Consider the following 57,671-nt stretch of genomic DNA (forward strand, 5'->3'; position numbering starts at 1 on the left):
AAAAACTGTCTATACCTGTCCAGGTTATGATTCGCCCCCATGACAAAGGCTTCTATTATAATGAAGAAGATACACAGGTGATTCTGAACAGCTTTCAAGAAATGTATAAGCTAGGTGTGCGGCGTTTTGTCTTTGGTGCCTTAAATCAAGATAATACAGTAGATGAAGTGATGTTACAGGACATTCAAGACATTGCTGACGATATTCGCATTACGTTTCACCGTGCAATTGATTTTTCCAAGGATATAGAGGTGTCCTATCAAGTGATTGCCAAGTATCCAAAATTAATAGAAAGGGTGTTGACTTCTGGTGGGGAGCCGACCTGTACAGCAGGAAAGGAAACAATTAAGCGCCTGCTACAGTTATCGGAACAATGGAATGGTCCAGTTGTTATGCCTGGTTCAGGAATAACTTTAACAAATTTGCTGCCATTTCATGAGGAGGTCCAGGCAGGAGAATACCATGTAGGCAAAGGTGTCCGGCATGATCAGTCTTATCATAATCGCTTTGTTTCACGGCCTGCAGAATGGAAATAATGCAAAAAAGGTTGTCCGCTGTATATTGCGGACAACCTTTTTGCATAGATGCACTTTACTTAAGAGTGATTTAAAATAGGCTTAGAGTGGCTTGAAAACACCTTCGAGTGACTTAAATGTGCATAAGGTGACTTAAATCAAGCTTGAAATGGCTTGAAAATATTAGGGTGGAGAAAGATCTACAAAAAAAATTACCTACTCATAGGTGAATTTGTGCTTTGTGGTATGCATATTATTTTAATAGTGTTAAAATAGAGAAAGTTCAAAATTTTTTTATAGTAGCAACTTATAGTAGAAAGAGGGTATGGAAAGTGGCACAAATGCGTAGTGATATGATCAAAAAAGGTGTTGATCGTGCACCACACCGAAGTCTGCTTCATGCGGCCGGTGTAAAAACGAGAGATTTGGACAAACCTTTTATTTTAGTAGTTAATTCCTATATAGATATTGTTCCTGGACATGTCCATTTACAAGAGTTTGGTAAAATCGTTAAGGAAGCAATCCGTGAAGCAGGCGGGATTCCGTTTGAGATGAATACGATTGGTGTGGATGACGGTATTGCAATGGGACATATCGGGATGAGATATTCTTTGCCAAGTCGTGAAATCATTGCCGATTCCGTAGAGACAGTGGCAAATGCCCACTGGTTTGATGGCATGGTTTGTATTCCAAACTGTGACAAAATTACACCAGGTATGTTAATGGCTTCTTTACGAGTTAATATTCCGTCTATCTTTGTTAGTGGTGGGCCAATGAAGGCAGGAACCGACAGCGCTGGTAATCCACTTTCGCTTACTTCTGTGTTTGAAGGAGTAGGAGCCTATCAAGCTGGTCAAATTGATGAAGCTAGATTACTAGAATTAGAGCAAAATGCATGTCCGACATGTGGATCATGTTCTGGTATGTTTACGGCTAACTCGATGAACTGTCTGGCAGAAGGAATTGGTTTGGCACTTCCAGGTAATGGTACGATTCTGGCCGTTTCTGAAGAACGTAAAGAATTTGTCAAACGCTCTGCTAAACAACTAATGGAATTAATCAAAAAAGATATTAAACCACGTGATATTGTCACAAGAGAAACGATTGATAATGCCTTTGCATTAGATATGGCAATGGGCGGCTCTACCAATACAGTGCTACATACATTGGCATTGGCACATGAAGCAGAAATAGATTACCCGCTTGAACGCATTAATGAAATTGCCAATCGAGTGCCCCACTTAGCCAAAGTTGCACCGGCTTCCGATTATCATATTGAAGATGTTCACCGTGCAGGCGGCATCAGTGCCATTGTTAATGAATTACTTAAAAAACCAGGCGCATTTGATGGTGATCGTTTAAGTGTTTCAGCCAAAACGATCCGAGAAAATGTCCAGGATGCAGAAATCTTAGATGAAGATGTTATTCATCCATTAGATAATCCACATTCTGAGCGAGGCGGCCTTGCTGTATTATTCGGCAACTTAGCACCAAATGGTTCTATTGTCAAAGTAGGTGCAATTGATCCAGAAGTTGGCGGATATTTTAAAGGACCAGCTATCTGTTTTGATTCGCAAGAAGAGGCTATGGAAGGTATTGAGTCAGGCAAGGTAACAGAGGGGCATGTTGTTGTCATCCGTTATGAAGGTCCTAAGGGCGGCCCGGGAATGCCGGAAATGCTTGCTCCAACCTCACAGATTGTAGGACGTGGCCTTGGTGCCAAGGTTGGGCTAATTACTGATGGACGTTTCTCTGGCGCCTCAAGAGGGATTTCAATCGGTCACATTTCTCCAGAAGCTGCAGAAGGTGGACCTATTGCCTTTGTAGAAGATGGCGACATGATTGAGCTTGATCTTGATAACCGCGAAATGAATCTGCTTATTTCTGATGAAGAATTTGATAAACGAAAAGCCAACTGGAAAGGCTTTGAACCAAAAGTGAAAAAAGGATGGCTGGGGCGTTATTCTACACTGGTAACTTCAGCTAATACTGGCGGGGTTATGAAAATATAATATACAACTACTGAGACACCTCTTCTTTTGGATAGTGGTTTTGAGAAAGACCAACTATCCTGAATGAAGAGGTTTTTTAATAATTATAGTAAAATTTAATCACGCTAACTATAATTGATTTATTGGAGCGGATCCCGCATTGGCTAAATAGCGAAGGGTTATGTGTATTTCTTAAATACTTAAATGGAAAGATTTGTGTATTTAATGTAAGATAAAAGGTAGGAATTTATCCCATACGATGGAGGTATAACAGGAATGATAAAAGCTATTATTTTTGATTTTGATGGATTAATCTTTGATTCAGAATTATTTATTTTCACCGCTTTTGAAGACTTATACAAAAAATATGAACTGACTTTGCATAAGGAAAAATGGAATCAATCGATAGGCGGGGCATTAGCATTTGATCCATATGAGGATATATTAACAAAGTATCCAAATATACAAAAGGAAGAGCTGCAAAAACAATATGAAGAAAAATATACGTTTTATTCGAAAGGGCAGTTACCGAGGGAAGGCGTTCTAAACTATCTAGAACGAGCGAAAGAGCTGGACTTACATATAGGGCTTGCTTCCAGCTCACCACTTGCTTGGATTGAAGAACACTTGAATAAGTTACAAATCAAGCATTATTTTGATTTTATATGTACATCAGATGATGTAGAACAAGTAAAACCTGATCTAGAACTATATCAACGTGTATTAGATTATTTTAAGCTCGCGCCTGATGAGGCTATTGTTTTTGAAGATTCTCCCAATGGTGCGTTAGCGGCTATAACAGCTGGCATTCCTTGTGTGATTGTTCCAAATCAAGTGACAAAGTCTCTCTCTTTTGATCAACGAGTTTTGCTAAGGATGGATTCAAAAACAGACCTAACATTAGATCAAGTGATAGAAAAGGCGGATAAATAATTGCTATATTTTCCAAAAGGGGAATCGTTAGGTAAAAGGAAAGTGATGATTATGTGTAGTGACTACTTTAGTTTTTCTTTTTAGATGGGAATTGCATAGTACGATCAAATACTTACTAATGAAAGATAGAATTATGATTTTGACTTAAGAAGGGAGGTTAATATATTGATAATGGGGACAGGCGCTCCGATTAATCGGGTCTTTCTGGAAATCGGGCCATTGACGATATATTGGTATGGTATCATTATTGCTGTTGGAACCGTGTTGGCAGCTTATTTAGCAACAAAAGAAGCAAAGAGAGTCGGGCTGGGCAAGGAAATCGTTATGGATTTTCTTATTTATGCCGTTCCAGTTGCTATTATTTTTGCACGTGTTTATTATGTGATCTTTGAATTTGACCAATATGCCAATGAACCATTTTGGAAAGTGTTTGCCGTTTGGGAAGGCGGTATTGCTATTCATGGGGCGATTATTGGTGGAGTTATTACAGCCATCTTTTTTACAAGAAAACGAAAAATATCTTTTTGGAAATTTGCTGATGTCTTAGCGCCTAGTTTAGTCTTAGGAGAAGCTATCGGCCGCTGGGGAAACTTTACAAATCAAGAAGCACACGGAGGGCCGGTTTCTGAAGCTGCCTATGCAAATTTCTATCAGTTTTTACCTGATTTTATTATGAATCAAATGATTATTGATGGTGTCATGTATCATCCAACATTTTTATTTCAATCAACTTGGAATATCCTCATTTTTGTTATGCTCTTGTTCCTCCGCAGAGCGAATTTGACACAAGGAATGGTGTTTTTAACGTATGCCATTACTTACTCGATTGGAAGATTCTTTATTGAAGGGCTTCGGACAGATAGTTTATATCTTATTGGTGATTTGCGCATGGCACAGCTTGTATCTATTTTAACAATTATCATCAGCATATCTTTGATGATTTATCGCAAACAATCAACCTCTGCACGTTATATGGACATATCCCTTTCGAAGTAAGTCCAAAAATAAACAGCCTGAACAACAGGCTGTTTTATTTTACAAACTTCTTTCACTAAAAATAATCTTTGTTGTCAAGCCTATCTGGAAGATGATGTTTATACATAACCATAGGGTGATCATGTGCCGTTAATGTGGCTGTCGTTTTGGGATGTGGCTTGGCATAGATCACTGGATCATCATATTCTCCATCTGCTTCACGTATAGGAAAAGCTAATTGTTCTTTTTCTGTGGAAAATTGTGCGTTTACCCCCGGTTTATTTCCACGAGCATCGACCCTAATCCATTTTTGCAGGCTAGCTAAATAAATAGCATTCAAGGCATGAATACTGTAACCGTCCTCAGGCTTTTCAAACAATACTAACCGCTGATAGCAGAAACCAGTAGGAATACCTTGAGAACGCAGCAGAGCAGCTAATAGATTCGTTTTAGCATAGCAAATACCTTCTTTAAATTGTAATACCTCAGATGCCTTACAGGTGACATGACTGCCTTGGATATCAAAAGAATGAGAAATCTGATCACGTACAAAGATAAACGCTGTTTCTGCTTTTTCAACATCTGTTTGTATATCGCTGAATAATTCCGATGTTACTGTACGCACAAGTGGATGAGAAAAATCGGTTTCCGGAAGTTCTATTACATAGTCGTTCCAATATTTTGATTCAAGGATCCATTTCAATATAGGTGCACCTCAATTTTTTGAATTTATATTCATATTTATGAATTAATATACATTAAAAACAATTTATATGCAAGTACTTGTTATCAATGGCAGGCTGTGGTATAGTAACGAAGTTAACTTATTAAAGTCATTTAAAAAGTGGTGATATAGAAAGTGGATCAAAAAATGATGTCCCAAAAGTCTGGAAAGCAAATGATTATCCGAGGGATACGCAGATTTATGCTGGCTCATGAAACCATAACAAAAGCGGAAGCGGCCACATATTTAGATGTTAGTTTTCCAACCGTAAGCAAATTTTTAAATCAAATGGTGGCATGTGGTGAAGTCATTTCTTTAGGGCTGGCCGCATCGAGCGGAGGGAGACGGGCAAATCAATACCAATACAATACGGCCTACATGCTTAATATGGTGGTGTTTCTGGAGAAAGAGGAAACATATTATAAAGTTTATGATAGTGCTGGAGAAGTGAAAGAACAAGGGAGCTGGCCTACAGTACTAGTAGCAGGCGGACTTGAAGTATTAGTCGGCCGTATTAGTCAAGTGTTTGCCATCTACCCAGCTATTCAGAGCTTGACAATCGGTGTGCCTGGTGTTGTAGACAATGGAAAAATCCTTTATATTCCTGATTATCCGCCTTTTGAAGGGCTCGATATTAGCCAGCATATGGCCACCCATTTTTCCATTCCGACAGTAGTTGAAAATGATATGAATGCCGCTGTCATTGGCTATTTTCATCTTCATAAATTAAAGGATGATAAAACACTAGTTTATATGTATCTTGGCCAGAATGGACCGGGGGCAGGTGTTATCATCAATGGCCGCGTTCATCGTGGGGAAACATTTTTCGCTGGGGAAGTAGCTTTTATTCCACAATATGATAGAGCTAACTTTTATCAAGCAGTACAACAGGCAGGACGAACAATCCATAACGATAATATGCCGCTAATCGATGCCTTAAGTCGTTTGATTGCTGCTATTACGGCTATTATTAATCCCTATTTGATAATTTTCTGTCAACACGAGATAGATCAGAGGACATTACAGCTTATTCAACAGACCAGCAGTAAATATATGGCAAAACGGCATCTGCCAAAACTGGTACTTGGTGAATGGCGGGAAGATTATTTGTTTGGGTTACATCACTTGGGAATGGATGTATTGTTGGATCGGCCTTTACCTGATTATTAAAAAGAGGTGGGGTAGTTATTGGTAACATTATTATTAATCATTATTTATTTAGCTTTTATAAGTTTGGGGCTGCCAGATTCTTTATTAGGTGCCGCCTGGCCGGCTATGCAGCTGGATTTTGAGGCTCCGATAGATACAGCAGGTTATCTGTTTATGGTGATTGCTGCAGGGACCATCATCTCAAGTCTGGCAAGCGGTCATGTCTTAAAGCTCTTCGGCACTGGAAAAGTAACCTTGGTAAGCGCAGGTATGACGGCTATAGCCTTGCTTGGTTTCCATTTTGCTCCATCACTTATTTGGTTAGTCGTTTTTGCGATCCCGCTTGGACTGGGTGCAGGAGCTATTGATACAGGGCTCAATGACTATGTAGCCCGGCATTATAAAGCACACCATATGAGCTGGCTTCACAGTTTCTGGGGTGTCGGAGCTACATTAGGGCCGATTGTTATGGCGTATTTTATGCAAGAGCATGATTCATGGAGAAATGGCTATCTCACTATTTCCATTATCCAGTTTAGTTTAGTATTGATTTTATTTATCTCTTTACCTTTATGGGGGAAAGCTGCTCGTCAACATCCACCAGTGGAACAAGAACAAGGTAAAGAACAAGCTAACGAAGGAACAGAGACCAAATCAATAAGGAATAAAAAAGGGGTAAAGTGGGCTTTGTTTTCATTCTTTTTCTATTGTGCTGCTGAGGCAACAGTAGGTTTGTGGGGGAGCAGTTATTTAGTGAATATGAAGGCGCTTTCTCCTTCTGTAGCTGCCAAGTGGATTTCCTTTTATTGGGCAGGTATTACGATCGGCCGATTTATTACTGGTTTTATCACATTAAAAGTAAATAATAATCAACTAATCCGAGCGGGGCAAATGATTGCCTTGAGTGGTGCTGTTTTATTGCTGCTGCCATTACCGTCCGGCTTTGCTTTAGTTGGTTTACTGCTGATTGGACTAGGCTTAGCACCAATTTTTCCTTGTATGTTACATGAGACCCCGGTTCGTTTCGGCACCTCTCACTCACAGAAGATTATGGGGTACCAAATGGCGACAGCCTATACAGGGACTACATTTATGCCACCTCTGTTTGGTTTTATTGCGGCTTACACAAGTGTTGCCTTGTTCCCTGTATTTATCGTGGGATTTATCGCCATTATGTGGCTTACATCGGAACGTTTACAACGAATATTAAAGCAGGAATAGGAGTATGAAAATGAGAACAGAAAAAGAGAAAATGTTAGCAGGAGAACTTTATGATGCAACCGACGCGGTTTTGACAGAGGATCGTCATCGAGTAAGACAGCTTGTTCGTACGTATAATGCAACAGAGGAGCATCAATTGAAATACCGGGTAGAGTTATTAAAAGAGATAGTTGGATCAACCGGTGAAAATATTTACATAGAGCCCAATATCCGCTTTGATTACGGCTATAATACGTATGTAGGTGAAAACTTTTTTGCCAATTTTGATTTTACGGTGTTGGACGTATGTGAAGTACGGATTGGAGATGACTGTCTGATTGGACCGGGGGTGAAAATCCTAACTGCTACACATCCGCTTGATGCAATGGAACGGGCTTCAGGCAAAGAATACGGCAAACCTATCAAAATTGGTGATAAGGTATGGATTGGCGGAGGAGTAATTATTAACCCGGGTGTAACAATTGGTGATAACGTGGTGATAGGTTCGGGTGCGGTGGTAACTAATGATGTTCCCAATAATGTTCTGGTTGGCGGTAATCCAGCTAGAGTGATAAAAACAATAGATTAGTAGGGGATGTTCAAAAAGTCCAACAAAAATGACACGGCGAATTTATGCATTGGCAATAGGGGAATGTCTCCATGTTGATGTACAATTTATATTGTAGAGAAATGGAGGGTGAGTTATGATTAAGCTAGTATTAACAGATATGGATGGAACTTTTTTAAATAATCAGGGGGATTTTAATCGCGAGTTATTTCAAGAAGTGAAGCAAGTTATGCAGGATAAGGGCGTTACCTTTGCACCGGTAACTGGTAAACAGTGCGAGCGAGTAGAGGAGCTTTTTGGCCAAGATGCGTCCGGCCTATGGATTTTGGGGGATAGTGCCACTAGAATCAAGCATAAGGGCGAGTATGTGTATGAATCTTTATTAAATAATCAAACAGGACAAGAAATCATTGCCGCATTGGAAGCGATCAGTTTAGATCAAACGATTATTGCTTGCACAAGGAATGGTGCATTTATTAAAGAAACGACACCCCCAGAAGAATCAGCCATTGTCCGTATGTCTTATGCGCAAGTGCATCTTGTAAGTGACTTCAAGGAAATCACCGATGATTTTGTTAAAATTACCGTACATGATCCGTTATTAAACTGTTTTGTAACGAAAGAGCACTTAGCAGATTTCTTTGACCGTGCCTATTTTGTTGCCTCGGAAGCGGCATGGATTGATATCGCAAATGTCAACGTTCATAAAGGTACAACCGTTCAGAAACTGCAAGAGCTTTTGGATGTTACTGCTGACGAAACGATGGCCTTTGGTGATGGTTACAACGATATTGAACTGATGCGAGCGGCAGCTTACAGTTTTGCTGTAAGCAATGCCGTGCCGGAAACGAAGGCAGCTGCAAGTTTTGTGACCGGATCTAATGAAGAAGAGGCGGTGATGACTACCATTATCAAAATATTAACACTGCAATCGTAAGAAAGGCAATAACTCTCCCTTACTCATACCATCAGATATGCTGGTATGAGTTTTTGACTTGGTATAACGTAAGCTCGCGTAAAGATCTGCTGGAAGTGATAACATAACTGCTGTATCTTTCGATGATATTGAAAAAAGTGCAACCTAAGTATGGTTCAATTCGTATTATATACTATGCAGGGAGAATGGAAGAAAGAAATAGGATAAAAAATATATTATCTAGGCTTTGGTGCAGTAAATAAGTTTTGAAAAACAGTAGCGACCTCAAGCGCAGTATGTATAAAACATTGATAAATCAGAAAATAACTTAAGTCTAAATCATTAATAAATAGACAGAAGTAACCACAGTCAGTAAAAACGTGTATAATATAGTATAAGTCATGGTACCTATAGTGATAATTAGAATGATGGTGGAAGGTGACAATTATGCAGGCTGTTTGGTTGCATTCTAAAACAACTATACCTAAAGTGGCGGATACTATTATCACCAGAGAACGCTTGTATCCCTTTATACGCCATAATCCTCAGGCGAGAATTACGATTATTCAAGCAGCTGCTGGTTATGGAAAAGCAACTATTTTAAGTCAATGGGTTCAGCAGCTGGCAGAACCAGTGGCCTGACTGTCTATTGATGTGATGGATAATGATCCAAGCCGTTTCTGGCAATATATCTTAAAAGCTATTGAAAAAGCGACAGGGCAACCAATAGATAAAAAATTGGAGCATTTATTTGATTTGCAATATATGCCTCCTCTAGAGCTGATTGTCGATTCGCTGCTGAACGAACTAAGTCTGTTCGAATCGCCTCTGCATATTGTGTTAGATGACTATCATCATATAGAGCTGGATATCATTCATGAAATGGTGATCCGCCTTATTAATTACTTACCAGATCATATCTATCTATATACAGCCAGCAGAAGCAAATTACCATTTCCTATTGCCGCCTGGCGGGTAAAATCTTGACTTGCAGAAGTTGGCATTGATAAGTTGTCTTTTACCTATCAAGAAGTAGAAGCCCTCTACCAAAAGAAGAATATTGTTATGGATAAAGCCTCCTTTTGCGAGAAAATTTTGCGAAAAACAAATGGATGGGCAGCTGGTGTGCAGTTAGCAGGGATATCGGAGGAAAGAAATAGCGGAACACTACATAGTTCAACATCATTTGTTACAGAATATATTATGCAAGAAATATTTGTCACCTTGCCTGTCACTACACAGCAGTTCCTATTACAAACATCACTGTTGAAAGTGCTGGATCCAGAGCTTTGTAATATCCTAACTAATCGTAAAGATAGCTATGAACAATTGTCTGAATTAGTGGACTTAGGCATTCTTACGATACGCTTGTCCCCTCAAAACAGACCTTTCGTTACCATCAGCTGTTGGCGGAAGTGTTAGAATTGGAACGAAGAAACAAATATACCACGGAACAGCTGCAAGCACTTGCTGAAAAAACTGCTGGATTGTTGTATACCAGAGGGGATTACAATACCGCTATTGAGTTAGAATTGGAACGAGGCTTGTACTTGTCCGCCGATCAATGGATTGCTGAACAATTGCTTGATATTTTCTATAGTGGTCAAATCAGGCTGTTGATTCAGTGGGTAGATAATTTACGTGAAGCAGCTTATCCTGTGAATGTGGAGACACTGGTTATATACGCTGTTTCGCTAACCACGATTCAAAATATGGAAAAGGCGGACAGGGTAATTAAGGAATTAGACAACCGTCATGTACAAGAAGGATGGCAGGATCAAGAGGAATATGCAGAGCCTGCCAGTATTCTGCGATCCTTAAAAGCATATGTCAAGTTAGCTACGGGAGAACAAGAGGCTTTTATTGAGCTTCTTACCGAACAAGTGAAGAAGGGGCTGATAAATGATAAATGGTATCTTGCCCCTGTACAGTATAATCCATTTCACGCCAAGCTCACTCGTACATCATTTGGTTCTAAGGGGAAGTATTCTGCTGTTAATGAGGTTCGCGCCTTCTTAGAAGTTTTTCGTCAGACAGAATTTAAAGAACAACATGTGATGGGATACAGCTATGGAGTATTTGCCGAAATTCTCTATGAAACCAATCAATTAGAAGAGGTGTTGTTGGAAATTCATGAAGGCATGCAATATGCTCTTCGCTTTAAAGATCATGGTTTATATGTGCCGCTGTCTATTCTCAAAGGGAAAGTGTATATGATACAAGGGCAGATGACAGCTGCCCATGCAGTATGGGATCAGGCCTTAAGTCATGTGTCGGAGTGGTATTGGTGGCGGTCTATCGAGGCGATGAAGGCATTAGCCTATCTGAGAGAAAATAAGCCAGCAGAAGCAGAAAAGGAATTATTCAAAACAATACGCCCAGACTCCCTGCAAATAGAGTTAGGTCAAGAGTTGTGGCTATTAGTTTATTGCCGTCTGTTAATGAAGAAAAATGAATGGGAGATGGCATTGAAAATCGTTATTCAAGTGCGTGAACATGCCGCTGAAGATGAGCAAATTGATTTGCTCATCGAGTCCGCTGTCTTAGAAGCTATTTGCCATAAACAGCTGAAACAGGAGGAGATCGCATCTGTTACTTTGCATGAGGCACTTGTATTAGGTTCTAGCTATGGCTACAAACGAATATTTCTTGATGAGAATGGTTTTAAGGATGTGTTAATGACCTACCAGACTTTTAAAAGAAAGACAAAGCTAATTCAAGAAGACGTTCCTGCTGTTTATCTGGAAGGACTGGGTGCCAAAGAAAGAAGTTCCATTCCAGTTGATGACAGCGTAAATACGCTGACACCGCGAGAAATAGATGACCTGCGTTTATTGATAAGCGGTGTTTCAAACCGTGAGATGGCGAAGCAGTTATTTCTAACTGAGGGTACCATTCGAGTCTATCTCACAAAGATTTACAGCAAGTTAGGTGTCCAATCACGAGCTCAAGCCATACTAAAGGCAAAGGAATGGAAGCTCTAACCTGCTTTAAAGACGTCAAACCCATTTTTCTTTTTTTATCATGTTTTATTTGGAGACAGAGCAGGTATGATGAGAAGAGAAGGATGTTACAAAAAGAATGGAGGATGATACATATGAATAAAAAAAGGTGGTTAGCATTAGCAGCAGCGGCAGGATTATTTCTGATTTCTGTCGGGTTTCAATTTATGTCATCGATGCTAACAGCTGACTTTGACCGCCTCTTTAGTTTTTATGACCAGACAGAAGGTTATTCTGAAAAGGTGATAGAACAGGGAAGCGGTTCGCAGAAAATTGCTGTTTTACATGTGGATGGAGTCATTCAGGACACAGGTTCAGCAGGCTTTTTGAATGCCGGTGGCTATAATCATCAGGCTTTTCTGGAAATGCTGGATCAGGCAGGGGAGGATAGCTCGGTAGGTGGCGTTATCTTGCGTGTCAATACCCCTGGTGGAGGTGTTGTGGAAAGTGCTGAAATCCATGACAAAATAGTAGAAATCAAGGAAATGTATGATAAACCAGTGTACGTTTCGATGGGAAATACAGCGGCATCAGGCGGTTATTATATTTCAGCGCCAGTGGATAAGATCGTCGCCCATAATGCAACTTTAACGGGTTCTATCGGAGTAATTATGGAGAGCTATAATTTCTCAGAATTGGCAGATCAGCTTGGTATTGACGTGAACACGATTAAAAGCGGGGAACATAAGGATATTATGTCTATGTACCGTGAGATGAGTGATGAAGAGCGTGACTTATTACAAGCGATGATTGATGATATGTATAATGATTTTGTACAGGTCATTGTCGATGGCAGAGATATGCCGGAAGACCGTGTGCGTGAGCTCGGAGATGGCAGGGTATATACTGGTTCACAGGCACAAGCAGAAGGCTTAGTAGATGAACTAGGTTCATTTGATGATACGGTAGCGATGATGAAAGAAGAGCAAAATTTGGCTAATGCGTCATTGATTGAGTATAGTCAATCAGGTTATTATGATCAATTGCTGGGCGGTGTAGCACAGAGTTTGTTCAGCTCTGAAACCAATATTTTTGGTTTAAAGGAACTATTACAAGAAAATAATGCACCGCGTGCGATGTACTTATATTCACGATAAGGGGGGGGCGATAAAGTGGAAGAACCACAAGTAACAACCCATCGCTATGCAGGATTTTGGATGCGGTTTTGGGCGTATTTAGTCGATAGTATCATTGTTTTAAGCATTAGCGGCATCTTGCTTGTTCCCTTTGCTTTTATCAATGAAGGTAAGCCGCTGACAATTGGTTTTTGGACGGTGAATGGTATTCTGACAGCGGTCATCTTTTATTTATACTTCTTATTAATGACCAAATTCTTTCAGCAAACGTTAGGAAAGATGATTTTTGGTTTGCGAGTAATCCGAGAAGATGACCAGCCTTTAAAATGGAGTGACCTTATCTTTCGTGAAGTAATCGGACGTTTTATTTATCGAATCTTTATGATTATGTATTTGCTTTACCTGTTTGTGGCTTTTACCAATCAGAAGCAAGGATTACATGATATGGTCGCTAATACCCGTGTGGTATTTGACGAATAACAAGGAATGGGGTTATTGCTTATAACAAAAGTAATAACCCTTTTTCTTGTAAGATAAGAAGTATATCCAATGCCAGTTATTATTAGCTATTTTAGAAATAAGCTCTGTAGAAGATATGGAGAACAAGGCAATCGCTGCGGCTAACCGTTTCGTTTTTCGACGTACAGGGCGTACTAGTGCCGACGTGGCGATTGTCGTCGCGATGTTAGTCTGCCGAGGGGGCATGCTCTTCAGCTAACTTTTTTTGCTATGCCAGGCGGAAAATGGTCTGCCGCAGACTATATGGTTTTGTGGAACCGCGGAAACGGATTATCGGCCTAATCAACACTTTATTTATTTGATGAATGAGGCAGGTAATGATATCACTTTGATTGATTATAAAAGATGTAGATTATGGTTTTTTTCACTATGGAAGACATGAAAATAAATATTTTTATGAGACCATTCAAGAAGCGGAAGAATTTTTTACTGTGAGGGGATTTCTTTAATGAACAGACTTACTCTCCGCTTTTTGTTGTTTTTTATGCTTAAAGGCAATCCATGATGTTTTTAATGAGGAATAGGTACAGCGCCTCCATAAAATGCTCCCGTAAATATTCCAGCCCACAGATCATGCCGGTGACTAATAAAGATAAGAAAGCCAAGCAAACTGGCAATGGTGAGATGGAATACCCGAGGAATGGGAAATAGTTTTGCCAATTGTGTCAGTATGATAAATACTGGAACAGCTATTACACCGTCCTAAACATTGGTATGAATCGTTGGAAAATCGATAAAAGATCACCCCTTTTTTATGGCCAGCTAAAAAACTCCGTTGCCCTAACAAGAGCTAACAAGCTTCACTGGATATGGTGAAGATAAAACTCCCACAAACGAAACTTGTCCCTTTATTGAAATGATTTGTTTTCTAATACAATTACTTTAGAAGGAAAACGTTGCCCGGCTTCTTTCGTTTCTTTCACCAGTTGTTGAATTTGTAAACAACATTGCCGGGCACCCATAATTAAGAAGGGCACTCCAAGAAAATCCAGATGCAGCCCTCTGGATAACATCCCTCCGATCGTAAGAGCAAGAGGAACTGTTGGCGAAGTATTAGATAGGATTACCTTGTCTTGTAGGCCATGTTGTTCCTGTAAGAGCCTAACTAATTGTTCTAAGGCAGGTACAACATATTTATTGTTCTTTCTCCCAATGGTATAAACTGAATGGCCTTGTTGATCGACACCGTGAAAAATTAACTTGCCAAAATCTTGTTTGGTTAGTTTATTAAAATAGTCGGTATTGATTACTTCATCTTTAGTTAATTTTCTGTTAACAGGCAGCTTTTTCAAATGATAAGCAGCTGCCAAAGAGGTAGTATGTGTTCCTCCATAATCATTGTAAATAAAAATCATTGTATTCATCCTTTATCATTTTGCAACTGTGCAGGATGGGTGTTGCAACAAATGTTTTCGGTGGGACTAGTAACCGCAGTCCCAGAATGTTGTGAACGTAACGGATGTTTTTATCGACCATTTTGAACATGTACTAATATAGTTATTGTAGGAGGAAATAAAAAAACTATTCTATGCAATCTTTGTTATTTTTTAGGAAGAGTGAACTAGAGAAAATAATGATGCACTCTTTATGCTCGTCAAAGCCAGGAAAAAGCAGTAAACAGTCTCAATCGAATTTGCCGTCATTAGTTGTTTTCCTTAGACTTGTTTGAAACCGGAGGTCTTATAGACGATTACGTCGGAATAAATAAATCACCTTATACCAAATAAAGTATTAATTTATATATTTTTCTTCTATATATTGTACTTTATTTTATAAATATGTTGTATTTTTACTGGGGTTAATGTTATATTTTAACTATCGAATAGATAAATCCAGTTGTAACCGCTTAGATGATTTTGTTCTCAAGCGGTCGATGAAGAGAACTGGAAGATTACGGTGCTTTTATTCAGGAACAACCAGATATAAAAATATTCATGACGGAAACCAGATAGGAAGGGGAACAAATCCATTGAATACGGAATATTTAGATTTACTAGCCGAAAAATATGACTGTGAAGAAAAAGTAGTGACAGAGATCATTAATTTAGAAGCTATCCTCAATTTACCAAAGGGAACAGAACACTTCGTCAGTGACCTACACGGGGAGTACCAAGCATTTCAACATGTACTGCGAAATGGGTCCGGTAAAGTCAGAGAGAAGATCCATGATATCTTTAAGGAAACCTTATCCGAGCAAGAGATTACCGAATTTGCGACGCTTGTTTATTATCCGGAAGAAAAGCTTGCCCTGATAAAGAACGAACTGACCGATCAAAAGGAATTACAGTCTTTTTATACCAAGCGAATTCACCAATTGATTGATTTAATTGCTTATGCCTCTTCAAAATATACAAGTTCTAAGCTGCGAAAGGCATTGCCGCAGCAGTTTGTTTACGTCATCGAAGAACTGTTATACAAAAGTGATCAGTATACGAATAAAAAATTATATTATCAGAAGATTGTACAGCAGATTATTTCCCTCCAACAAGCGGATAAACTAATTACTGGACTTGCCTATACCATTCAGCGGTTAGTCGTTGATCATCTGCATGTAGTGGGAGATATCTATGATCGAGGTCCAGAACCAGATAAAATAATGGAGACATTGATTAATTATCATTCGGTGGATATACAATGGGGGAATCATGATGTCTTATGGATTGGTGCTTATGCAGGTTCGAAGGTTTGTTTAGCCAATATCTTGCGTATCTGTGCTCGGTATAACAACTTAGATATTATTGAAGACGTCTATGGCATTAATTTACGGCCGTTATTGAACTTGGCAGAGACGTACTATCAGGATAATCCATCATTCCGGCCAAAGAAAACAACAGGTAAATCGTTAACAGAGCAAGAAGAATTGCAAATTACTAAAATTCATCAAGCCATTGCTATTATTCAGTTTAAATTAGAAAGTCCGATTATTAAACGGCGGCCATTTTTTAATATGGAAGAACGTCTCGTCCTAGAGAAAATAGACTACGAAAGCAACACAATAACAATCTATGGAACAACCTATTCCCTGAAAGACACATGTTTTGCAACCATTAATCCAAATCAGCCTGATCAGCTGTTACAAGAGGAAGAAGAGGTCATCAATAAACTCTTAGTTGCAGTTCAACAATCAGAAAAATTAGGACGGCATATGCGCTTTTTAATGAAAAAAGGTAGCTTATATTTACGTTATAATGGCAATTTATTGATTCATGGCTGTATTCCGATTGATAAAGATGGCAATATGGAGCAGATGGTAATCGATGGGCAGGTATACAAAGGCAGAGATTTATTAGATCAATTTGAAATTTTTCTGCGTCAGGCCTTTGCTCATAAACATATTACTGATGATTTAGCAACAGATATGGTCTGGTATTTATGGACGGGTGAATTTTCATCTTTGTTTGGCAAACGGGCCATGACTACTTTTGAACGGTATTTCATTAAGGATAAAGCTGCTCATAAAGAAGAAAAGAACCATTACTATTATTTACGGGAGAACAAGCAAATTTGCTGCCGCATATTACAAGAATTCGATCTGGATCCTCAGCAAGGTCATATTATCAATGGACATACACCAGTTAAAGAGATCGAAGGAGAGAATCCAATTAAAGCCGATGGCAAAATGATTGTTATTGATGGGGGTTTTTCAAAGGCTTATCAATCAACAACAGGTATTGCAGGTTATACGTTATTATATAATTCATATGGCATGCAGCTTGTTGCCCACCAGTATTTCACTTCCAAGACAGATGTCTTGTTAAAAGGGGCGGATGTCTTATCGGTTCGGAGGGTAGTTGACAAAGAATTAGAACGAAAAACGGTGCGGCAAACCAATATTGGAAAAAGGCTGTTGCGCGAAATCGACCATCTGCAACAACTTATGTCCTATCGTTATATCCGTTAAATATGTCCGATAACAGGCTTTTCCTGTAACAGAAGAGGGGAAGCCGGTGTATAACGTTTTTCAAAAGTCTATGCTTTGATTATTCTAGTTGTTTCCTCAGTAGTGTGCAGCAAACCGTAAACTAGTAAAAACAGGGTACCTGTTACCATTTTTATCCTAACTTGTGTAGCAATATTGCCATAAATGGTCAACTAAATTGCTAGTAATTATGATATAATACATGGTAATTATTCCACCTGGTGTAACCGTTTGTAATCTTTACTTCAAGGTTTAGAGGTATAAAGTAGGAGGAGTGGATGAACAACACCTGCAGACGTTTTGCTCAATTATAGCAGGAAGAAAACCTGCTGATGAACTTTTGCTTTATATAGTCCAAATTAAATATGGAAGAGTTGGAGAAATGAAAAGAAAATATATTTGGTTGATCATTATGTTAGTCATTTTCCTCTCCAGTTTAACAGGTTTACGTCTTATTTGGTTAGAATGGTTTGACTCGGCAACAAGGATCGAATTTCAGGACGGAGAATTGGATTTACGGGAACGGGATTTAACCGACGACGAAATTTTCCTGTTGGATGGGGGCTGGGAGTTCTACCCTTATGCATTTATCATGGAACAGGAAGACACTGGTGAGTCGACATCCAAACATGAATCTATTGAGGTTCCTAATGGCTGGAATGACAAGTTAGGTTCTTCTTTTGGTTATGGAAGTTATCGGCTTCAAATCAAAGTAGATCCTAACTTGCCTACTAACTACAGTTTGTATATACCGAGTATTCGCAGTTCCTCTGAGGTGTATGTCAATGGACGTTTGCTAGGTTCCTCAGGGGAAGTGGCTCGTTCAGGAGAGAATTATACTGCTAGAAATTTACCTTATAATCTTTTTATTACTCCAGACAACCAAGGCCTGATTGATATTGTCATTCAGGCTGCTAATTATAAGGATATTAGAAACAGCGGTATTATCCGTTCGATGAAATTTGGTACAGACCATGCGATAACACGGGAGTCACAGATTTCGAGCAACTTACAAATGGTGACCATTATTTTCTTCTTAATTAACTCAATCTATACGCTAATCATATATTTTTTAGGGAATCGGGATAAACGCTTATTATTTTTCTCATTACTTTCTATTTCCATCATTATCATCACCTTATTAAGTACAGGTGATAAATTATTTCATCAGTTATTCTATATCAGCTATGATTTTGATTTTCGCTTGGCAAATGCAGTGGCATTAATTGCTTGTTTTGCCTTGATGCAATGTACAAATCATGGAGATCTTCCTTATTGGCGAAAGATCTTTCCTTATTTTCAAATAATTATATGGGCGATGGCTTTGATTACGATGTTTTTATCGATCCCACAGGTTATTAGCAGCTTTCCGATCTATTATCTGCTTATAGGTATAACTGTGACGATGACACTGATAGCCATTATCAGAAACATTCGTCAAGATGTTCAAACAAATCTGTTGCTAGTACTAAGTTTTGCAGCAGTGCTTCATCACTTTGCCTGGACATTGGGTTTGCGGGAATTAAATTTGTATTATATTTATTATCCATTTGATTTAATCATTGCAGCCCTCTGTTATGTAATGCTTTGGTTTAGAAAGTATTTTCAAACATATCGGGAAACAAAACAGTTAGCCGCTAGTTTACAGCGTATGAATGAGCAAAAAGATCAGTTTCTGGCTAATACATCACATGAATTCCGTAATCCGTTGAATAGTATAATATTACTGTCCAAGTCGGTATTAGAACGAGAGTATGTGAGTTTGCAGACAAGAAGCAGAAAAGAATTAAATACGGTGCTCAAGGTTGGAAAGAGGATGAGCCTGTTACTGACTGATTTGTTAGAAGCAAGAAAATTAGAACATGGACAGCCTAGACTTAATAAACAGGTGATTGCCTTAGCGCCCGTTGTCACAGGGGTTATCGATATGGTTCGATTCTCGGTGGAAATGAAGCAATTAAAGATGGAGAACCGTATTCCTAGTGATTTCCCGGCTGTATATGCGGATGAAAATCGTGTGGTACAAATTTTCTATAATATTATCGAGAACGCTATCAAATATACGAATCAAGGAACCATTACTATTACGGCTTCGATTAACCGTGAAGCAGCAGAGATTGCAATCACTGACACTGGTATAGGCATTTCACCAGAGATGCAGAAACGTATTTTCAATCCATATGAACAAGACCACAGCAATAAGACAATATTGGAGGGTGGTTTTGGTTTAGGTTTAAGTATTACAAGGCAATTGGTTGAACTTCATGGTGGAACAATCAGAGTAGACTCCAAACAAGGAGAAGGTACGAGAATCAGCTTCACGTTAAAACTAGCTCATGCCGAAGAGGCAATCCGTTTACCGCAAGGGCAGTTCTTTAATATGGTGGATGAAGAGGAAAAAGGCCGAAGTGAAGCCACTATACCGTATGACATAGAACGCCCGGCGATTTTGGTAGTAGATGATGATCCAGCCAATCTGTTGGCGATGGAGGCAGTTTTACCAGTTGAGAAATATCATATGGTATTAGTATCTAGTGCCAGTAAAGCACTGGAAGAAATACAAAATCGACAGTGGGACTTGGTTATCTCTGATATTATGATGCCAGACATTTCTGGTTATGAGCTGACTAAAAGCATTCGTGAGCGTTATAGTTTAACAGAGCTGCCGGTATTATTGTTAACAGGAAACAGCACAACCATTCAAACTAGCTTTATAGCAGGTGCAAATGATTATGTCACAAAGCCAGTAGAATCAGTAGAACTGCAAGCACGTGTAGATTCATTAATTACATTAAAGAAGGTTGCTGAACAACAGCTGCAGCTTGAAACTTCCTGGCTTCAAGCGCAGATACAACCCCATTTCTTATTTAATACATTAAATTCAATCATTGCTTTGAGTGAATGGGATTTGAAAAAAATGCGACAAGTATTAAATACCTTTAGCGAGTTTCTCAGAAGTAAATTTCAGTTCCATCAAATGGATTCTTTAATCCCAATCGAAGAGGAACTTCATATCGTTCGTTCCTATCTTTATATTGAACAGGTCCGTTTTGGTGATTTATTAGAAGTGAAATGGGAAGTGGCTGACAGCCAGGATATCAAGGTGCCATTTCTGTCTATTCAACCGCTGGTAGAGAATGCGATTCGTCATGGAATTAGGAAGAAACAAGGGAAAGGAACAATAACTGTGAAATTGCAAGCCAATCACAGGAGGTCAGAGGCAACTGTCATGATTGAGGATAATGGTATAGGAATGAATCAAGAGCGAATACAGGCTGTCTTAAAAAAACCTGTCAATAGTGAATCAGGGGTGGGACTCTTAAATGTAGAGCAAAGACTGAAACAATTTTATGGTAAAGGATTGACTATAGAGAGTACACCGGATCAAGGGACAAAGGTGTCCTTTACAGTTACACTTCATCATGACTAACCAAATAAGGTCAAGCGATGCGGAGGAAATCGCTTGACCTTTTGTATATGCAGTGCTTTTCCAGTGTATGTCAGACAATGGGTAGAATAGGAATGTTTTATGATCTTTATGACAACAGTCTTATTTTATCTCTGTTTCGCCAACAGCAACCAATATTCTTCCTGTAATATGACCATCTAAAATAGTTGACAATTGTTCTGGAAGTTGTTCCAATCTAACTTCTTGAGCGACTATCTCCTCAAGATGAGCCGGTTTTAAATCAGTCGCCATTCGCCTCCACATAGGTTCTCTTATATTCATTGGACAAAAAACCGAATCGATGCCCACTAAGCTCACTCCGCGCAAAATAAATGGAAAGACTGTGGCAGGCAAGTCAGTGCCGGCGGTTAACCCGCTGACGGCTGCAACACCGCCGTATTGCAGCTGGCTTAAGACTGAGGCGAGGACACTGCCGCCTACAGGATCAATTACGCCTGCCCAGCGTTGTTGTTTTAACGGTTTTAATGAACCATTGTAAACTTCTTCTCGCGGAATGACACTCTCCGCGCCAAGCTTCTTTAAATAGTCATGCTGCTCTGCCTTCCCTGTACTTGCTGTGACGCGGTAACCTTTGTTTGTCAGCATGTCTACAGCAAGGCTGCCTACTCCCCCAGTGGCACCTGTAACTAGTATTTCACCATGATCGGGCTGAACGCCATGCTCTTCCAGTTTACTAATGGATAGAGCAGCTGTTAAGCCAGCTGTACCGAGTATAGCAGCTTCTCTTAATGTTAATTCTTCGGGCAGTTTTACCACCCAGTCAGCAGGAATACAGGCATATTCACTATAACCTCCATGATGTGCCACCCCGATATCATAACTGGTCGCAATCACCTTGTCTCCTTTTTGAAAGCGAGGGTCATCAGAAGATTCCACAATTCCCGTGAGATCGATACCAGGAATCAGTGGGTATTTTTGGATTATTTTTCCATTAGGAGTACTAGCTAAACCATCCTTATAATTTACACTGGAGTAAGCAACTTTAATAAAGACATCGGATCGAGGCAGGTCTTCTTTTGTTAGTGTCTTCATCTTTACGGAAAAGTCTTGATCGGTTTTTGAGACCATTAAGGCTTGAAATGTATGCATGAGTAGACAACTCCTTATTAAGATTACAATTTTATTCATATAATGATAAGAAATCTTCTTTTAGAATGGCATATAATTTGATATCCCAATGTTGATCATTATGAAATAGTGCTTTACGCATCACACCTTCAAAGGTCATGCCTGCCTTTTCCATCACTCGGGCAGAGCCAATATTAGCAGCAATACATTTTGCTTGAATACGGACGAGATTCATTTCTTCAAAACCAAAGGTTAAGATTCTTTTGGCAGCTTCCGTGATCAGTCCTTTGTTCCAATAATCTTCAGAGAGAGCATAACCAATTTCGGCAATTTGATGATCAGGATTCCAAGATACAAAACCTATAGTGCCGATTAGTTTCTGGTCTTCTCTATGTTCGATTCCCCATGGTGATATTAAATTATTCTCATATTGATATAAGGTCATTTCGATAAATTCTTTTGAATCTGTGTGTGTTTCATGTTTTGGCCAGCTTACATATTTTGCGACATTGGCATTGGAGCCGTAATAGTAAATGTCATTCAGGTCATCCATCGTAATTTTTCTCAAAAGAAGTCTTTCGGTTGCCAAGCTGGGAAAGTTTCGATAAATATCTTCGATTTGCAAGGGGACCACCTTCTATTCATTTTTAGCGTGATAACTATACCATAATATGTATATCTCATTTCGTCAATTAAAGCCAATTGAACAGCCTTTTCAAGAGTAGGAAGGAACGTAGCGAACATTTTATCACGACGGGAACTGTCTTTGATAAGAGTATAAGTGGGAAATGTTTATAGAAAAAGAACCAGGAGTCGACCCGTTTATGCATCTGTTCCCGATTCTTTTTTCAGCATATTTTCTTTTGGATGCTTTTAACAAGGACAGAAACATTCCATTTTGATGTGAGAGTTTTTTCGTTTGGTCTCTGCCTCTAGCTATCTTTTTGCTGGTTTTTCCTTTCCTTTAATAACTTCACTAACTCTGGCGGAAAGACCATCTCATCATTAGTTAGTTGATTATGAATGTAATCCGCTTCTTTAATCTCATTAACTTCATTATGGATGCGCTCCATACGTTCATCTAACTCACCAGCTAAGAGTGCGGCATCCCGCAGCTCATTTTTCAGTGTTTGTGGGATTGCCTTATTATACTTATAGTAAATTTTATGTTCCAAACTGGCCCAGAAATCCATGGCGATCGTGCGAATTTGGATTTCGGCATAGACATTTTCTACCCTGTCTGACATAAAAATCGGTATTTGAATAATCAAGTGGAGACTTTTATAACCATTATATTTCGGATTTTTGATATAGTCTTTCTTTTCGATCAGTGTAATATCCTTTTGTTGGACAAGCATATCTGCTACTTGATAAATATCAGATACAAAAGAACAGTTAATCCGAATTCCAGCGATATCACGAATATTCTCACGAATGGATGGCAAATTTACCTCAAGGCCTTTTTTCTTTACCTTGAGCAAAATACTTTCTGGAGATTTTACCCGTGATTTGACATGTTCTATTGGGTTGTAATCGTGGATGTGCTGAAATTCATCTTGCAATATGTTGATTTTGGTCGTTAGTTCTTTAATTGCAAAATCGTAGGCCATAATAAATCGTAATAATTCTTTCTTCCAATTCTTTATATCTTGTAAGTCTAATGATTGATAGTCCATCATAAAAGTAACTCCTTAATAATAGTGGTTACCTCTATTATTAAGGAGTTACTGGTTGAAGTCAAAGAATATTATTAGTAAAAAGTGTGAAACAAAGACCGAATGATTAGCTGCATGTATTGGTGCTTGATATTCGCTTGTGGCCAGATTTGCTAAAATTCTTCATATTCGCTAGGGTCTTGGCCACCGATACGTCCATCTGCTTTAGACAGACTGTTGATCTTTTCCATATCTTCATAGTCTAAGGCAAAATCAAAGATAGAGATATTATTTAGTTGTCTGATCGATGATGTAGATCTGGGGATTGAAACAGCACCAAGTTGATAATGCCAGCGCAGGATAATTTGCCCAACAGATTTTTTATACTTATCAGCGATTTGCTGTAAGCTTTCATTTTCAATAATATCTTTGGCACGATATAACGGACTCCAAGATTCTGTAATGATATGGTGTTCTTCGTGCCACTTGCACTGCTGTTTTTGATTGAAGAATGGGTGCAGTTCAATTTGATTGACAGTAGGGAGTACCCCAGTCTCTTTCTGTAAATGTTCGAGATGTTCAGGCAAGAAGTTACTTACTCCGATAGAACGAACGAGACCCCACTTTTGTGCATCAATTAAAGCTTGCCATGCTTCAAGATATTTCCCTTGTTTCGGATTAGGCCAATGGATTAAATAAAGATCAAAATAATCAAGATTAGCACGGAATAAGGATTCTTGCAGGGCTTGAATAGCTTCAGCATAATCATGATAACGGCCTGGCAGCTTGGAAGTGACAAACACTTGGTTGCGGGGAATGCCGCTTTGTCGAATAGCTGCACCAACAGCACCTTCGTTTTCATAATTATAGGCCGTGTCGATGAGACGGTAGCCATGATTTAACGCACTAGCGATAACACGGGCCCCCGCGGCTCCTTTAATACTCGCAGTACCAAACCCTATGGCAGGAATCTCGATGCCGTCGTGTAAAGTAAAACTAGGTATCGTTTGTTCCATAAAATAATTCCTCCTTTAAGTGATCTTACTAACAAGATACCACAAATCTTTTATAGTCAAACACATAGTGCAGAATCAGTTGCACATTCCAAATAAATAAAAAAACAAGGAGTTTTCACTTTACAATGATAAGAAAAAAGACTATTATGCACTTATGACCAGAATAGTTTTTTGGTCATTTTCTAAGAAAGGGAAGAAGATAAAATGAATAAAAAACAACAAATATTATTAGCTGCAACACAGTCATTCTCGCGCTATGGTTATAAAGCAACAACGATGGATCGGGTATCCAAGATTGCTCAAGTAGGTAAAGGAACGATTTATCTTCATTTTGCTAATAAAGAGGAACTATTGAAGGAAATTATCAAGGAACTAGCCGCACAAATGAGACTGGCTGCTGATCAGGAAATTAATAAACATGCAACTTTTATTGATCGATTTGAGGCAGCTTTATATGGGATTTTGCAATTTCAAGAGCGTCACGAGCTAATTATTAAGCTTTCAGACGAATTAAAAGATTTCCGAACACCTATCGTCAAGAAGGTATTAGCCGATTTTGAACAAGAAATTTGTTTATATATTGAGGAAAAAGTGGAAAAAGCTATACAGAAGCAAGAAATTAAGCCCTGTGATCCAAAGCTTACCGCTTTTTTGATGTATAAAACGTATATCCATTTAGTGAATGATTGGAAGGAAAATCATCAGCCGTTGTCTAGAGAGCAGGTAGTATACTTGATTCGTTTTTATTTTCTAGAAGGCTTAAAGCCGGCAGCTTATCAAGCATAGATATTAGCACGTGGAGGAATTAATAATGAAAAACATTGGGAAAATTTTTATGCAAGATTTACGGAACCTTAAACGTGTCCCACTTGTTGCGTTACTTTTGATTGGATTAGCTATTTTGCCCTCATTATATGCGTGGTTTAATTTAGGGGCTTCTTGGGATCCTTATTCTAATACCGAAGATATAAAAATTGCGATAGTAAATGAGGATATGGGGGCAGAGATTGAAGGGGAAGAAGTTAATCTAGGAGAGAATCTGGAAGAAAATTTGAAAGAGAACGAAGCTATGGGCTGGGTGTTTACCGATCGAGAGAAAGCAGAAAAGGGAATCCGTCATGGAGATTATTATGCGGGTATTTTTATTGAATCAGATTTCTCCCAGGAGTTATCGAGGATTGTTGATGGCGAGCCCGTGCAGACTTCTGTTGAATATCAAGTCAACCAAAAGAAAAATGCTATAGCTCCTAAGATGACATCTGCTGGCGCCAGCACGATTGTCAATGAGATAAACAATCAGTTTGTTGATGAAGTGTCAAAAACTTTATTTGCGGAATTTGATAAACTAGGCCTCAAGATTGAAGAAGAATTACCAACGATTAGAAGAATTAAGAATGCCCTTTATGAATTGAATGAAAAAATGCCTGAAATCGTCGAGATTGGGGAGTATATTGAGGGGATAGATAATGATTGGGAAACAATCGATGAACAAGTGGATCATTTTTTGGCGATTCGTGAGTATATCCCGCAGATCAATGAAGGGGCAGATCAGGTTCTTGCATTACAACAGCATATTCCGAGAATTTATGAACTGAGTGATCATATTGACGAAGTTCAAGAAACGATCCCTACATTGGAAAGGGCAGTGGAAAGCTTTGATAAGATTGGTCCTATGTTTGATGAAGCAGACCAATTCTTAAATGAGTCACAAGAACAGATTGCTGAAACAAGGGAACAGATCAGTCATATAAGTACAAGACTTCATAATGCCAATGATCAAGTATCGACGATTGAAGATAATATCGGCGAATTCCAGCAAGTGATTGCCGAGGCAGAACTGGATGCTGCTCCATTTGTGCAATCCTTCCAAAGTCAGCTGGTGCGTATGGATCAAACGATGGCAGATTTACAAGCGTTATTACAGCAAATTACTGCTGATGAAAGTGTCAGCGAACATGGTGATGAATTGCAGAAGGTGCAGCAAGAGATTGCCAAACATCGGCTTTATTTAGAAAGTAATCGTCAAGTTTATCAGAAATTGCAAGATATCTCAGGAGATAGCAGCCTCTCAGGACTGTTAAACGAAATGGACGCTGCTAATGCCAGTTTGGAAACAATGCAAGGATCAGTAGAGCAGGTTCACAGTTCGGGTGTATTAGAAGAAGACTTGTCCAATACGATCGAAAACAATGTAGCAACCACGCAACAGCATACCCAAGCACTGTCTGAGTGGTTAGCGGCTAATGGGGAGTCCAGCTTGAACAGCAGTTTTGGAGCGATTAAAGACACGGTTGCTTCTGCTGATTTTAATATGGATCAGCTTCATGAAATCAATGACACCTTGCAAGACTTGTTGGGTGAGGCTGATTCTGTCTTAGCACAAGTGAATCAAGATATTGCTACATTACGAGAGGAGATGCCAGGGGTAAAGGATCGCTGGCTGGAGATTAATGGCAAGGTACAGGAAAGCTTCCCCAAAATGGTCGACGCCCTGAACACCTTTGATCAATTTATCGAAAATGATCTTCCAAACGTAGAAGAGAAGGTAAACCAATTGGCTGCTTTTATTGAAGAGGAACTGCCAGGTATAGAAGAGACTTATAATGATGTAGCCGATCAAGTTGAAGAGAAAATGCCTGCAGTAGAGTCTGCGATCCATGAGTTGGCTGCATTTAGCCGTGATAAGTTACCAGAAATTAAGAATGAAGTATCAGAGGCATCCGATAAAGTCCATACCATCGATGCGAATAATCAATTAAGTGATCTTATTTCCTTGTTGCGAAATGATTTAGCAGATGAGAATGAATTTTTTGCTACACCTGTTCAGTTGGTAGAAAAGGATATCTTCCCAGTTCCTAACTATGGATCTGCAAATGCACCTTTCTATACAGCATTATCCTTATGGGTTGGAGCATTGCTGTTATCTAATTTATTGTCTGCTAATGTGCACCAATTGGATTATCGAGAAGACTATACCTTAAGACAGGTCTATTTTGGCCGAATGATCTTATTCTTGATTATTGGTGTTTTACAGGCTTTAATTGTTAGTATTGGGAACTTAACGATCTTAAAAATGTATGCCAGCAATGCCGCCATGTTCATCTTATTTAGTGTGTTGATCGCTGTAGTATTTATGGTGATAGTCTATACCTTTGCTTCTGTTTTAGGCAATATTGGTAAGGCATTAATGATTATTTTATTGGTGTTACAAATATCTAGTGGCGGGGGAACTTTCCCGATTGAAGTAGCACCGCCGTTTTTCCAAGCGATTCATCCGTTTATACCGTTCTCCTATGCGATTGATTTATTGCGTGAGGCAGTAGCTGGTATTGTGCCGGCAATTGTATGGTATAACATCCTCATGTTAATGGTATTTCTAGCAATTGCCATTCTTATCGGGGTAGTATTAAAACCAATTCTAGCTAGTCGAATTGAAAAAACAGTCGAAAAATCAAAGGATAGCCGATTAATTGACTAAACTGAAATGGATGGAGAGAAAAAAGGAGTATCTCCATCCTTTTAATATGGTCTGTTTTTCTTTATAGCATTTTCATCTCCAGCACTATAAAGGTCTTATCATATAGGTCATTGTGCTTAGTTAGTGCAGAGATAGTTAAAAAAATTGGCAGAAATAGTTGGTTTTAAGGTTCAAAAAGTGTATCATAAATAGTAAGGTGAGACTTCCATCTATAGGGTGTTATGGGTGGTTAGCACCATGATAAATAAACAAGTTAATGGGGGACGATCATGAAATTAAGGATAACTGCTATTATGTTTATCTTTCTTTCGATGTTGCTTATAGCATGTTCAAAAGATGAAGAAACCGAAAAGGTAGAGCAGCCAGAAGAAGAGACAGAAGAAATTGTACTAACAGAAGAAGAAGCAATAGCTGTCTTAGAAGAATATCAAGTGATCTTTTCCAATATTGTAGATCACGCAGCAGATGATGGTGAATTACAGCAATATGGATCGATCGATGAGGTTAAAGCTGAATTATTAACTATCATGACAGAGGATTTTGCAGATGCAACACTGGGGCAATACTTTGAAGAAAAGAATGAGATAATTTATCTCATAGAAACGGAAGAACCGATTTGGTTTGATGAGGAAGAAGCATATGAATTGGAACAAACAGATGATCAAGCATATGAAATATCACAAGAACAATTAAACGCACAAGATCAATTGGTTCATACGACTTATGTAATCAGTTGGGACGACGAGAAGTGGCGTCTTAATGACCTGCTTCAAGAAGAGGTAGAACTGGAAGAAGAGAATGGTGCTCCAGAAGTAGCTAACCCTGAGGAAGAACCAAGCCAGGACAGTAGTGTAGATAATAATGATGATAGTAATAACGATGATAATAATACCAGCTCTGACGGAACAGCAGAATCGGATAATGAAAATAATTCCAATTCAGACGATTCTAGTAATACCAATGCAGGTAACAATGAAGCCTCAACGAATAATCCAGAAGAACCAAATAATACAGATGACGGTGCCAATCAAGACAGTGACACTCCAGCAGGTAATGAGGACAATAACGGTGATGCAGAAGATAATCCAACAGACAGCTCAGGGAATAGTGACGCCTCTATATCTGAAGGAGACGCGGTTGAATTAGTAAAACAACATTTAAGTATAACAGATGATTCTACATTTAATGTGGTGGTTGATCATCTTGATGAGAATGGTAATTATGTGGTTCAAGTTTTTGAAGTAATGGAAAACGAAGGTGTAGGACATACTGCCACGTTTGGATGGTATATTGTTAATAAAAACGATGGATCTATTGCGGAAATGTAAAACTAAGGGCTTGAACAACACAATAGGATAGCAAATGGGCATCTGTATCTGCCTTTCATCAAATAAGAAAGTTTTGCTTCCTTAGGTGAGAAAGATGAAACTGGTGAGCTGGAAGATGATATGCAAAGTTGTCGAAGAAGAATAGGGAGCAGATCCATAGACGGGCCTGCTCCCTATTTTTTCGACAAAATAAGCTTGATGACAAGTTTTTCACCTTGTCTTTTGAACATTCTCTTATAAAAAGTCTCTTCGTAATTCTTCTGGTGACCGTGGTGAAAGCTGGGCTAGTGTTACATCATAGACCGTTTTCGCACCATATTGTTTTGTTTCACTCAGGCGATAGGCAGCACGGGCATAGGCAACTAATACACTCGCTGTAAATTCAGGATTGCTGTCCAGCTGAAGGGAGAATTCATAAATTTGTTTGTTATCTTCCCCTGTATTACCTCCGCGAATAACAAATCCACCATGTGGTGCTTTCGAGTGGTTTTGCTGTAATTCTTCTTCCGTAATAAAGTGTACCTCTGTTTCATAGTCAGCGAAGTAATGCGGCATTGTTTTGATCTCTTTTTCAATGGCTGCTTTGTCTGCCTGTTCTTCTGCAACAACATAGCATACGCGACGGTGTTTCTCAGCAGTGGATAATTCTGGGTTGGTACCGCTGCGTACTTTATCCATAGCTTGTTCAGAAGGAATCGTGTACTGAACCCCATTTTTGACACCATTTACTCGTCTTACGGCATCAGAGTGTCCTTGGCTTAGACCTTTACCCCAGAAGGTATAGTTTTCCCCAAGTGGCAGAATGGCATCAGCCATCACACGATTAATGGAGAATAAACCTGGATCCCAGCCCACAGCAATCAAGGCTGTTTTATTATGTTTGGCCGCAACTTCGTTGACAGCTTGATAGAATTCAGGAATTTTCGCATGGGTGTCATAGCTATCCACTGTATTAAACATACTGGCAAAGTGTGGCGTTTGTTCCGGCAAATCTGTTGCCGAACCTCCACATAGCAGCATTACATCAATTTGATCTTGGTAATCAATTGCATCAGATATATGTAAAGCCTTAACACCAGGTTCATCAAGTACAAGCGAGCCTGGTTCTCTTCTTGTGAAAACGGCTACTAATTCCATATCAGCAGTTTGCTTAATCGCCTTTACGGCACCTTTTCCTAGATTACCGTAACCTACAATACCTAGTCTAATCTTATTGCTCATAAACATTTCCCCTTATTATTGAAAATTTATAACCTGCTTCTTTCTACTTTAAATAATTTTTGTGCAGAAATCAATGTAAAGCTCTGTGATTTGGCAGATAAATCTATTGAAATAGACAAAAACGGAGCTGTTTTTCATATGAAAATGCTGACTCCGTCAACCTCTTAGCTCTGTTGAAAATGGAAGACTGCTAGAATTTTATGGATAGTAGTGGTGTCTGCCAGAGTATATTGCTTTTGAACATGCAGTTTAAGAAAAATTTAATAATTGGATAAGCGGGAGTTTAGATTTACGGAATAAACTAAAGGAGAAGTCAGGAGGGAAGGTAATGAGAATACAATTTGCACGATTCGTATTTTACACATTATTAATAGTATTTACCACAGCGATTGTCATTCAATTTATTTTAGCAGGTATGGCTGTATTTATGGATCCAAGTCAATGGAGAAACCATACGCTGTTTGTTCATTTATTTGGTTTTAACTTGCCTGTGCTGCTGCTTATAACAGCTTGGCTTGCCAATATGCCTCTAAAAGTATACGGGCAATTGATCGGTTTAATGGGGTTGATTTTTTTGCTGTATTTTACGGCTAATATGGCTGGTATGCTGCCATGGATTGGTGCATTACATCCGATTGCCGGGGTGCTGTTATTGTTGTTGGCAGGTATGATATTAGCTGATCAAATCAAAAGTAAGCAAGGGGAGAAGATACAATGAGGATATTAGTCGGTGTCATTTTAGGCTGGTTTGGTGGTTTTATCTTAGGCATTGCCTTTTCCAGTATAATTGGGATTGTTACCTTGACATTATTCGATATACCGATGGGGATTAAATTCTTATCTTATTTTACGGCTTTTATTGGTGCAGTGTTGGTGCCGGTACTAGATCGAAGAAGGGGTGAATAACCGTTGGCTTATCCGTTCTTTTTCCATTATACTTTAAGAGATTGTTCAAACAGTCCAAAAAAAAATGATGCATCGAATTTTAGCGTTGGCTTGCTTCTCCTCTACTCACGTATTAAAAGGAAGAGGAACTTCTACTAAGATTGTCCTTTTTATCAAACTTTTTGAACATGTATTTTAATAAAATCCATTTGTTTGACGGTAGGTGATCAAGATGTCAATTAAGAAACGCCTGATTCTTTCTAATCTGGGCATGATTATCATTCCGATTCTTGCCTTTTTCCTAATTGAGATCGGCTTAGGGCTTGCCTTTTTTGTTTGGCAGGATAATAATATGGAAGAAGATAAGTTGCGAGCATTTGTGAATTATCGTTTTTTATTACTGCTTCTCGTTGTCATTATTACAAATGGAGTGTTGACCTATCTGGTCTCGCGCACTATTATTGGACCGATTCAGCAGCTTATCCTGGCTGCTAAGCACATCAAGGCCGGTCATCTGGATAAAGAAGTCCAAACCAGCTATCAAGGCGAATTAGGCGAACTGGCGACAACCTTTGAAGCGATGAGGAAAAGTTTAAAAGAAGCACAGGATGTCCAGAAAAAATATGAAACCAATCGCCGGGAATTAATCTCTAGTATTTCACATGATTTACGGACACCTGTCACATCTATTAAAGGATATGTGCAAGGTGTGACGGATGGGGTAGCCAATACCCCGGAGAAGCTGGATCGCTATATGACAACAATTGGTCAGAAAACCAATGAATTGGAGCGAATGGTCGATGAATTGTTTCTCTATTCCAAATTGGATCTGGATCGCGTGCCTTTTCATTTTATGCCAATCGATATCGATCAATTTTTGCGTGATATTATCGATGAATGGGCTTTTCAATATCCTGATATCAAGTGGGAATATCAGATCAAAGCAAATGTGACAAAAACAGTCCGAGCAGATCGGGAACAGTTATATCGTGCAGTAGTGAATATCCTGAATAATTGTTTGAAATATCGTCATACGGATGCACTTAAGATCAACATTGCCGTTGAGCAGCAAGGTGATTATCTGAAGTTAATGATCCGGGATAATGGGATTGGCATAGCAAAAGAAGCACTCCCATTTATATTTGATCAATTTTATCGTAGTGATGAATCACGTAATTCAACAACTGGCGGCAGTGGAATCGGTTTGGCGATTGTGAAAAAGATTATCGAGGCACATGGCGGAAAAGTATATGCAGAGAGTGAAGTGAATCAAGGCACAGCAGTTTACTTCTTACTTAAAAGTGGGTGAGAATAATGAAGCAAATATTAATTATCGAAGATGAACAAAGTATTGCTGAATTGCAGGCAGATTATTTGGAAATAGCAGGTTTTGAGACGACTATTGCCTTAACAGGGAAAAAAGGCTTGGAATACGCACTTACAGAAGCATATGATTTGATCTTATTAGACTTGATGCTGCCTGAAATCAATGGCTTTGAATTGTGTGAACAATTACGTGCCAGATTGGATATTCCGATTTTAATGGTCACGGCTCGTAAGGAAGATATTGATAAGATAAAAGGTTTTGATCGCGGGGCAGACGACTATATTGTGAAACCGTTTAATCCAAATGAATTAGTTGCCAGGGTGAGAGCGCATTTGGCCAGATATCAGCGATTAACGAAGAAAGACGATACCAGTCATTTGCTTGAAAGCAAAAGCCTATTGGTGGATGCACAAGCTAGAAGAGTTTTCTTAGATGAACGAGAATTGATCATGACCGCAAAAGAATATGACTTATTATTGTTTCTGCTGACACACCCTAATCAGGTATTTACCAAAGAACAATTATTCGAACAAATATGGGGCTGGGACGCGATTGGTGATAATACAACCGTTACGGTGCATATCCGTAAAATTAGAGAGAAAATTGAGGAGAATCCATCTAAGCCCGTATTTATTGAGACAGTTTGGGGCGTCGGCTACCGGTTTCGGGATAATTAGTTTATCTTAGTGTAATCGACCGTAAGCCCCACTTAAAAGTAAATCAGGAAGACTCCCGTTTTGACTTGATTGACGAGGAGAGAAAAGACAGAAATGTTACTTGGATGCTAAAGTATATAAGGGGCAGAGGTGTAGAAAATGAATCACGTAGTAAAGCGTTTGAAGGTATTAGCTATTGTTGCGGCAGTGGCGTTAGTTGTGTTTATTTGTCTGGCAATTGCTGTATCAAAAGACACGGCTTTTAGTGTGGATACCTTTTTTCAGCAGGGGGATCATTTTGCGGAAGCCAGCTTGTTATATCAGGTTATGGGGACGCTTACCCATGCAGGATCGGTTTGGTTTTTAACGACTGCAACGATAGTGGTTGCAGCGGCCTTATGGTTTAGTAAGTACAGCAATTGGTACAGCTTATATTTTTGTATAAACATGATCGGTATTAGTATACTGATTAAAGTATTGAAAACGGTGATCGGAAGGGAAAGGCCAGAGGTGATTGCACAATATGATGGTACAGGCTTCAGTTTTCCCAGCGGACATGCAGCAGGTTCTTTTGCTTTCTATGGTCTGCTAAGCTATCTTCTCTGGCGGCATCTGTCCCGCAAGACCGTTAAATGGTTTGCGGTCGTGCTATTATTAATCGTTACCCTTATTATTGCTTGCAGTCGTGTAGTATTAAGTGTGCATTTTGTAACAGATATTACAGCCGGTATTGCTTTGAGTACCGTGTGGTTATTTATTTGTATCTTTGCTTTAGAATACACCTTGTCACGACAGCCGTCTGCTGCTGACTAAGTCGTTAGATATGAAATGCAAGATGATTATTGCTATACTAATAATGTTATCAAAAGTAAGCAAGGGGGCATTATTGTGCAACAACTTTTTGATCCATTTCAGATAAAAGATCTAACGCTAAAAAACCGCGTCGTGATGGCACCTATGTGTCAATACTCCGTCGACAAACAAGACGGCACACCAAACGACTGGCACTATACCCATTATGTATCACGAGCCGTTGGAGAAACAGGCCTGATTATTGTGGAGATGACTAATGTTGAACCAGACGGACGTATCACTAATCAATGTCTTGGTTTATGGTCAGATGAACAGATTCCAGCTTATCGTAAAATAACAGAGGCCGTCCATAAACATGGAGGCAAAATTGCTATTCAGATTGCACATGCCGGCAGAAAGGCTGAGGACGCTGATACACCAGTAGCTCCGTCAGCGATTGCCTATGATGAGAATTATAAGCAGCCACGAGCATTGACAACAGAAGAAGTGAAAGCGATGGTAGAAAAATTCAGACAAGCGGCTCGCCGCGCTGTAGCAGCAGGTTTTGATGCGATTGAACTGCATGGAGCACATGGCTACTTAATCCATCAATTTCATTCGCCGGTAACCAATAAACGTGAGGATGAATACAAAGAATATACCCGTTTTGGTCAGGAAGTAATTGAAGCTGTAAAAAGTGAGATGCCAGAAGGTATGCCACTGCTCATGCGAATATCTGCGACCGAATTTGTGGAAGATGGTTATACCTTGGAAGACGGAATCGAGAAGGCACAAGCCTACCAGCAGGCAGGTGTAGATATGTTTCATATTAGCGCTGGCGGTGAGGGAGCGATTGCTCCTGCCCGTCATCCAGGTAACCATCAAGGATATATGCTGCCGTTCGCCCGTGCTATGCGGAAGGCGCTCTATGTACCAACGATAGCAGTCGGTTCTTTAGAAGATCCTGCCCTAGCCAATTCTGTGATTGGTAATGATGAGGCAGACTTAGTAGCAATTGGCCGAGGCATGCTTCGCGATCCGTATTGGGCTATCCATGCGGCTCGGCAGCTGGAACAAGCAATCGATATTCCGACACAATATCAACGCGGTTTTGCATAAAAAAAGGAAGATGTCATCTTTTGCGGTGACATCTTTTCTTTTATTAGGCTTTCCCTTACAATAAGGGAAAGAGAAACGAAGGAGCACACAAAATGAAGCAGATAGCTATTATAACTGGGGTTAGTCGCGCCAACAGTATTGGTGCCGCCATTTGTCACAAGCTGGCAAGGGATGGGATTGATATTTTTTTTACTCATTTGGCGGCGGCAGACCCCTATGTGACAAGTCATCATTATCCACGGCAGCTGAAACAGGAACTATTAGAACTTGGTGTACGTGCTGCTGAGATAGAAGTCGATTTTACAGACGAAGACGCCCCAGCTCGGCTGATGCAGGAAGTGAGACATCAATTAGGGGAACCAACGATTTTGGTCAATAATGCTACGTATGAGTTTCCTTCTAATGCAGCAACGCTCTCTGGCGATATGTTGGATCGACATTATCAGGTTAACAATAAGGCAACAATTCTACTAAGTACATTATTTGCAAGCAATTTTCAACAAGTATTTCCTGAGGGTAGACAAGGAAGAATTATTTTTATGGTTTCTGGCGGGCCAGATCCGAATAATTTGGCTTACATCGCTACCAAAGGGGCATTGAAGGCAATCACTCCGCCATTGGCAACCAATTTGGCGGCTTCCAGTATAACTGTCAACGCCTTAGATCCAGGACCGACCGATACTGGGTGGATTGAGGCAGATTTAAAACAGCAATTCCTGCCATTGTTTCCAGCAGGGCGTATTGGAGAGCCGCTTGATGCCGCAAATATGATTTCTTTAATCGTAAGGGAGGAAGCAAGCTGGTTAACAGGCCAAGTGATTGCAGCAAATGGGGGCTTTCTTGGCAAATAGTAGGATAAGAGAATTAGCGCTTTTTCCTTCCAGTTGAGATTTTTCTTGAAATGAAGAAGTTAGCGTTAGTGATAAGGAGAAAAAAGGACGTGAATACTTTGCAATTTAGACCGTGTATTGATTTACATCAAGGAAAGGTAAAACAAATAGTAGGGGCCACACTAAATCAAGAAAACAAGCAAGTAGTCGAGAATTATGTATCTAGTCATGACAGCAGTTACTATGCCAAGATGTTTGCCCAAGACCAGCTGACAGGCGGTCATGTAATCATGCTAGGAGATGGTAATAAAGAGGCAGCCATCCAAGCTTTACAGGCCTATCCAGGTGGGTTGCAGATTGGTGGAGGGATTCATGTTGACAATGCCGATGAATTTCTGCAGGCTGGTGCCTCACATGTCATTGTGACTTCCTATATTTTCCAAGACGGTGAATTGAAGATGGACAGATTGAAGCAGCTTGTAGACAAGATCGGTAAAGATCGTTTGGTTATTGACCTCAGTTGTAAACAGAAGGATGGCCAATGGTTTGTAGTAACCGATAAATGGACAAAATTTAGTAATATCGCGATTACGGAGGAAACAATCAAGGAACTAGAAGAATATTGTGATGAATTCCTTATCCATGCAGCAGATGTCGAAGGAAAAAAATCTGGTATTGCTGCTGAGCTAGTAAAATTACTGGCAGAGTATGTATCCATTCCTACGACATATGCAGGAGGAGTCAGGTCAATAGCCGATTTACAATTATTTGAACAATTGACTAAAGGTAAGCTGCATATCACGATTGGCAGTGCTCTTGATATATTCGGCGGCGGTTTGCCTTATCGTGAAGTAGTTGAATATTGTAAATAGTCCAATCAAACTGGAACAAACAGAAAGAATGGTTTGTTCCGGTTTTTTTCTATCCGGTAATCATATAACTCCAGCAGCACCTTGGATTTACAAGCAATAACTTATCCGATAGAAAGAGGACATAGAAATTCGTGAATAGCGAAGATAAACTGGTCATGCGGTAGAAAGAGGGTATGGAAATTTGCAAACAGCAAAGATAGAGCTGTTAAGCGATAAAGAGGGAGCAGGGAAATTCGTAAACAGCAAAGATCCCCCTTTGATCCCTTAGAAAAAGGCAGTTTGCAATCTATCAATAGTGAAGGTAAATTCCCCCTCTTATTTACTAGAAAAAAGGAGTCTACAATCGGCTAAATGGCAAGAACAAGTCGATTATTGGAAATAAAACTAAATCTTCTTTGCTCAAAAAATAAGAATAATCCTATTATCTGACCAGAAAATGATCAAGGTGAGTCGCAAAAAGTGAAATTGCTTTGTAAGCTAGTTATTGTCCATTTGGATAGAATAACTAAAAGTGGAAAGGGGTGTTTAATCTGTTTAAAAAAGAGCGTCAAGTACAAGCAGAATTAGCTATTTATCAAGCATTATCTAAGCGTAAATCACTAGACAAGATGGAATACCAAAAGTACCAGCGGCTGAAACATGGTTTTGAAGTTTGATTCATATCTTGAACCAGGAAGCGATCGTTTCCCCATTATTAATGACCTCTTATTGAAATGGCAGGATTCCTATTTTCAAATAGATACACTATTATTAACCAACGATACTATTTATCTTTTTGAATTAAAAAATTATACTGGCCAGTTCTATTTTGATCAAGATAGATTTTGTAATCTGCAAAGGAACGAGATAGGTAATCCTATTATTCAATGTAATCGAACCTTCTCTTTATTCCGCCGCTTCCTCCAAAGTAATAAAATTTACCTCAAGTCGTAGCTTATATCGTTTTTATTAATCCGAGCTGCACTATATACCAAACTTCAATAGATCAACAAATTCTTTTTTATTCCAATTTGGAAATCTTTTTAAAGCAAATGATCGCTAATCATAAAATAATTAATGCATCTTCAGTGGTTTCTCACCTGTTGTCCGCTCATCAAACACATTCCCCTTATTTGCGTTTGCCAGCGTATGCACTGATAGAATGTAGGGTAGGCATCCCATGTTCACAATGTGATTTCCTGCATACCGCACTTCAGTCCAGATCCATTATTTGTGAGTCTTGCATGGCCAAAGAAGGTAATTATTAAGCTGTATTTCGCTGTGTACAAGATTATTATTTATTATTTCCAGAACAAAAAATCACTACTGCTTCTAGCTATCAATGGTGTGGAAAGATAGTCAGCCAACAACAGTGCAGACAAGTATTATTGAAATTACTTCATAAAAGTAGAAGAAGGCAGACAGACGCATTTTATTATCAAAAAAAGGAGTTTGCTCGCTTATAGCTGATAAATGCTTTACAATAGGTAAAAAGAGACAGAGATGAGGTGTACATATGAAATATGCCATTTATCAAATGGATGTCGTAACTGCTGAACCTCAAGCAAACTTTCATAAGATTCAAACATGGGTGGAAGAACAAGTGCAAGCAGATAAGCCTGATGTGTTTATCTTGCCTGAAATGTGGAATACTGGCTATGCCTTACCACAATTAATAACAATAGCAGATAGCAAGGGGAAAGAAACGATTCCATTCCTTAGTTCCTTAGCCAAACAACATCAAGTGCATATTATCGGCGGATCGATTGCAAATAAGAAAGAAGATGGCATTTACAATACAAGTTATGTCTTTAATCGTGAAGGTGAGTTAGTTCATGAATATGACAAAATTCATCTCGTACCGATGCTGGATGAGCCCAACTATTTACAAGGCGGTAAAAATAAAGCCAAGGTGTTTGAACTGGAGGGGGTAAAAATGGGGCTGATTATTTGCTATGACCTCCGTTTTCCAGAATTGACCCGTGATTTGGCACTACAAGGAGCCGAAGTGATACATATTGTAGCACAGTGGCCAACTTCTAGAAAAGAACACTGGCATTTTCTGCAGCATGCACGGGCAATTGAAAATCAATGCTTTATTATTTCTGCCAATAGCTGCGGTACGTGTGATGGTACGGATTTTGCCGGAGATTCATTGGTAATTGACCCCTCTGGTAAACAAATTGTAGCAGGTGACAGTGAGATAGAGGCCACCGTAAAAACTAGTTTAAATCTAACTGAAGTAGAGAAAACACGTAAGCGTATCCCTGTTTTTGACAGCAGAGTACCTCGTTTATATGGAGTGTGACCAGTAATGATAGAATTTGAATATGCCGAAGCATTAAAACGATTGCCAGATCAATTTTTCGCTAAATTAGTAAAGACAACACAGGCATTAAAAGAGGAAGGGCATGATGTCATTAATTTAGGTCAGGGGAACCCTGATTTGCCGACACCGGAATTTATTGTCAAGGCACTGCAAGAAAGCAGTGAGCGTGGGACTTTTCATAAATATCCTCCTTTTCAAGGATTTCCTTTTTTAAAAGAGGCTGTAGCCGATTTTTATAAGCGTGAATATCAAGTAGAGGTAGATCCGAAGTCAGAGGTAGCGATTATGTTCGGCTCTAAGACAGGCTTAGTGGAAATCAGCCAATGTTTGCTGAATGCTAAGGATAAGGTGCTGGTACCCGATCCAGGTTATCCGGATTATATGTCAGGGGTAGCATTAGTTGATGCGGATCCAGTTTTTATGCCATTAAAACAGGAAAATCATTTTTTGCCTAATTATCAGGAATTGAACCCAGCCGATTTGACAGCCGCCAAACTGATGTTTCTTAATTATCCCAATAATCCGACGGCTGCTACAGCGACTAAGTCATTCTTCGATGAAACGGTTGCTGTAGCCAAGACACATCAAATAGGTGTTGTTCATGATTTTGCTTATGGTTCGATTGGTTTTGAGCAGGACAAACCACAGAGTTTTTTACAATCGGAAGGAGCAAAAGAGGTAGGGGTGGAGATGTATACGTTATCGAAGGCTTTTAATATGGCTGGATGGCGTGTTGCCTTTGCTGTTGGCAACCCTTCGATTATTCGAGCTATTGAATTAATTCAAGATCATTATTATGTCAGCATCTTTGGAGCGATTCAAATGGCGGCAAAAGAGGCGTTAGATCATGGGAAAGCAGCGATGATACAATTAACAGCAACATATCAAGAACGAAGAGATGCTTTTCTAGCTGCCGCTGAGGCGATTGGCTGGACGGGCGGTACGGCACAAGGATCCTTTTTTATCTGGATGCCGGTGCCAGCCGGGTATCAAGCAGAGGAATTTGCTGATGTCTTATTAAAACAAGCCCATGTTGTTGTCGCACCTGGCAATGGCTTTGGTAAAACGGGAGAAGGGTTTGTTCGGATCGGGCTGTTGGATCATCCCGTCAGGTTGCAAGAGGCATGTGAGCGAATTGGTAAGCTTGCTTTATTTAGGACACCATCTTAATAGCAGGAGGATGTTATGGGAATTTTCTTTGAAGAAGATGTTCGTCGAAAAAAGTATCCAAAACCGAGAGTACTAGTGACGTTTCAATTAGTGATTATGTTTGGCTTGATAGGTTTCTTAATTATGGGAATCAGTCAAGAGGCAAGCCGAACATTATACCTCGGAATTGCCAACTTGCTCCTTGTGGCAAGTATGGGGATTGATGAGATATTTTACTATACAGTAACAAAAAAATGGCGCAAAAAGCCTTGGCTAATGATTATATTGTTTTTAATATTGGGTGTATCATTAATTATTGCCCCGTATTAATAAAGGATCTTCAAAACGCCTGATAAAAATGACGTGTCGAATGACGGAGTTGCAACACGATGTTGCGAACTTAACCGTTGAAGGTTATATGACCGGATTTTTGGAACACGCTTTATATAGAGAAAAAGCTGAATAGGCCAGACGCCTGTTATCGGCTTTTTCTCGTTTCAGGCAAAGGGAAGTTTAAGACATCACCATGTAGGTGCCTTTTCCCATTTGTTTGGCCTTATAAAGTCCTTCATCGGCCAGTTGCATCAATTGTTTCAGTGGCTGTTTGGTTTGATAATGGACAATTCCGATACTAACTGAGATATCAATCGGGAGGGTATACTCAGACCAATCCGACAAGGAATGGATAATGGTCTGTGCGCAATGATAGGAGTATACTTCATTTGGAGGCTCCGGCAGAATAATAATAAATTCATCCCCTCCAATACGGCACAGGATATCCTGATCACGCAAGGTCTTTTTTAAACGATTACTGACCTCCACAAGGATTTTATCTCCCCATGCATGCCCATATTGATCATTTACTTCTTTAAAGCCGTCTAAATCAATCGATAATAGTGTACCTGAGGTCTTCATTTTCTTAAAATTCTCATAGAGGTAGCGTCGATTATATGTTTTTGTCAGCATATCGCTCATCGCTTGATGCTCTAATTCCAGTACATAGGAAAAAAGACGGGAACATCTCTCTAATATTAGAATGGTATTTTCATCATAATAATGCTTTTTCTGATGAGTAGCACATAATATGCCAATTATCATTTCACCTTTGTATATGGGAACTCCTGCATAGGATCGTATCGGTGTTGGGTAGAGAAGCTTTAGCTCTTTTATTAACTTTATGCTTGATATATCATGAAGGATAATTGCTTGTTTACTTGTCAGGATTTTTTGGCAGCATTTTTCCAGTGTATCTAGCCGCTGGTCATCTAATATCATTTCCCCGGCAGCATGCTTATCTTGCGCTTTCAGAAAGAAAAGCCCATCCTTAACTATACGTCCAATAAACAGCTGGCTTTCCGGTATCATAGTGATTACAAGTTCTAATAAGTCACCTAAAGTCTTTCTTTCCATAATAACCTCCAAGCTTCCATAATGAAGTGAGCAGAAAGTTCTATACGAGCAGCAAAAAAGATCTGCAGTATGTACCAAGATATTACTCATCGAAAAAATATTTATGTAGAAGGTTTGCGAACTAGGTGGGAATGACACCCTCGATCCAACCATGGAGATAAGAAACCACAATTGAAAGTCTCACTTTATTATAATGGAAGCCTAAATGGTTAACAATACCTAATCTATGGTAAAATAAGCACAAAATAGAACAAAAATATACAGATAGAAAAGAATAAACGACAGAATTTTGTAAAAAAGTGTTTAATAAGTGAAAGGTGAATTAGGATCATTTTCCTGTCTAATCATTCCTTTGATCCCAAACTGCCCGCTTGCTAGAAAATTTAAAAAGGTTTGGTAATCATTAATAAAATAATGACAATGATTAATAGATTTACAATATATTCTGTGCGAAGCAGTTTATTTCGTGCATGGTAATAACTGCTGGGGATTTCTTTTATATTAAGATCAGCTATCATTTGCCGGATAGGACGTGTATACGTCTTGAGCAGAGTTACTCCTAAGATGAGTACGATTAAATAAAGGAATAAACTCAGAAGAAACCAGCCTTGTTGGAATAAGAAAGGATTCACTGCACCTAACAATAAACCTGTTGCCAATAACAAGATGCCCCCTGTTCTGACAAACCGGTGGAGCCGATATTTGATAGCGAACACATATCTGACTTGATCCATCGTTTGCGCTGTTTTTACTAATGTAGTCAAAATAAAGCCAGGACCAATTCCGATAATAGCAGATAGAATATGAGCGATAACAAGTATACTATATAAGCTATTCATTTTCTCTCTCCTTTGCGAATACAGATTTTCAGCCAAACATGCAGAAAGTATATAATGTTGTCTTCATTTATTCGTATACAAGGAGATCCTTGTCCAGCTGCAAGCGCCAAACTTTAGAGATTTCGCGTCATGCCCTACGATTAGTCAACATCGGTTCGTCACCTCACCGTGTTTCTTATATCTCAGTTGTTCTGCTCCATTCGTTACGTGTTTAAACGGGCGCTCTGCACTTTTCTTTCTCCATACCTTATTATCCTCTGTTTGGGAATTTCCTGAGAATGACCAAGACGGCTAATAAAGCGAAGCCTCCCGTGACATAGAATACTTCCCCTAGTCCAAATTGCTCTGCAATACTGCCTGCTATTAATGGACCCAAAAATATACCAAGTGCATAAAAGGATTGAAAAAAGCCCATAGCCGACATTTTTAAATTTGCTGGGCTACAGCGTATCACCTCATCCAATAGAATCGGGAATACAAAACCAAGCGTAAGTCCAATGACAAAATGAAGGGCACTTAAAGCAAACAGAGTATGTGCCAATGGTACAAAGCAAAGAAACATTCCCGTTATTCCGAAACAGCTCCACAAAATCGATTTATTATGTTTGCTGTCGATGTTGGTGAAAACCAGGCTTAACGAGGCAGCAGCATGCGGAATAAAGAAAGCACTAACCAGCCAAATAAAATCTGTCTCTGAAACGCCATTATCAGCAGCAATAATTGGGCTAAAGCCAAAGATGGTAATAAACAGAATCGCATGGGCCATCAACGATAAGAAGGTGATCATTTTTAATCCGGGCAGGGCAAGCATCGTGTATAAATGAGATAATAGATTAGATTTGTTCTTAGATGTTGTTTCCGTTGAACCGCTTTGTAAATCCTTAATTTGAGAAGCAAGTAAAATACCTAATATAGAAGCTAAAGCACCAATCCAAAAGGGAGCATTCCAGCCCAGCTTTTCCACAATAAATCCACTTATTGCCATACTGATAAACTGTGTGGTTACCGTAATAAACTGTAATGTTCCCATTGCCTTGGCTGATTGATCTGCACTAAAGTAATAGGTATACAGAACAGTAGCCATTACCCACATGGAGGCAGTAATCCCTGCCAGTAATCTTGCTGTCGTAATCATAAAAAAAGAGTCGAAATAGACTAAAATCAGACAGCTGATCAGCGAAACAGCAAACCCGCCGACAAACAAAAGCTTCCTTAATTTATTCAGATAATCAGATAAAATCCCAAGTGGTAAACGCAGTAAAATCTGAGTAATACCGTAACTTCCAATAATGATGCCGACCGCTGAATAAGAAAATCCTTTAGATTGTAAGTACACACCAAAAACAGGTGAGTAAATATAGATAGCAAACCAAAAACAAAATATGGCCGCTAAAAAAATAACATGATCCTTTTTCAGAATCAGTTTCTGACTTTCATTTCCAACATATTCGTTACTCAAGTGAACATCCCCTCATTCTATAGCCTATACAGTTTTTTATTATTATGGTAACCGTTCATCATCCTAGATTCAAGTGGGAGGTAGTAGCCACTTGAATCCTCTTATAATGAAAAATATTCCTATCCACTTTGGAAATGGACAGGAATATTTTGAAACTAGTAGTTGTCATATATTATGGAATGAAACCATTGATAAATTTTCATCATTTATTCTGCTTTTGCTATCATACGATTAAACCAAGACAAGCTGATTAGTTAATCGATCACAGAATTTATCACACTTCATTATGTCATCGTCTTGTGGAGTCAGCTCTACTTTTAGGGTAACAGCCAAGTTGCTTTGGACATACAACATGTCACGGAAAAGGTCAACAGCGCCACAGAAATGAGAGTAGAAGCTGTCTCCTGTACCAAATACACCTGTTGTAATGTGTTGAACATCTTCCTCTTCAAATGCTTCGAAGACATCTTCCATTTCCATCGGTAATTCCCCATCATCCCAAGAGTAAGTGCCGATAGCTACCATGTCATAATTGGACAAAGCGGCTGGATCAAAGGAATCTACCGGAATTAGGTCGGTAGCAATATGACGCTTTTCCATATTTTCATGAATGATTTCAGCTAATGTCGCTGTATTACCAGTAACTGATGTGTAGATAATTGCTGCTTTCATACAGCAACACCTCCTTTAATAAAATCGTTTATCGCAGTGTAACTGGCTGTAGGACTCCCCTTCCAGATAAGGGAAAGCCTCGTTGTTAAAGCAGGAGATCCAACAGCTAGTAACCATCCGATTAGTTCAACTAACGTTCAGTGGAGAGAGGAAACTGACTAAGTTTGCGGCCGTCATGTCGCAACGTCTGCACTAGCACTTCCTATGCGTCGAACCCTCACTGAACGAAGTTACACTTTATAATTCGTCAAATCCATTGGATGAAGAAACTTTGGTATAGGTACGTGATTTCTGTTCAAAGAAGTCAGACTTAGTTTCATTCATCATTTCGTCACTAAAGACGTGAATCCATTGCATTGGGTTTTCCCGGTCTGGATAATAGTTGTCTAAGCCAATTTGGCGGAAACGTTTATTGGCTAGATACTCCACATAGCCATGGAATTCTTGAAGGTCAATTCCTTCAATATCTTTTAAAATATAATCGGCCCATTCCTTTTCTAATTGAACGGCTTGATCGATTGTATCATAAGCAAATTGAATATTTTCAGGAGTGTTTAGCTCCGGATTTTCGGTAAGTAAGATACGTACAAATTGAGAAATAAAATAAGCGTGTTGCATTTCATCCCGTTGAATATAACTGATCATTGTACTTGTTTTAAGCATTTTTTGCTGACGTGCTAAATGATAGAAGAAGGCAAATCCAGCGTAAAAATAGATACCTTCCAAATTAATCGAGCTAATTGCTAGTTCAAATAGGCGTTGTGCTGTCGGCTGTTCACGGAATGCTTCATATCTGTCTAAGATTAATTGATTTCTTTTACGAACAATTGGGTCTTCTTTCGCCTGATTAAAGCGTCTGTTCTGTTCACTAGTCGGTACAAGTGAACTCAAGATATAAGAATAAGATTCATTATGCACTGCCTCTTGCTGAGCGATTACGGCAAAGATTGCCTTAAAACTAGAGTCTGTTACATAGTCCATCACTTGTGTCATCGTTGGTGTCTGCAAACTGTCTAAAGAAGCTAACTGTGTATTAATACGCAAGAAAACGTCTTTCTCTGTGTCAGACAGTGCATCCCATTGTTTAATATCATCTTGCATATTGATTTCTTGAGCCTTCCAGAAGTTGGCGAGTAATGTTTGATATAGGTCATACATTTGCGAGTAAGCAATATCATTCCAATTAAGCAAACCAGAAGATTCACCATTAATAATTCCTGTTGATTTATTTGGATGAGTAGGATTTAATAGTTTGATTTTTGATAAACGTTGGTCCACTTGTGTCATTGTTCATATCCTCCTTACAGTTAGAGAGAAGAGAGAGGAGAATCTCTCTTCTCTGGCTGCTGTGCATTTTGTTTCTCATAGCAGCAGGGTTCTCGATCCTCTGCTGAAGTCTTTAGCTATGGCAAGCTTCACATTCTTCAATTTCTGTTTGTGAAGTGCTTCGTACATAATAGGTTGTTTTTAATTTGTTTTCCCATGCAGCAAGGTGCAGGTTTAAAAGATCTTTTGCCTTAATATCGTGGCGTACATAAAGGTTAAAGCTGATCGCTTGGTCAATATGGCGCTGGCGTTTGGCATTTTGTTTAATGCTCCATATTTGATCTAATTCATGACGGGCACGGCGATAATAGTTATAAGTAACATGATCTAGATCAGGTGCCGTCACTTTAAATTTGAAATTCTTTTTCTCTTCGGCATACTCTACATTGTAGATTGGGTCAATTCCATCGGTAGAGCCGCCAATTTTGGCAGTGGAAGAGTTAGGTGCTACCGCCATTAACCAGCCGTTGCGCATACCATTTTCAGCCACTTGCTGACGCAATTCCTGCCAGCGGTCAGATGTATAGTTCCGACGGTCAAAGTAGACACCGGTTTGCCATTCAGATCCTTCAAATTCAGAATAGGCACCTTTTTCTTGTGCTAATTCCATAGAAGCCTTGATCGTGTAGTAGGCAATGTCTTCATATACTTTATCGGCATAATCAACCGCTTCTTCTGATTCCCAGTGCAGGTGCTCTAAGGCAAGCAGGTGATGCCAGCCAAACGTACCTAAACCAACGGCACGGTATTTCTTGTTGGTTGCCTGTGCTTGGCCAACAGAAATTGTATTCAAGTCAATTACGTTATCCAGCATACGGACTTGAACAGCAATCAGGCGTTCTAGTACTTCAGCACGAACGGCATTTGCCAAATTGATAGAAGACAAGTTACAGACAACAAAATCTCCTGGCTTACGGATGATCACGATATTTCCGTCTTCATCTAAATATTCTTTTGTAATCGTTGTAGCCGACATATTTTGTGCAATTTCAGTACAGAGGTTACTGCAGTAAATGGATGTTCTGCCAATGCCTCGTTTATGTTTATTCGGATTCTGGCGATTGACTTCATCACGATAGAACATATATGGTGTACCAGTTTCCAACTGGGCAACCATGATGCGTGCCATAATATCCATCGCACGGTATGTTTTTCTAGGAAGTAATGGATGATTGACTGCTTCCCAATATTTATCTGTGAAATATTTCTGATCTTCTTCATCATAGAAATCTTCTAGTCCGAGCGGATTGCCATCTTCGTCTTTCCATCCCATGGTTTGTTTCACTTGATGTGGACAGAATGTATGCCATTCACCAATGCTTTTGCCGTTCTCATCACGTTCTTGAAGCTGTTGCATGAACAAATCCGGAATAGCAACACCTGTGAAGATATCGTGTGCTTTACGGCGCTCATCCCCATTATTGGTCTTTAAGTCTAAGAAGCCGTTCATAATATCTTTATGGAAGATATCTAAATAAATAGCAACTGCACCTTGACGCTGACCAAGCTGATCAACACTGACTGCTGTATCATTCACTAAACGAATCCAAGGAACAACCCCAGAAGAATTGCCTTTAAACTTCTTAATATCAGAGCCTAGGGCACGAACCTTTCCATAATAAATACCAATTCCGCCGCCATCTTTACTTAAGCGGGCGATATCCCAGTTGTTTAAGTAGATACCATCTAATGAGTCATCAACTGTGTCAATAAAACAAGAAGATAATTGGCCATAGCTTTTACCAGCGTTCGATAAGGTAGGAGTGGCTACGGTCATATATAAGTTGCTTAAAGCCCAATAGGCTTCTTTCACTAATTCCAACCGCTTTTCTTTTGTTTCATTTTGCATAAGTGTCATCGCAATGATCAAGAAACGTTCTTGAGGTAATTCATATAAATGACGATCATGGTCACGGGCTAGATAGCGATCTGACAGTAAAAATAATCCAATATAATTAAATAGTGCGTCTTTTTCCGGTTCAATGACTTGCTGCAGGGCATCCATCTCATCTTTATCATAGGCTTCCAAAAGTGCTCTAGAGTAGATACCTTTATCTGTTAAAGTGGTGATGAGCTCATATAGACTGCCGTATTTTTGATCTGCCTGGTAGCCGCGGTTGGCTGCTGCCTCTTGATAAAGGTTGGTTAAATGGAAATGAGCGGCTACAAAAGTCCAATCCGGCTGATCCATTGCAATTCTATTTAATGAGTAAAATAATGCCTCCTGTGTTGTTTCTTGCTCTGATTTGCTTGTTTGTTCGATTCGTTGTTGAATTTCTTTCGTATCTAAACCGTACTTTTCACCAGCCTTTTGTAATGCATTGATGACAGATTGTTTGATACTGCTTGTTTCCATTGTTGTCATGTCAAGACCTCCATTTACATAATAAAAGCGCCCATTGTAGAGCGATATATTTGGTGATTTGTTAAAAATCATATAGATATGTAGCATAGGGTGCGTAAGAGCGATCTTACACTAGTGATACAATATATTGATGTTTTTTGATTGCTTATGTCTATATATTGTATTCTAAAACATAAATGGAGTTTTTACAACCAAAAAGTAATCATAAATGGATAGAGTTTTTTTGAATGTTGGTGTGGTGAGGGTTAGCCATCGAAGAATAAGACTTAAGTCTGATATAAGCATCTCACTTATACATGAAAAATAGTAAAATTATGTTTTTACTGAGGAACCTAAAGACTGAGCTGAGAAAGCCTCATATTTTGATAATGTCAATTTTTGGGTGTGTTTGTCTTTTGGAAGCGACTATTTTAGTCGAAAAATAATACACTGAAATGTTATTATATGATAGAAATAAGTGAAATGTCAAAGTAAAAAACAAAAAACAAGGGGTAATATTATGGCGACAATAGAGGACTTTTTGCAATTAGATTTGCGCATCGGAACTATCATAGAGGCAGAAAATTTCACAGAGGCAAGAAAACCAGCATTGAAATTAAAGATAGACTTTGGGGAGCTTGGAATAAAGCAATCATCAGCTCAAATTACTAAACGCTACTCACCAGAGCAGTTAATCGGAAGACAAATTACAGCAGTAGTTAATTTTCCGCCTCTTAGAATTGCAGGTTTTCGATCAGAGGTGCTTGTTTTGGGAGGAGTGCCGGGTGAAGGTGATGTCGTCCTGTTAGCACCAGATCAAACAGTAGCGAATGGGACAAAGATTTCTTAAACAGGGGATGTTTAAAACCAGCATGTCCTGGTAGGTATCACCAGCCATGTAAGCTTTAGCCACCCTAGTAATTTGGTTCATTCGTGTGAACCACTGGATCAGAGTTTTCGTATAACAAGGCAAGAAGGGGCTGTTGCACCATGTAAATGCTGCATGTTGTAACAGCTTTTTGGTATGAGGATGGTTCTTTTTAATTATTGCTAATGATGGGAAAGAACATTCACGTGAGACATCCTTTTTAACTTTCTAAGTCGGCTTCAAGAGATAAAAGTCGGCTCATAGAGGGCTTGAAAAGATAAGATACCCCTGACATCTTATCAAAAGAACAACTCCTCAAAGCTTCAACAGATAAGATATAATCTCAGCATTTGATGAAAAGCCCATTTCTTGGGACTTGAAGAGATCGAGTAGCCATAGAGGGTCAACAAAAATGGCTATCTTGACAACATCCCTTTTCAACCATTTGAAAAGAATACGTCTTTGCGTAAGTCAGACACCTAAAAAGAGGAACTGTCGCACCATGTAGTTCCCATTGTGCAGCAGCCCCTTCTTAATGACATAAAATCCTATGTTAAGATTATTGATTTTGATATTGGATATGGTGCAGACGTGCAAATACACCATTACGTTCTAACAATTCTTGATAACTTCCTTGTTCCACAATTCCTTCCTTGGTAACTACGACGACGCGGTCGGCGTCTTTGATGGTGGCCAGACGATGTGCAATAACTAGGGTTGTACGATCCTCCGCAAGATTATCTAACGATTTCTGAATCATACGCTCTGTCTCCGTATCTAAGGCGGAAGTTGCTTCATCCAAGATAAGGATTGGCGGATTCTTTAAGAAAGTTCGGGCGATAGCCATCCGTTGTTTTTGTCCGCCTGATAACTTCAAGCCGCGTTCACCGATTTGTGTATCATACCCTTCTGGCAGCTCGGCAATTACATCATGAAGATAGGCCTTTTTTGCCGCCTCAATGATTTCTTCTTCTGTAGCCTCCCTATTACCGTAGGCAATATTCTCCCGCACTGTACCGCTAAATAGGAAGACATCCTGCTGCACAATTCCAATTTGAGAACGAAGTGATCGTTTCGTCATATCCCTAATATCGGTGCCATCAATGGAGATTGAACCACTGTTGACATCATAAAATCGTGGAATTAAGGAGCAAATCGTTGTTTTACCAGCGCCTGAAGGACCGACAAAGGCTACCGTCTCGCCTGGCTGGATCTGCAGATTAATATCTTCCAGCACCTGTTTATTTTCATCGTAATGAAAGTGCACATGATCGAATACAATGTTGCCTTGTAATGATTGGATATCGGTTGCGCCAGAGCGATCTTTTATTTCTGGCTCCTTTGCCAACAGCTCCTGAAAACGGCGGAATCCAGCCATTCCTTTTGGATATAGTTCTAACAAAGCACTAACCTTATCAATTGGTTTAATCAGGACGTTGGTGTACAATACAAAGCTGACTAATTCTCCATAACGCAAGTCACCCTTAAAGCTTAACCAGGCTCCTACTACTAACACAATAAGCGTTAATAAACGTGTCATCATATAGATGCTGGAATGAGTACCGGCCATTACCTTATATGCACCAATTTTTGCCTTGCGGAAGAGTCCGTTATTTTTTCTGAATCGTGTTAATTCGAAATCTTCGTTAGTAAAGGATTGTACAACCCTTGCACCAGATACGGCATCTTCGACACGGGCGTTGACATCTGCAATATTACGGTACATGTTATGCCATGCTTTATTCATGGCAATATTACAATAAGTAATCAAGACAACAAGCAGTGGCACCATTACTAAGGCGATTAATGCCAATGTTGGATTAATGTTAAACATAATCCAGAAAGCCCCAAAAAACGTCATAATGGCAATAAAGAAATCCTCAGGACCATGGTGAGCTAACTCGCCAATATCAAATAAATCATTGGTGATCCGGCTCATAATATGTCCTGTCTTTGTATTATCAAAAAAGCGGAATGATTGCCGCTGCACATGGGTGAATAATTCTTCACGCATGTCTGTTTCAATATTGATTCCCAGCTTATGACCCAGATAACTTACAATATATTGTAAGAATGTACTTAATAGATAAACAGCCAGTAACAGAATACTGATCGTTACAATTAAGTTCCAATCTCCCTGCGGCAATAGCTCATCAATGAGCCATTGAACAGCGATTGGAAAGGCTAGCTCTAGTATCGCCACGACTACAGCACTAGAGAAGTCAATGATAAATAAGCGCTTATGCGGCTTATAATAAGAGAAAAATTGCTTTAACATAATTGCGCATGCTCCTTTTCTATCTGGATTCACATAATTATAGCAAAACTATTTCGAAATTCGTAATAAATTTTATTATTTTGTAAAAAATCCTGATTCATAGTGTCTTTGTTCACAAAAGTGACATTTGTTGAAATTATCATCGAAAACGCTGTCTAAAGAGGTTCGGTTATGCTAAAATAATCTATGATAAACAGATGTACTTACGATCACTTACAACTTTTGCAATGTGATGATAGGTCGTTTTAAGAGGAGGTAACAGCATTGAAATTAGGTGCAATTGAAGCTGGAGGTACAAAGTTTGTTCTGGCAGTAGGGACAGACAAAGGAGATATTTTAGAGAAAGAAGTGATTCCAACGGAACATCCGGATATCACGGTTCCTAAAGTAATCACTTTTTTTGAAGGAAAAGGGATTGAACGTTTAGGGTTAGGCGGTTTTGGACCAATTGATATGAATGAACATAGTGATACATATGGTCAACTCCAGAAAACCCCAAAAACAGATTGGGTGGATTATCCGCTTGGAGCAAAGCTGACAGAAGCGCTGCAAGTTCCAATTGTTATTGATACAGATGTTAATGTGGCAGCGATGTCGGAAGCCAAATGGGGCAATGCGACAGATGTAGACACATGCTTATATATTACAGTAGGTACAGGGATTGGCGCTGGAGCGTATTTTCATGGACAAACATTAAAAGGGTTATCCCACCCAGAAATGGGACATATCAGTGTAAGGCGTCATCCAGAAGATACTTACGAAGGAACTTGTCCTTATCATGCCGATTGTGTGGAAGGATTGGCGGCAGGACCATCATTAGAGAAAAGATGGGGGAAGAAAGGCCACGAGTTAGCTGAGGATGACAAGGTTTGGGAAATGGAAGCCTATTATCTTGCCCAGGCACTAACCACTTATATCTATATCCTTTCACCAGAACGAATTATTATGGGGGGAGGGGTAATGAAACAAAAACAATTATTCCCATTAATTCGTAAGAAGGTGTTGGAACTGCTCAATGGTTATGTAAGTTCCCCATACCTAACAGAAAAAGAAATTGATAAATATATTGTAGCACCAGGCTTAACAGACGAAGCAGGGATAAAAGGTGCATTATATTTGGCAATGGAAAAGTAAGCTATGCCAAGAGAATGATGTAAAAGAACCGGGGGCAGCTCCAATAAGTAGGACAGTCTCCGGTTTTGTTATGGAAAAATAAATCAGAGCCAGTCTACTCTATTCCTACTTTAACAAAGTCGTAGGAGATTGAAAATATTGGATGTGACCCGTACTGTATTATTAACGCTTTTGCCTCACTTGGTAAAGTGCAATATAATCGCTTACACACACGCTTTGTGCTACAATTACTGATACAAATGGGAGAGGAGTGAATAGAATGAAGAAGCTTGAAATAGGAAAAAGCGGCTTGCAGACTAGTGAAATTTCGTTAGGCTGTATGCGTATGGATCAATTGTCTGTGCAAGAGGCTAATCGAGTGATTCAAAATGCACTGGATTTAGAAATTGATATGTTTGATCATGCAGACATATATGGAAAAGGAAGATCAGAAGAGATTTTTGCTGAGGCAATCGATATGAATCCGTCTATTCGTGAAAAAATGGTAATCCAAACGAAATGTGGTATTCGTGAAGGATTTTTTGACTTCTCGAAAGAACATATTCTGGCTTCAGTGGAAGGCAGTTTGAAGCGTTTAAAGACAGATTATATTGATATTCTGTTGTTACATAGACCAGATACGCTGGTAGAGCCGGAAGAGGTAGCAGCAGCCTTTGATGAATTGAAACAAAGCGGTAAGGTTCGTCATTTTGGGGTAAGTAACCATAATCCAAGCCAAATTGAATTATTGAAAAAGTATGTCGACCAAGATTTGATCGCCAATCAGCTGCAATTAAGCTTAATGTTTACACCAATGATAGACGCAGGTCTGAACGTTAATATGCAGCATGATCCATCTATTGTGCGAGATGGCGGTATTTTGGACTACAGCCGCTTGCATGATATGACGATTCAACCTTGGTCTCCATTCCAGCATGGTTTCTTTGGAGGGGTGTTTGTCGATAATGATAAATTCCCTGAAGTCAATCAGAAACTGCAGGAATATGCTGATAAATATCGTGCAACAAAATCAGCTATTGCGATTGCCTGGCTTCTGCGTCATCCAGCGAAGATGCAGCCAATCGTAGGCACAATGAATAAGGAACGCTTAACAGACATTGCTAAGGCTTCTGATGTAACGCTTTCTAGAGAAGAGTGGTATGACTTGTATCGTGCTGCTGGTAATCAGCTGCCTTAGTCAATAAGTAAGCGGCATAAGACTCAAAAACCCCCATAACTGGAATGGGGGTTTTTATGATGAAATAATGAGGAAGATAGAGGACTCAGCTATGAAATATTTGAATTCGTTATAACAGAGAATGCAACTTTAATAGGGGAAGCGATCGCTAGCCGCCAGCAGGTAGGTATCCTTTCTGATAGTTACATATATAACGTGGCCAGCATAATTCCTAAGGTATCTGCATAAATCTCATCAAATTGACTAATCGGAAGGGGGTTTACGCCAAGCCCTAATTCCACGGTAAAGCCGGGATGCCTAAACTCCTGGATAAACCAATCTTTATATCCGGAAAAACTGTCAACATACTGTACTGATTTATAACCGCTGACACGTTCGTATTCATCTGCAATAACGTAAGATGCTGCTGGTTCTAGTCTTTGAATTCCCCAATAGAATTCTTGTCCTTGCGTATGAAAGGCATTCATAATATCAAATGGTTGCTGTTGTGCCAGCTCAGCCATCGCAATTGACTCCGGCTCAGTTAAGGGAGCATAGTCAGGAAAATCCCGCGGTTGTGGGGAATCTGGTTTTCTAGCTGCATCAATTTCCCATAATGCTGGAAATTGATTATTTAAATCAACCCCATTTATATTTGCTTTCCAATCAGAGAAATCCTGATTTCCTTGATTTATTTCCAGTACACTTTCTTGCTTATCTCCAGCTGCTTCTGCCCCAAATAACACTAAGTCGACCCCATCTGCGTTTACCATTGGAACAAGTGATAACGTGTTTTGTGAAAAGTAAGGCAACATATCCAAACCATTGATAGGCTGTTGGTTTGTTAAGGCCAAAGCATATTGATTCGCAAATTGCATAATAACCGGTGTAGTAATCCATTCATTGGCATGAAAAGCACCGTTGATATGTTTTTTTCGTGCCCCGGTTCCAAATTGTAATTCGATTATTTCCTTCCCTAATACGGTTTGACCAATCACATTTTTCTGAATAAATGGATAAACTTCTATCAATTTGTCGATATCTGCCTGCATTTTGGCATAGGAATATTCGGTAACATCTGTAACAATGGCATGTTGGACACGAACTGGACTGGCGATGCTTTGTCCAGGCTGTAAATTGTCTGCTATAGAAGCTGTATTTAGTAATAATAATTGGTCAAGAGGGATTTGCTGCTGTTTAGAAATCTTCCAAAAAGAATCATGCACTTGAATCGTATAGGAAGCAGTTTCGTATCCTGGAATATTGATTTGCTGACCGATTTGCAAGGAAACAGCTGAGAGATGTGGGTTAGCAGCAAGAAGCAAGGGGAGCGGTATATTAAATAATTGACTGTAATACCATAAGCTATCATTGGGACGTACGGTAATCCTCATCTATGATGACCTCCAGCTTTTAGAAAGTATTATAGTATATGAAAGTCTGGTTCATTTCATGAAAGAAGACAAGAGATCGATCTCTTGTCTTTAAAAAGTTGCTATATGCTGGTCTGTCTTGATCAGTTTTAAATCTTGTTCGTAGTTATAGATCGCTGCTTTTAAAGGAATCATTTGTGAGTGTGTTTCAATGAAGTTGTGTACCATAACAGAAGAAATAACTCGAAGCAAATGAAAGAAATAGTCCTTGTTTTCAATCGGATTAACAGCCAATTCTAACTGTTGCTGGTATGCTTTCTCGTTATCAATCGTAAAAAAATGACTGATTAATTGATGAATCTTGCCATTCATATTTAACAGTGCATGAGTGAATATCGGAAAATGTTTACTCTCTTTGAGAAGTATAGCATAGAATTCCGTAGTAGCCGAATAAATAACCCCATCATGTTTCTCTAACAGTCCTGTAAACAAGTTAGCAACTTCCCTCATCTGTTGTTCAAGTGTATAATAATAGGCATCCTCTAAATCAGAAAAATACTGGTAGAAACTTCCTCTGGGTATTTCAGCATCCGCTATAATACGGGCAATCGAGGAATCATTTAACGAATAAAAAGAAAATTCTTTGTAAAGAGCCTGATCAAGCTTCCATCTTTTTTTACCGGGTAAATTATAAAATGTGTTTTTCGGCATTTTATTCACCTCTTTCTTCATCAAAAACTAACTATTACAAAATGTTATAGCAATTATATCGGCAGCTTTTACGAAATGTTAAATATATATTTTACATTAAGTTGAATTTAAGGTTTGAGTGCGCTCGTTTTTTTGACTTTTCCCAGAACAAAAAGACATCTGAACCTCGATGGTTATATGAAGATATGACATCACATTTTATTATAAGAGCATAAGGCCGGAAATAGAGAGAATAAATCAACCTATTATTCAGTCATTTTCTTATTTTGTATAAAAAAGCTCTGTTTATTCCCTTTGTTAAAAAGTTATGATAAAATAGAATAACAACGTTGTTAAAAATGAAATAAAAACAAATGAATGTAGCGATTGAAGAGCCGATATTGTCAAATTAGTCTGATGCAATGCTATACTATAGCTTATCAGGGACTGGTAACTTGCATAGGTTTGTCTTTCTCGGTACCTGTGTCCTAACAAAAGGGTGGTGTGTCGTTGACAGAGTTTATATTTATTTTTCAAGATGTCATTCTGCCGGTATTTATATTATTAGCCATAGGATTTATCTTACATCTTAAATTTCAATTAGATTTGGGCACATTAGCAAAATTAAATATTTATTTTTTGGTGCCAGGCTTTATCTTTGTCCGATTATATGAGACAACTATTGATGGACAGTTATTTCTTTATGTTTTTGGCTTTTTCGTGTTATTGGTAGTTACGCTCTTCATTGTTGCGGTTATTATAGCTAAATGGTTAAAGATCACAGATGGAAAGCGGACAACGTTTACCAATAGTGCCATGTTTTTTAATTCTGGCAATTATGGCGTACCAGTAAATGATTTAGTTTTTCGAAGTGATCCGTATGCCATGTCGATTCAAGTACTGGTCTTAACACTTCAGAATATTTTTCTGTTCTCTTATGGTATATTTACTTTACGGGCAGCAAGAGATGGCAAGTGGAAAGCGGCGTTAGGTTATTTTCGAATGCCTGTCCTATATGCGATGTTAGCAGGCGTCATGCTTAATATTTGGCAGGTACCAATTCCAGATCCGATTTGGACTTCGGCAAGTTATATCGCTGATTCAATGGTAGCGCTTGCGCTTGTGACTTTGGGTGCACAAGTAGCCAGAATGAAATTTATTAAGGGATTAGCAAGTGTCTACGCTAGTATTGCTCTTCGTTTAGTTGGAGGACCTATTATTGCTTATGTCATTATTGCATTTGCCTTCCGACTAGAAGGAGTATTGGCTCAGGCATTACTGATAGCTTCTGCCATGCCGACTTCTGTTAATAGTGCAGTGATCGCTGAAGAGTACAACAATCATCCAGATTTAGCAGCGCAGACGGTACTTTATTCTACCGTGGTAAGTATGTTGACTGTAACGGCAACGGTATATGTTGCCCAGCACATATTCTAAATAAGGAGTGAAGAAAATGGGGATT

General features: G+C 39.2%; 53 protein-coding genes (2 of these 53 cut by a window edge). 37 read left to right on the forward strand and 16 right to left on the reverse strand.

Annotated features, from left to right (window positions below; translation table 11 throughout):
* The 4 genes from JOD18_RS06550 to lgt all read left to right on the forward strand — a co-directional run.
* Positions 1-536 carry the 3' portion of a copper homeostasis protein CutC gene (locus tag JOD18_RS06550; protein WP_204668148.1) on the forward strand. The gene continues 142 nt to the left of window position 1, outside the view, so the window shows 536 of its 678 coding nt (coding positions 143-678); its start codon lies beyond the left edge, outside the window; the stop codon is at positions 534-536.
* Positions 537-856: 320 nt separating this feature from the next.
* On the forward strand, positions 857-2,527 hold the full coding sequence (gene ilvD, locus JOD18_RS06555; protein WP_204668272.1) for a dihydroxy-acid dehydratase: 1,671 nt from the start codon (positions 857-859) through the stop codon (positions 2,525-2,527).
* Positions 2,528-2,782: 255 nt separating this feature from the next.
* Complete coding sequence (locus JOD18_RS06560; RefSeq protein ID WP_204668149.1) at positions 2,783-3,439, forward strand: HAD family hydrolase; 657 nt, start codon at positions 2,783-2,785, stop codon at positions 3,437-3,439.
* A 171-nt stretch (positions 3,440-3,610) separates the two neighbouring features.
* Positions 3,611-4,435: a prolipoprotein diacylglyceryl transferase gene (lgt, locus tag JOD18_RS06565; RefSeq protein ID WP_239587978.1), complete on the forward strand. Its 825-nt coding sequence runs from the start codon at positions 3,611-3,613 to the stop codon at positions 4,433-4,435.
* A gap of 55 nt (positions 4,436-4,490) precedes the next feature.
* Here the strand turns inward: lgt and JOD18_RS06570 are convergent, their stop codons facing one another.
* A complete protein-coding gene (locus JOD18_RS06570) occupies positions 4,491-5,117 on the reverse strand; it encodes a transglutaminase-like domain-containing protein (protein WP_204668151.1) in 627 nt (208 codons plus the stop codon).
* Positions 5,118-5,285: 168 nt separating this feature from the next.
* Between JOD18_RS06570 and JOD18_RS06575 the strand changes: the two genes are divergently transcribed.
* From JOD18_RS06575 to JOD18_RS06620, 10 genes are all read left to right on the forward strand, one after another.
* Positions 5,286-6,308 carry an ROK family protein gene (locus JOD18_RS06575; RefSeq protein WP_204668152.1) on the forward strand — a complete coding sequence of 341 codons (1,023 nt, stop codon included), beginning with the start codon at positions 5,286-5,288 and terminating at the stop codon, positions 6,306-6,308.
* An 18-nt stretch (positions 6,309-6,326) separates the two neighbouring features.
* On the forward strand, positions 6,327-7,508 hold the full coding sequence (locus tag JOD18_RS06580; RefSeq protein ID WP_204668153.1) for an MFS transporter: 1,182 nt from the start codon (positions 6,327-6,329) through the stop codon (positions 7,506-7,508).
* A 10-nt stretch (positions 7,509-7,518) separates the two neighbouring features.
* Complete coding sequence (locus JOD18_RS06585; RefSeq protein ID WP_204668154.1) at positions 7,519-8,076, forward strand: sugar O-acetyltransferase; 558 nt, start codon at positions 7,519-7,521, stop codon at positions 8,074-8,076.
* Positions 8,077-8,191: 115 nt separating this feature from the next.
* Entirely contained in the window at positions 8,192-8,992 is an 801-nt protein-coding gene (locus tag JOD18_RS06590; RefSeq protein WP_204668155.1) for an HAD-IIB family hydrolase, read from the forward strand.
* 426 nt (positions 8,993-9,418) lie between these two features.
* On the forward strand, positions 9,419-9,613 hold the full coding sequence (locus tag JOD18_RS06595; protein WP_204668156.1) for a hypothetical protein: 195 nt from the start codon (positions 9,419-9,421) through the stop codon (positions 9,611-9,613).
* A 12-nt stretch (positions 9,614-9,625) separates the two neighbouring features.
* Positions 9,626-9,958 (forward strand): hypothetical protein, encoded by a 333-nt coding sequence (locus tag JOD18_RS06600; RefSeq protein WP_204668157.1) that lies wholly within the window; start codon positions 9,626-9,628, stop codon positions 9,956-9,958.
* Between the two features lie 24 nt (positions 9,959-9,982).
* Entirely contained in the window at positions 9,983-10,393 is a 411-nt protein-coding gene (locus tag JOD18_RS06605; protein WP_204668158.1) for a winged helix-turn-helix domain-containing protein, read from the forward strand.
* A 2-nt stretch (positions 10,394-10,395) separates the two neighbouring features.
* Positions 10,396-11,955, forward strand: coding sequence for a LuxR C-terminal-related transcriptional regulator (locus JOD18_RS06610; protein ID WP_204668159.1), 1,560 nt, complete (start codon positions 10,396-10,398; stop codon positions 11,953-11,955).
* A gap of 113 nt (positions 11,956-12,068) precedes the next feature.
* A complete protein-coding gene (gene sppA, locus JOD18_RS06615) occupies positions 12,069-13,070 on the forward strand; it encodes a signal peptide peptidase SppA (protein ID WP_204668160.1) in 1,002 nt (333 codons plus the stop codon).
* A gap of 15 nt (positions 13,071-13,085) precedes the next feature.
* A complete protein-coding gene (locus JOD18_RS06620) occupies positions 13,086-13,529 on the forward strand; it encodes an RDD family protein (protein WP_338029500.1) in 444 nt (147 codons plus the stop codon).
* Positions 13,530-14,416: 887 nt separating this feature from the next.
* Here the strand turns inward: JOD18_RS06620 and JOD18_RS06625 are convergent.
* On the reverse strand, positions 14,417-14,923 hold the full coding sequence (locus JOD18_RS06625; protein WP_204668161.1) for a DUF3189 family protein: 507 nt from the start codon (positions 14,921-14,923) through the stop codon (positions 14,417-14,419).
* 614 nt (positions 14,924-15,537) lie between these two features.
* Between JOD18_RS06625 and JOD18_RS06630 the strand changes: the two genes are divergently transcribed.
* Positions 15,538-17,469 carry a fructose-1,6-bisphosphatase gene (locus JOD18_RS06630; protein ID WP_204668162.1) on the forward strand — a complete coding sequence of 644 codons (1,932 nt, stop codon included), beginning with the start codon at positions 15,538-15,540 and terminating at the stop codon, positions 17,467-17,469.
* A gap of 400 nt (positions 17,470-17,869) precedes the next feature.
* Positions 17,870-20,917: an ATP-binding protein gene (locus JOD18_RS06635; RefSeq protein ID WP_204668163.1), complete on the forward strand. Its 3,048-nt coding sequence runs from the start codon at positions 17,870-17,872 to the stop codon at positions 20,915-20,917.
* Positions 20,918-21,037: 120 nt separating this feature from the next.
* Here JOD18_RS06635 and JOD18_RS06640 read toward each other — a convergent pair whose 3' ends face one another.
* From JOD18_RS06640 to JOD18_RS06655, 4 genes are all read right to left on the reverse strand, one after another.
* Complete coding sequence (locus JOD18_RS06640; protein WP_204668164.1) at positions 21,038-22,045, reverse strand: acrylyl-CoA reductase family protein; 1,008 nt, start codon at positions 22,043-22,045, stop codon at positions 21,038-21,040.
* A 31-nt stretch (positions 22,046-22,076) separates the two neighbouring features.
* Positions 22,077-22,649, reverse strand: coding sequence for a GNAT family N-acetyltransferase (locus tag JOD18_RS06645; protein ID WP_204668165.1), 573 nt, complete (start codon positions 22,647-22,649; stop codon positions 22,077-22,079).
* A 307-nt stretch (positions 22,650-22,956) separates the two neighbouring features.
* A complete protein-coding gene (locus JOD18_RS06650; protein ID WP_204668274.1) occupies positions 22,957-23,700 on the reverse strand; it encodes a GTP pyrophosphokinase in 744 nt (247 codons plus the stop codon).
* Positions 23,701-23,852: 152 nt separating this feature from the next.
* Entirely contained in the window at positions 23,853-24,695 is an 843-nt protein-coding gene (locus JOD18_RS06655; protein ID WP_204668166.1) for an aldo/keto reductase, read from the reverse strand.
* A 204-nt stretch (positions 24,696-24,899) separates the two neighbouring features.
* On the opposite strand from JOD18_RS06655, the gene JOD18_RS06660 reads away from it, so the two are divergent.
* The 3 genes from JOD18_RS06660 to JOD18_RS06670 all read left to right on the forward strand — a co-directional run bounded on the left by JOD18_RS06660 (position 24,900) and on the right by JOD18_RS06670 (position 29,501).
* Positions 24,900-25,481 carry a TetR/AcrR family transcriptional regulator gene (locus tag JOD18_RS06660; RefSeq protein WP_204668167.1) on the forward strand — a complete coding sequence of 194 codons (582 nt, stop codon included), beginning with the start codon at positions 24,900-24,902 and terminating at the stop codon, positions 25,479-25,481.
* 25 nt (positions 25,482-25,506) lie between these two features.
* On the forward strand, positions 25,507-28,173 hold the full coding sequence (locus tag JOD18_RS06665) for a YhgE/Pip domain-containing protein (protein ID WP_204668168.1): 2,667 nt from the start codon (positions 25,507-25,509) through the stop codon (positions 28,171-28,173).
* A gap of 269 nt (positions 28,174-28,442) precedes the next feature.
* Positions 28,443-29,501, forward strand: coding sequence for a hypothetical protein (locus JOD18_RS06670; RefSeq protein ID WP_204668169.1), 1,059 nt, complete (start codon positions 28,443-28,445; stop codon positions 29,499-29,501).
* Between the two features lie 234 nt (positions 29,502-29,735).
* On the opposite strand, the gene JOD18_RS06675 is transcribed toward JOD18_RS06670, so the two are convergent.
* The gene (locus JOD18_RS06675) at positions 29,736-30,722 is read right to left on the reverse strand and encodes a diaminopimelate dehydrogenase (RefSeq protein WP_204668170.1); all 987 of its coding nucleotides are present in this window, start codon (positions 30,720-30,722) and stop codon (positions 29,736-29,738) included.
* A gap of 328 nt (positions 30,723-31,050) precedes the next feature.
* On the opposite strand from JOD18_RS06675, the gene JOD18_RS06680 reads away from it, so the two are divergent.
* The 13 genes from JOD18_RS06680 to JOD18_RS06735 all read left to right on the forward strand — a co-directional run bounded on the left by JOD18_RS06680 (position 31,051) and on the right by JOD18_RS06735 (position 40,990).
* A complete protein-coding gene (locus JOD18_RS06680; protein ID WP_204668171.1) occupies positions 31,051-31,440 on the forward strand; it encodes a DUF6220 domain-containing protein in 390 nt (129 codons plus the stop codon).
* A complete protein-coding gene (locus JOD18_RS06685; RefSeq protein ID WP_204668172.1) occupies positions 31,437-31,628 on the forward strand; it encodes a DUF5957 family protein in 192 nt (63 codons plus the stop codon). Before JOD18_RS06680 ends, JOD18_RS06685 begins: the two co-directional genes overlap by 4 nt.
* Positions 31,629-31,839: 211 nt before the next feature.
* Complete coding sequence (locus tag JOD18_RS06690; protein ID WP_204668173.1) at positions 31,840-32,916, forward strand: sensor histidine kinase; 1,077 nt, start codon at positions 31,840-31,842, stop codon at positions 32,914-32,916.
* A 5-nt stretch (positions 32,917-32,921) separates the two neighbouring features.
* Positions 32,922-33,611, forward strand: a complete 690-nt coding sequence (locus JOD18_RS06695) for a response regulator transcription factor (protein WP_204668174.1) — start codon at positions 32,922-32,924, stop codon at positions 33,609-33,611.
* Between the two features lie 138 nt (positions 33,612-33,749).
* Complete coding sequence (locus JOD18_RS06700; protein WP_204668175.1) at positions 33,750-34,403, forward strand: phosphatase PAP2 family protein; 654 nt, start codon at positions 33,750-33,752, stop codon at positions 34,401-34,403.
* A 75-nt stretch (positions 34,404-34,478) separates the two neighbouring features.
* Positions 34,479-35,501 carry an NADH:flavin oxidoreductase/NADH oxidase gene (locus JOD18_RS06705; protein ID WP_420827784.1) on the forward strand — a complete coding sequence of 341 codons (1,023 nt, stop codon included), beginning with the start codon at positions 34,479-34,481 and terminating at the stop codon, positions 35,499-35,501.
* A gap of 92 nt (positions 35,502-35,593) precedes the next feature.
* Positions 35,594-36,352 carry an SDR family oxidoreductase gene (locus JOD18_RS06710; protein WP_204668176.1) on the forward strand — a complete coding sequence of 253 codons (759 nt, stop codon included), beginning with the start codon at positions 35,594-35,596 and terminating at the stop codon, positions 36,350-36,352.
* Between the two features lie 98 nt (positions 36,353-36,450).
* Complete coding sequence (hisA, locus tag JOD18_RS06715; RefSeq protein WP_204668276.1) at positions 36,451-37,203, forward strand: phosphoribosylformimino-5-aminoimidazole carboxamide ribotide isomerase; 753 nt, start codon at positions 36,451-36,453, stop codon at positions 37,201-37,203.
* A gap of 521 nt (positions 37,204-37,724) precedes the next feature.
* Positions 37,725-37,859 (forward strand): hypothetical protein, encoded by a 135-nt coding sequence (locus tag JOD18_RS24590; RefSeq protein ID WP_275582970.1) that lies wholly within the window; start codon positions 37,725-37,727, stop codon positions 37,857-37,859.
* A complete protein-coding gene (locus JOD18_RS24960) occupies positions 37,843-38,136 on the forward strand; it encodes a nuclease-related domain-containing protein (protein WP_204668177.1) in 294 nt (97 codons plus the stop codon). The genes JOD18_RS24590 and JOD18_RS24960 overlap by 17 nt, the downstream gene beginning before the upstream one ends.
* 562 nt (positions 38,137-38,698) lie before the next feature.
* Complete coding sequence (locus tag JOD18_RS06725; RefSeq protein WP_204668178.1) at positions 38,699-39,490, forward strand: carbon-nitrogen family hydrolase; 792 nt, start codon at positions 38,699-38,701, stop codon at positions 39,488-39,490.
* A gap of 6 nt (positions 39,491-39,496) precedes the next feature.
* On the forward strand, positions 39,497-40,681 hold the full coding sequence (locus JOD18_RS06730; protein ID WP_239587969.1) for a pyridoxal phosphate-dependent aminotransferase: 1,185 nt from the start codon (positions 39,497-39,499) through the stop codon (positions 40,679-40,681).
* A gap of 15 nt (positions 40,682-40,696) precedes the next feature.
* A complete protein-coding gene (locus JOD18_RS06735) occupies positions 40,697-40,990 on the forward strand; it encodes a hypothetical protein (protein WP_204668179.1) in 294 nt (97 codons plus the stop codon).
* Between the two features lie 183 nt (positions 40,991-41,173).
* On the opposite strand, the gene JOD18_RS06740 is transcribed toward JOD18_RS06735, so the two are convergent.
* From JOD18_RS06740 to JOD18_RS06765, 6 genes are all read right to left on the reverse strand, one after another.
* The gene (locus JOD18_RS06740; RefSeq protein WP_204668180.1) at positions 41,174-42,070 is read right to left on the reverse strand and encodes a sensor domain-containing diguanylate cyclase; all 897 of its coding nucleotides are present in this window, start codon (positions 42,068-42,070) and stop codon (positions 41,174-41,176) included.
* A 383-nt stretch (positions 42,071-42,453) separates the two neighbouring features.
* Entirely contained in the window at positions 42,454-42,909 is a 456-nt protein-coding gene (locus tag JOD18_RS06745; RefSeq protein WP_204668181.1) for a DUF2269 family protein, read from the reverse strand.
* Positions 42,910-43,159: 250 nt separating this feature from the next.
* A complete protein-coding gene (locus tag JOD18_RS06750) occupies positions 43,160-44,368 on the reverse strand; it encodes an MFS transporter (RefSeq protein ID WP_204668182.1) in 1,209 nt (402 codons plus the stop codon).
* 231 nt (positions 44,369-44,599) lie between these two features.
* The gene (locus JOD18_RS06755; RefSeq protein ID WP_204668183.1) at positions 44,600-45,040 is read right to left on the reverse strand and encodes a flavodoxin domain-containing protein; all 441 of its coding nucleotides are present in this window, start codon (positions 45,038-45,040) and stop codon (positions 44,600-44,602) included.
* A gap of 237 nt (positions 45,041-45,277) precedes the next feature.
* Positions 45,278-46,327: a ribonucleotide-diphosphate reductase subunit beta gene (locus tag JOD18_RS06760; protein ID WP_204668184.1), complete on the reverse strand. Its 1,050-nt coding sequence runs from the start codon at positions 46,325-46,327 to the stop codon at positions 45,278-45,280.
* 112 nt (positions 46,328-46,439) lie between these two features.
* Positions 46,440-48,731: a ribonucleoside-diphosphate reductase subunit alpha gene (locus JOD18_RS06765; RefSeq protein WP_204668185.1), complete on the reverse strand. Its 2,292-nt coding sequence runs from the start codon at positions 48,729-48,731 to the stop codon at positions 46,440-46,442.
* 499 nt (positions 48,732-49,230) lie between these two features.
* On the opposite strand from JOD18_RS06765, the gene csaA reads away from it, so the two are divergent.
* Positions 49,231-49,560 (forward strand): chaperone CsaA, encoded by a 330-nt coding sequence (gene csaA, locus JOD18_RS06770; protein WP_204668186.1) that lies wholly within the window; start codon positions 49,231-49,233, stop codon positions 49,558-49,560.
* A 577-nt stretch (positions 49,561-50,137) separates the two neighbouring features.
* Here the strand turns inward: csaA and JOD18_RS06775 are convergent.
* Positions 50,138-51,856: an ABC transporter ATP-binding protein gene (locus JOD18_RS06775; protein ID WP_204668187.1), complete on the reverse strand. Its 1,719-nt coding sequence runs from the start codon at positions 51,854-51,856 to the stop codon at positions 50,138-50,140.
* A gap of 264 nt (positions 51,857-52,120) precedes the next feature.
* On the opposite strand from JOD18_RS06775, the gene JOD18_RS06780 reads away from it, so the two are divergent.
* On the forward strand, positions 52,121-52,990 hold the full coding sequence (locus tag JOD18_RS06780; protein WP_204668188.1) for an ROK family protein: 870 nt from the start codon (positions 52,121-52,123) through the stop codon (positions 52,988-52,990).
* A gap of 259 nt (positions 52,991-53,249) precedes the next feature.
* The gene (locus tag JOD18_RS06785; protein WP_204668189.1) at positions 53,250-54,167 is read left to right on the forward strand and encodes an aldo/keto reductase; all 918 of its coding nucleotides are present in this window, start codon (positions 53,250-53,252) and stop codon (positions 54,165-54,167) included.
* Between the two features lie 182 nt (positions 54,168-54,349).
* On the opposite strand, the gene JOD18_RS06790 is transcribed toward JOD18_RS06785, so the two are convergent.
* Both JOD18_RS06790 and JOD18_RS06795 read right to left on the reverse strand, forming a co-directional pair.
* Positions 54,350-55,540 (reverse strand): M14 family metallopeptidase, encoded by a 1,191-nt coding sequence (locus tag JOD18_RS06790; protein ID WP_204668190.1) that lies wholly within the window; start codon positions 55,538-55,540, stop codon positions 54,350-54,352.
* 90 nt (positions 55,541-55,630) lie between these two features.
* Complete coding sequence (locus tag JOD18_RS06795; RefSeq protein ID WP_204668191.1) at positions 55,631-56,230, reverse strand: TetR/AcrR family transcriptional regulator; 600 nt, start codon at positions 56,228-56,230, stop codon at positions 55,631-55,633.
* A 489-nt stretch (positions 56,231-56,719) separates the two neighbouring features.
* On the opposite strand from JOD18_RS06795, the gene JOD18_RS06800 reads away from it, so the two are divergent.
* Positions 56,720-57,646: an AEC family transporter gene (locus tag JOD18_RS06800; protein WP_204668192.1), complete on the forward strand. Its 927-nt coding sequence runs from the start codon at positions 56,720-56,722 to the stop codon at positions 57,644-57,646.
* 16 nt (positions 57,647-57,662) lie between these two features.
* Positions 57,663-57,671: the start of a nickel pincer cofactor-dependent isomerase, group 22 gene (locus JOD18_RS06805; RefSeq protein WP_204668193.1), read on the forward strand. Its footprint extends 1,263 nt past the window's final position; the window shows 9 of its 1,272 coding nt (coding positions 1-9); its start codon is at positions 57,663-57,665; its stop codon lies beyond the right edge, outside the window.

This window comes from Gracilibacillus alcaliphilus, assembly GCF_016909015.1.
Lineage (GTDB): Bacteria > Bacillota > Bacilli > Bacillales > Amphibacillaceae > Gracilibacillus > Gracilibacillus alcaliphilus.

Bases quoted from the DNA above. Each gene is read 5' to 3' on its own strand.
- ilvD (WP_204668272.1), top strand. From the start codon at position 857: ATGCGTAGTGATATGATCAAAAAAGGTGTTGATCGTGCACCACACCGA.
- JOD18_RS06560 (WP_204668149.1), top strand. From the start codon at position 2,783: ATGATAAAAGCTATTATTTTTGATTTTGATGGATTAATCTTTGATTCA.
- lgt (WP_239587978.1), top strand. From the start codon at position 3,611: ATGGGGACAGGCGCTCCGATTAATCGGGTCTTTCTGGAAATCGGGCCA.
- JOD18_RS06575 (WP_204668152.1), top strand. From the start codon at position 5,286: ATGATGTCCCAAAAGTCTGGAAAGCAAATGATTATCCGAGGGATACGC.
- JOD18_RS06585 (WP_204668154.1), top strand. From the start codon at position 7,519: ATGAGAACAGAAAAAGAGAAAATGTTAGCAGGAGAACTTTATGATGCA.
- JOD18_RS06590 (WP_204668155.1), top strand. From the start codon at position 8,192: ATGATTAAGCTAGTATTAACAGATATGGATGGAACTTTTTTAAATAAT.
- JOD18_RS06595 (WP_204668156.1), top strand. From the start codon at position 9,419: ATGCAGGCTGTTTGGTTGCATTCTAAAACAACTATACCTAAAGTGGCG.
- sppA (WP_204668160.1), top strand. From the start codon at position 12,069: ATGAATAAAAAAAGGTGGTTAGCATTAGCAGCAGCGGCAGGATTATTT.
- JOD18_RS06625 (WP_204668161.1), bottom strand. From the start codon at position 14,923: ATGATTTTTATTTACAATGATTATGGAGGAACACATACTACCTCTTTG.
- JOD18_RS06635 (WP_204668163.1), top strand. From the start codon at position 17,870: ATGAAAAGAAAATATATTTGGTTGATCATTATGTTAGTCATTTTCCTC.
- JOD18_RS06640 (WP_204668164.1), bottom strand. From the start codon at position 22,045: ATGCATACATTTCAAGCCTTAATGGTCTCAAAAACCGATCAAGACTTT.
- JOD18_RS06650 (WP_204668274.1), bottom strand. From the start codon at position 23,700: ATGGACTATCAATCATTAGACTTACAAGATATAAAGAATTGGAAGAAA.
- JOD18_RS06655 (WP_204668166.1), bottom strand. From the start codon at position 24,695: ATGGAACAAACGATACCTAGTTTTACTTTACACGACGGCATCGAGATT.
- JOD18_RS06660 (WP_204668167.1), top strand. From the start codon at position 24,900: ATGAATAAAAAACAACAAATATTATTAGCTGCAACACAGTCATTCTCG.
- JOD18_RS06665 (WP_204668168.1), top strand. From the start codon at position 25,507: ATGAAAAACATTGGGAAAATTTTTATGCAAGATTTACGGAACCTTAAA.
- JOD18_RS06670 (WP_204668169.1), top strand. From the start codon at position 28,443: ATGAAATTAAGGATAACTGCTATTATGTTTATCTTTCTTTCGATGTTG.
- JOD18_RS06675 (WP_204668170.1), bottom strand. From the start codon at position 30,722: ATGAGCAATAAGATTAGACTAGGTATTGTAGGTTACGGTAATCTAGGA.
- JOD18_RS06680 (WP_204668171.1), top strand. From the start codon at position 31,051: ATGAGAATACAATTTGCACGATTCGTATTTTACACATTATTAATAGTA.
- JOD18_RS06685 (WP_204668172.1), top strand. From the start codon at position 31,437: ATGAGGATATTAGTCGGTGTCATTTTAGGCTGGTTTGGTGGTTTTATC.
- JOD18_RS06690 (WP_204668173.1), top strand. From the start codon at position 31,840: ATGTCAATTAAGAAACGCCTGATTCTTTCTAATCTGGGCATGATTATC.
- JOD18_RS06695 (WP_204668174.1), top strand. From the start codon at position 32,922: ATGAAGCAAATATTAATTATCGAAGATGAACAAAGTATTGCTGAATTG.
- JOD18_RS06700 (WP_204668175.1), top strand. From the start codon at position 33,750: ATGAATCACGTAGTAAAGCGTTTGAAGGTATTAGCTATTGTTGCGGCA.
- JOD18_RS06710 (WP_204668176.1), top strand. From the start codon at position 35,594: ATGAAGCAGATAGCTATTATAACTGGGGTTAGTCGCGCCAACAGTATT.
- JOD18_RS24960 (WP_204668177.1), top strand. From the start codon at position 37,843: ATGGTTTTGAAGTTTGATTCATATCTTGAACCAGGAAGCGATCGTTTC.
- JOD18_RS06725 (WP_204668178.1), top strand. From the start codon at position 38,699: ATGAAATATGCCATTTATCAAATGGATGTCGTAACTGCTGAACCTCAA.
- JOD18_RS06730 (WP_239587969.1), top strand. From the start codon at position 39,497: ATGATAGAATTTGAATATGCCGAAGCATTAAAACGATTGCCAGATCAA.
- JOD18_RS06735 (WP_204668179.1), top strand. From the start codon at position 40,697: ATGGGAATTTTCTTTGAAGAAGATGTTCGTCGAAAAAAGTATCCAAAA.
- JOD18_RS06740 (WP_204668180.1), bottom strand. From the start codon at position 42,070: ATGGAAAGAAAGACTTTAGGTGACTTATTAGAACTTGTAATCACTATG.
- JOD18_RS06745 (WP_204668181.1), bottom strand. From the start codon at position 42,909: ATGAATAGCTTATATAGTATACTTGTTATCGCTCATATTCTATCTGCT.
- JOD18_RS06755 (WP_204668183.1), bottom strand. From the start codon at position 45,040: ATGAAAGCAGCAATTATCTACACATCAGTTACTGGTAATACAGCGACA.
- JOD18_RS06760 (WP_204668184.1), bottom strand. From the start codon at position 46,327: ATGACACAAGTGGACCAACGTTTATCAAAAATCAAACTATTAAATCCT.
- JOD18_RS06765 (WP_204668185.1), bottom strand. From the start codon at position 48,731: ATGACAACAATGGAAACAAGCAGTATCAAACAATCTGTCATCAATGCA.
- csaA (WP_204668186.1), top strand. From the start codon at position 49,231: ATGGCGACAATAGAGGACTTTTTGCAATTAGATTTGCGCATCGGAACT.
- JOD18_RS06775 (WP_204668187.1), bottom strand. From the start codon at position 51,856: ATGTTAAAGCAATTTTTCTCTTATTATAAGCCGCATAAGCGCTTATTT.
- JOD18_RS06785 (WP_204668189.1), top strand. From the start codon at position 53,250: ATGAAGAAGCTTGAAATAGGAAAAAGCGGCTTGCAGACTAGTGAAATT.
- JOD18_RS06790 (WP_204668190.1), bottom strand. From the start codon at position 55,540: ATGAGGATTACCGTACGTCCCAATGATAGCTTATGGTATTACAGTCAA.
- JOD18_RS06795 (WP_204668191.1), bottom strand. From the start codon at position 56,230: ATGCCGAAAAACACATTTTATAATTTACCCGGTAAAAAAAGATGGAAG.